The sequence below is a fragment of the Hymenobacter piscis genome (assembly GCF_018760735.1).
Lineage (GTDB): Bacteria > Bacteroidota > Bacteroidia > Cytophagales > Hymenobacteraceae > Hymenobacter > Hymenobacter piscis.
Genome location: NZ_JAHHZN010000024.1, coordinates 1 through 56,599, shown reverse-complemented (window position 1 = coordinate 56,599; position 56,599 = coordinate 1). Strand labels below are relative to the sequence as shown.

The window sequence follows — 56,599 nt, the reverse complement described above, 5'->3', positions numbered from 1 at the left end:
ACTTGCAAACTTTCTGACTTCTACACTCTCCTGCCCAGCGCGGCCACGGCCAGGCCCATGAGGGCAATCAGGCTGAAGGACACGCGCAGGCTGGTGGCCCCGGCCACCAGCCCGATCAGGGGCGGCCCCAGCAGGAAGCCGGCAAAGCCCACCGTGGTAACGGCCGCCAGCGCCACCCCCGCCGCCATGGTGGTAGACTTGCCCGCCGCCCCGTACACCAGCGGCACCACCGCCGACACGCCCAGACCCACCAGCATGAAGCCCACCGTAGCCGGCACCACGCCCGGCCACACCACGGCCACCAGCAGCCCGGCCGCTTCCAGCAATCCGCTCAGCACCAGGGTGCGCCGCCGCCCAAACCGGTCGGTAAACCAGTCGGCCACGAAGCGGCCGGCCGCCATCATGGCCATGAAGGCCGCGAAGCCCAGGCCCACGAAGGCCGGCCCGGCCTGCACCACCTTGCGGAAATACACCCCGCTCCAGTCGAACATGGTGCCTTCGCAGAGCAGGGAGCAAAAAGCCAGCACCCCCAGCAGCAGCAGGGATTTATCGGGCAGCACGAAGATGGGCGCGTCGGTGGGACGGGGCGCATCCTGGGGCAGCAGGAAGGGGCGGGCGGCCAGCAGCCCCAGCAGCACGCCTCCCGAAACCAGCAGGAAGTGGGGCAGCGGGGCCACGCCCCGGGCAATCATGAACGTGCCCAGAGCTGCCCCCGCGAAGCCCGCCAGACTCCAGATACCGTGGAAGCTGGCCATAATCGACTGCCCGTAGAGGCCCTCCACGCCCACGGCCTGGGTGTTGATGCTGATGTTGGCCATGTTGCTGGCCAGGCCGAACAGCACCAGCGCCCCCAGCAGCTGGGGCACCGTACCGGCCAGCCCCAGCAGCGGCAACCCCAGCGCGTAGAGCACCACCCCCAGCAGGCTCAGGCGCCGGCTCCCGAAGCGGGCCACCAGCCAGCCCGTGAGCGGCAGCGACGCCAGGGAGCCCACCGGCACGGCCAGCAGCACCCCGCCCAGCTCCGCCTCCGACAGCCCCAGCTGGTGCTGCACCGTGGGGATGCGCGCCGCCCAGCTCGAAAAGCACAGCCCCTGCAGCAGGAAGGTGGCCGCCACCGCCCGCCGGTAGGTGCGGCGCTGAAACGGGAGGGCAGCAGGAGAGGGGAGAGGTGGCAGCAGCATAATCCGGCGAAGTAACCCGTCAAAAAAAGACCCATCCGGCCCGGCGCGCGCCGGACTGAACGGGTGGGAAATAAGCGGCCGCGCCCCGATGCGAAGCGCCGGCCCCAGCAAAGGTACGCGCCGGAATCGGGGAATGAGAAAAGGCCCTGTCATCCTGACGAAGAAAGGGCCTTATCCCAGCGGACGGAAACGGGCTTCCCGTAACCTAGGCTTGCTATAACAATGGCTCGGCCCAGCGAGATAAGGTCCTTCCTTCGTCAGGATGACAGATCTTTCCCTAACAACCAACAACCAACAACCAACAACCAACAACCAACAACCAACAACCAACAACCAACCACCCCTACCGAACCGGGCCGGTATCGACCCGGGCTTCGAGCGTTTCCTGGGCCGACAGGGGCAGGGCCGAGAGCAGGTCGAGGCCGGTGGCGGTTTCCAGGGCGTCGATGCTGACGCGGTAGCGGCTCCAGTCGGGGCTGACCTGCTGGTCGTTGGGCGTATCGACGGCGATGATGCGGGCCTGGCCGGCGGCAATGCGGCGCAGGTCGTCGGTGCCTTCGGGCAGGATTACAAGCACTTTCCAGATGCGGGCCGGCACCGTCACGCGGCCCGCGTCGATGGTCGTTTTGAAGCCCGCCGTGCCGGTGCCGCCCTGGCCGTAGCTACCCATGATGACGTAGAGTTCCTTTCCCTGCCGCACCTGGCCGCGGCCCCACTCTTCCAGGCCGCTCCAGGTACGCTGGTTGTTGTTGCCGGCCTGCGGAATCATGTTCGTCATCAGGAAGGTGGCCGAGTTGTCGTCGAGGGTGAGGCTGCGGTCGGCCGAGGGGCAGTTGTGGCCCCTGTCGAAGCCCGAGCCGGAATAGGAGCGGGTCGTGACCTGATAGAAGGGGCGGGGCAGGGCCGGGTCGGGCCGGAAATCGTCCTGGCGCGGGGCCTTGCCCAGCCAGGCCGCGCCCAGGTGCCAGCTCACCCAGGTGGGCGTGCCCCGGCGGGCACTGTAGCCCACCGCGTATTGGGGCCGCGTGAGCAGGTAGTTATTCGGGGAGTTCACCGACGCCGTGGCCCCGCTGGGATTGCCCAGGGCGAGGTTCGGGTCTTGTTGGGAGCCTGGGGTTTTGGGGGCTTGGGAGCTTGGATTTTTAGTGTTCTGGCTCGGGGAGGTGCCCGGCCGGCCCGATGCCTGAGCCGGAAAAGCCGGGGCGCGGCCAGCTACGGCGGTGCGGGCAGCCGTTTCCAGCACCACGTCATCTACATTGAGGCGGGCGGAGCCGGCGTCGGTTTTACGGATTTCCAGGCGCAGCGGGCCGGGGCTGCCCCCCTCAAAAGTGGTCACCACCAGGCGCGGTCCCTGGGTACGTACGGGCGCCCCGATGCGGCGGTAGGTGCGGCCTCCGTCGAGGCTGCCCCACAGTTCCCAGGTGCTGGCCGCGTCCTGGCCGTAGGCGGCGCTGGTTACGCGGATGCGCTGCACCCCGGCGGGAGCATCGAAGTTCATGGTGAGGCGGCCCCCGGCCCGCAGGCGGGCGGCGCGGGTCCCGTTCTTGTGGTCCTGGTCGGAGCTGCCAATGAGGGCTTCCGTGAAGCGCCAGGAGCCCGAGCCCAGGGTTTCATCGGCGGCAGCGTAGCTGCCTTTTTCGGCCTGCTCAAAGGTTTCGGGAAAAGCGCCCGCCGCCTGCACGGGGGCGGTTTCGGCGGGGGTAACCGGAATGGCGGGCGGGCCGGAAGGCGCGGCGGGCCGGGTGGTTTCGGGAGCCGACTGGGAACAGGCCAGCAGCAGCAGCAGCAGGAGCGGAACGAATCGGAGCATGGAGCCAAGATAGGAGAGTTGGAAAAAAAAAGCGCCGGGCTACCATCATCATTGTCGTGTATGGTCCCCCACTTGTCATCTTTGCGTGCTGCCTCTGCCTTTCCTTGCCGGTTGTCTGTTTATTACGGCCGGATTCCGGGTAATCGTCTGGCGGTGCCTGCCCGGCGCGGGTTTGGGCAGCCGACCGCGGCCAGCCAGGCAGGCACTGCGTGAAAAGCCGGTTGCAGATAAGCCTGATCCGCGGCCTTTGGCGCAGAGTTGGCTGGTTTTTTGTGCGGTCCCCGCTACCTATATCCTTCCACTTTTACCTTTCAACCCTATGCGTGTTGTTTTCCTGCTGACCCTGCTGCTGCTGCTGAAGCTCCCGGCCCTGGCCCAGAACGCCGGACTGCGCCCCAAGCCCGTCAGCCTCGATAATACCCTGGTGCTGACGCTGCCCGACGAAGGGCAGGCCCTCTGGCAGCGGGCCGGGCAGCTACTGGCCCAGCGCGGCTACGCTATTCGCTACGCCAGTCCCGAGCTGCTCACGCTCAGCACCGAAGTAATAGCCGCCCGCAGCGGTCCGTCGCTCGGTATTACGCTCACGGTAGTCGGCCACGAGCTGCAGCTGCGGGGCTACATCGATTATACCAACATCCATGGGACTCAATTATCTCAAAGTAACTCGTTGATGCTGATTGACTATGAGGAGGGCAATGGGCGCCGCGCCCGGCAGTGGCAGGAGCTGGAAGATGTGGCCCGGCTGCTGGGTGGTACGCGCCAGTACACGCGCGTGGGCATCGATTAACCGCCCGGCAGCAGGCGCCGGCTTCCAAACTGCTACCCAACTGGTGTTCCGAACACCAATTCCGGAGAAGACGAACACCTTTTTCCTGTTCCGGACACCACGCGCGGGGTAAAATGGCCCGTTGTGGTACCAAAAAAGCCCGCCGCCGGACCGGATTGGCGCGACGGCGGGCTTTTTCAGGAGAAAAAGCAGGTAAAATGGCCCGGCACCGGACCTCTTTGGGTCGGCGCCGGGCCATTTTCAGTGGATGAGGTACCACCCGGGGCGGCAACCGGGCCGCAGTGGGTGGTAGGCGGGCCGCAGCGGGTAGTGGTCGGGCCGGTTTACCCCGGTAAGCTAGCTTTTTGCCGCGGCGGCGGCCTGCGCCGAGCGGCCGGGGAAGCGCTGCTTGAGGTCGTCGTAGGCGGTTTGCGCGCCCGGCTGGCGGTGGTGGGCCATGAACTTGATGTTGTTGTAAATGGTGAGGGCATTGCCATAGGCTTCGGAGCCGGCCACCATCATGGTGGAGTCGAGCAGCTCGGTGAGCTGGGCCAGCTGCTGATAGAGGGGCGTAAGCTGGGCCAGGCCGGTGAGGTCGCGCTTCATCTCGTCGAGGCTCACGAACGAGGGCACGAAGGCGGGCGAGGTGGTGGCGTACTCGGCGGTCTTCTGCACGAAGGCCACGGTTTTATCGGCCATGCGGAGCATGGTGCGGCGCTCCTCGGGCGTGAGCGGGTGCAGGTAAGCCTCGAGGGCGGTGCGCAGGGCCTCAATGGCCTGCTGGGCCTGCTGAATAGCGGCAGCCGGGATGTCGGCCGAAAACTGGTTAGGCATACAAAATGGGCTAAAAGGTGAAAGGGAAACCACGTAGCAATAGGTAGGGGGCGGGCGGAGCGCAGTGCGTCAGGAAAGATGCAAAAAGGCCGGAAAATCCGCAAGCCCCCGCCGCCGGTGTTCTGTCCCGCCGGTCCGGGGCGGCGGCCGGGTAGGGGCGGGCAGCCCGTAACGGGCCGCGACGGGGCGCGCGGGCTGCCACCCGGCCGCCCCGGGCGGGCACGCAACCCGGGGGGCGGGCCTTTGTCCTTGGCTGAGTACCTTGCCCGCCTAATTTCCCCCTATGCTCCACCGCTACCTGCTTCCTGCCGCCGCCTGCGTGGCCGGTCTACTCTCCCTCGCGGCCTGTGATTCGGGCTCCAAGCCCACGTCCGGCACGCCCGAAACCCTCGATGCCGACTTCGACGCCTATAAGCAGCGCTTTATCGACTCGCTCTGGTACTACAACCCCGAGTGGGCCAGCGGGGCCGGCTACCACCGCTACGACTCGGTGCTGGTAGTGCCCTCCGCGGGCCGCCGCCAGACCGAAGCCGCGGCCCGGGCCCGCCGCCGCAAGGAAATGCAGACCTACCCGGTGGCCGACCTCTCGGTGAACAACCAGACCGACTACCGGCTCATGCAGAACTACCTGGCCTCGGCTGATTTCTACGCCGACAGCCTGCGCGACTGGCAGTGGAACCCGGCCAATTACAACGTGGGCGGGGCGGTGGCCGAAATCCTGAACGGCCGCTACCACCCCCTCGACCGACGCCTGCGCGCCATCAGCCACAAGCTCATTCAGGTGGCTGATTACTACGAGGCCGCCAAGCAGAATCTGGAGCGTCCCACCCGGGAGCACACCAACCTGGCCATTCGCCAGAACCAGGGCGGGCTGGCCGTGTTCGGGCCGGCCCTGCTGGACTCAGTGGCCAAATCGGGCCTGACGGCGGCCGAGAAGCAGGACCTCCAGGGGCGCATTGCCACCACCCGCCTGACGATGGAAAGCTACATCCGGTTTCTGCAGCAGGAGGTGCTGCCGGCCGGCAACTTCCGCTCCTTCCGCATCGGGCCGGCGTTGTTTAACCGCAAGTTCGCCCTCGATATTCAGAGCCGCTACTCCGCCGATGAGGTGTACCGCAAGGCCCTGGCCCACAAGCAGGAGCTGCTGCGCGACATGAAAGTGCGGGCCGCCCGGCTCTACCCGAAGTACGTCCCGAACAAACCCCGCCCCGCCGACTCGCTGGCCGTGGTAAGCGCCGTTATCGAGGCCCTGTCGGCCCGGCACGCCACGCCGGCCGGGTTCGTGGGGGCCGTGCGCGAGCAGATGCCCACGCTCGTGCGCTGGGTGGATGACCATCAGCTCCTGACCCAGGACCCCACCAAGCCCCTGGTGGTGCGCGAAACCCCGCTCTACATGCGCGGCAGCGGGGCCGGAGCCAGCGTATCGGCCCCCGGGCCCTACGACAAGGGGGCCGACACTTACTACAACGTGGAGCCCCTCGACGGGCAGCCGGCGGCCCAGGCCGAAAGCTACCTGCGCGAGTACAACACCTACACGCTCCAGATTCTGAACATCCACGAGGCCATTCCGGGCCACTACACCCAGCTGGTGTACGCCAACCGCAGCCCCTCGCTCATTAAGTCCATCCTCGGCAACGGGGCCATGATTGAAGGCTGGGCCGTGTACGCCGAGCGCATGATGCTGGAAAGCGGCTACGGGGGCAACACCGATGAAATGTGGCTCATGTGGGACAAGTGGAACATGCGCGTGACGCTGAACGCCATCCTCGACCACCAGGTGCAGGCCGGCAACCTCACCGAGGACGAGGCCGTGCGCCTGCTGCGCCAGGATGGGTTCCAGCAGGAGGCCGAGGCCCGCAACAAGTGGCTGCGCGCCACCCTGAGCCAGGTGCAGCTCAGCTCCTACTTCACCGGCTACACCGAAATCTACGACCTGCGTCAGGCGCTCCGGCAGCAGCAGGGCCAAGCCTTCGACCTGAAAGCCTTCCACGAGCAGTTTCTGAGCTACGGCAGCGCCCCGGTCAAGTACATCGGCCAGATGATGCTGCCCGCCGCGGCCCCCGCCCGCTAAGTTCCGCCCTGGCGGCGGCTACCGGCCCTGTGGCCCCGAACTATTTCGCCCCGCGGAATTTTTCGGGGCCGTTTGGTTGTCTGGGGGGCATTGGATTTTCCGCCGCCCTGGCGCGTGCTTCCCCCGTACATTTGCCGCATGAAAGTTATTGACACGAACGATGAGGGTCTGCGCACCCTGATTCACGACTACCCGCGGGTGCTGGCCAAGTTCACGTCGGAAAACTGCCCGGTCTGCGACCTGCTGGCCCCGCCCTTCGAGCAGTACTCTCTGGATCCGGCCTACCAGAACACGCTTTTCCTGCGCCTCGACGTGGACGAGAACCCGGTGGCCCGCAAGATGATGGATACCCAGGTCGCCCCGTTCTTCGTGGCCTACTGCCGGGGCCGCCTCACCGAGTGCGACACGCTGCGCACCGAGGAAGGGGTGGAGCAGATGCTGCGTAACCTGCAAACCTGCGCCAGCGTGGCCGGGTAGCAGGCCGGCGGCGGCTTAAAGGCTGTAATGTGGCCGCAAAACGGCGTCAGGAAATCCGGGCGTAGTTTTGCGGCCATGTTTTTTATCCTCTCCAAGATTCTGGATTTCCTGTTGTCGCCGGTGGTGTGGCTGGTGGCGCTGGGGCTGCTGGTGCGCCCCCGGCACTGGCGGCGGCGGTTGCGCTGGGCGGCGCTGGGGCTGCTGCTGCTGCTCACCAACCCGGCCCTGGTAAACGAGGCCCTGCTGGCCTGGGAGCGTCCTCCGGTGCGGCTTAGCCAGCTGCCCGCCTCTGCCGACGCGGGCATTCTGCTCACCGGCATTACCAAAACCCGTAAGTCGCCCCACGACCGGGTATACGTGCAGCAAAGCGCCGACCGGCTCCTGCACACGCTCTGGCTTTACCGGGCCGGCCGCATCCGCCGCATCATCGTCTCGGGCGGCTCGGGGGCCTTGGAACCGCTGCCGGGGGCACGCTCCGAAGCCCGGGAACTGTACACCCTGCTGCGCCTGGCCGGCGTCCCCGATTCGGTGATTTTGTTGGAAGAGCGCAGCCGCAACACCCGCGAAAACGCCCGGTTCACCAACGAACTGCTGGCCCGCCACCCCGATATCCGCAGCACGGTGCTCATTACGTCGGCGTTTCACCTGCGCCGGGCCGAGGGCTGCTTCGCCAAAGTCGGGCTGCACCCGGTTCCGTTCCCGGCCGGTTTCTATTCCTCCGACCGTTCGGCTGCGCCCGCCTTCTGGCTGGTGCCCAGCGAGGAGCCGCTGCGCCTCTGGGGCATCCTGCTGCACGAAATGGCCGGCTACGCCATCTACAAAGTGCTGGGCTACTGCTAAAGGTGAAATGGTGAAATGGTGAGATGGTGAAATGGCGAGATGGTGAAATGGTGAGGTGGTGAAATGGTGAGATGGTGAAATGGTGAGGTGGTGAAATGGTGAGATGGTGAAATGGTGAGATGGTGAGTTGACGTTCGAAAGGTCCTGATGGCGCCATTTGCGCAACCAAGGTTCCTGAACGTCAACTCACCATTTCACCACCTCACCATTTCACCACCTCACCATTTCACCACCTCACCATTTCACCACCTCACCATTTCACCACCTCACCATTTCACCGCTAGGCTATCCAGACGGACTTCTGGTTGACGAACTCCCGGATGCCCAGGTAGGACAGCTCCCGGCCGTAGCCGGATTTCTTGATGCCGCCGAAGGGCATCTGGGGCGAGGACTTGACGAGGCTGTTCACGAACACGGCCCCGGCTTCCACGCGCCGGGCCAGGGCCTCGCCGCGCTTCACGTCCCGGGTCCAGACGGAGCCGCCCAGGCCGAAGCGGGAGTCGTTGGCCAGGCGCACAGCGTCGTCGGCGTCCCTGGCTTCGAGCACGATGGCCACGGGCCCGAAGAACTCCTCGGAGTAGGCGCGCTGGCCGGGCTTCACGTGGCTCAGAATCACGGGGCGAAACAGGGCGGTGCCGGGCTGGCTCTGGCCGCCGTAGAGCTCCACTTTAGCGCCCTGCTTCACGGAGTCCGCCACCTGCTCGGTCAGCTCGTCGGCCAGGTCGGGGCGGGCCAGGGGACCGTACTGGGTGGCCGGGTCGAGGGGGTCGCCGGGGCGCAGGGCCAGCAGGTGGGTTTTGAGCTGGGCGATGAACTCGCGCAGCACGGGCTTCTCCACAATGAAGCGCTTGGCGGCAATGCAGCTCTGGCCCGAGTTAATCATGCGGGCCTGGGCGGCGGTTTTGGCGGCCACTGCCAGGTCGGCGTCGGCCAGCACGATAAAGGCGTCGGAGCCGCCCAGTTCGAGCACCGTTTTCTTGATCTGGCGGCCGGCGGTGGCGGCCACGGCGGCCCCGGCGGGCTCGGAGCCGGTGAGCGTCACGGCCCGCACCCGGTCGTCTTCAATCAGCTTTTCCACCAGATCGGAACCGACGAGCAAAGTGCGGAAGGTGGCGGGCGGAAAGCCCGCGTCGTGGAAGATGGTTTCCAGGGCCAGGGCGCACTGGGGCACATTGGAGGCGTGTTTGAGCAGGCCCACGTTGCCGGCCATCAGGGCCGGGGCCGCGAAGCGTACTACCTGCCAGAAGGGGAAGTTCCAGGGCATTACGGCCAGCACTACGCCAATGGGCTCGTAGGCAATGAAGCTACTCTGGGCCTCGGTTTCGACCTTTTCGTCGGCCAGAAATTCGGCGGCGTGCTCGGCGTAGTAGTCGCAGCAGAGGGCGCACTTGAGGGCTTCGGCGCGGCCGTCGGCCAGGGGCTTGCCCATTTCCACGGCCATGAGGCGGGCCAGCTCGTCGGCCCGCTCGCGCAGCAGCTCCGCGGCCCGGCGCATCAGGCCGGCCCGGTGCCCGAACGACGTGGTGCGCCAGTCGGCGAAAGCGCGGTGGGCCTGGCCCAGAATCCGCTCGGTTTTGCTCCAGCTGAAGGCCCGGAAGCGGCGCTCGGTGCGACCGGTGTAGGGATTTACGGATTCGATGGCCATAACAGGGAGGTAGAGAGGAGGGTGGAAAGGAAATGGAAGAAAATTCCGCGGGTAAGCCGGCTAAACCGGCCCGGTGGACTTTAGTTGGGCGAATTTAGTTGGGCGAAGCGGGCCGGCCCGCCGGGGCCGGGCGCGGGCCCGGAGCGGAGCGGGGTGGGCCTGAAACTTCGCGCCCGGTCGGGGCGTAGCAGAAGCGAACCGGGCGCCAGGGCGTAATTTTTAGCCAACCCCGCGCCGAACTCACGGTTTATCGTGTACTTTCGTTTCATCCGCGGGACCGGCTATGCTACGCCGCCCTGCTTCTCTTAGTTGCTGCCCGTGTCTGCTTCTACCCCCGAGTCAGTTGCCCTCGAAACCGAAATCCAGCTCGTGCAGCGCCTGCGCGACCGGGACGAAGGGGCCATGACCATCTTCTACGACAAATACTCCGCGGCCCTCTACGGGGTGATTCTGCGCATCGTCAAAAAAGAGGAAACGGCCGAGGACGTGCTCCAGGAAGCCATGGTCAAAATCTGGCACTCCTTCCCCTCCTACGACGCCAGCAAAGGGCGCCTGTTTACGTGGGTGATGAATGTGAGCCGGAATTTGGCCATCGACAAAATCCGGTCCCGACAGTACCGCGTATCTAGTCGCACGCAGCCCATCGAAGAAAGTGCAGCGCTGCGCCAGGCCGCCGAACCCTCGTTCCGGCCCGAGCACATTGGCTTGCAGGAAATGACGCGCCAGCTGAATCCGGATCAGCGGCAAATCGTGGACCTGCTTTATTTCGGCGGATTTACGCAAAGCGAAGTGGCTGAAGAACTAAACCTCCCCCTGGGCACCGTCAAGACCCGTGCCCGGGCCGCAATCAAAGTCCTCTCTAAACTGATTCGGTAATCGTGGACATTCAGGAATACATCGAATCTGGCATCCTTGAAGAGTACGCTCTGGGCGTACTCGGCGAGGTCGAGCGCGCCGAAGTAGAGCGCATCGCACGGGAACACCCGGTCGTGGACCAGGAGTTGAAAGAAATTGTCAGCGGCCTCGACGCCTACGCCGAGGCCCACGCCGTAACCCCGCCCGCCGCCCTGCGGGAGCGGGTGCTGGCCGCCTGGGAGCAGTCCATTCGCCCCGGTCAGGCCCCGGCAAACCCCGCAGCTCCTGCCGAAACTCCGGTGGTAGCCCTGCCCCGCATGGTGGCCTCCTCCGCCCCGGAGCCCGCTGCCGCCGCTACCGCCGCCTCCGAGGCCGTGGTGCGGCAGATGCCGGTGCCCGGGTCCGGCCGCCGCTGGATGATTGCCGCCTCGGTGGCGCTGCTGGTGCTCAGCGGCCTGGGCAACTACCTGCTCTACAACCGCCTCAAGGAAACCGAAGCCAACCTGCAGGTGGCCCAGACCGAACAGTCGCGCTACGCGGCTACCCAGAAGGCGGCCCTCAACGAGCGGGACCAGCAGCTGGCCGTGCTCCGCAACGAAGCCTTCCAGCCCGTGGACCTGAAAGGCACGCCGAAAGCGCCCGAAGCTCTGGCCCGCGTGTACTACAACGCCCGCACCAAAGCCGTGTACGTGGACGTCCGGAACCTGCCCGCCCTGCCCGAAGGCAAGCAGTACCAGCTCTGGGCCCTCGATAACGGGAAGCCCGTGGATGCCGGCATGCTGGCTGATGCTACGGCCTCCGGCGACAGCATTCAGCAGATGAAAAACATTGCCAGCGCCCAGGCCTTTGCCATGACGGTGGAGGACATCGGCGGGGTAGAATCGCCCACCATGAGCACGCTCACGGTCATCGGCAACATATAAGTCAATTCAGAAGAGTAAAAGACTAAAAGCTGAAAATTGGGTTCTGATATTGCTGGCCTCTTCGTAGAGAAAAGGCGGCAATACCGGAACCCAATTTTTAATTCCTAGTCCTCCATCTTTTAGTTCTTCCATGCACGGCACCATCTTCACGCTGCTGAAGCGCTACGTCCAGACCCAGTACGACCACAGTACCTGGGTGCAGCTGCTGGAAAACGCCGGCCTCAGCGCTGCCGATTTCGACCATAAGAACGTGTACCCCGACGAGCACATGTATCGGCTGATCGGGGAAGCGGCTACCATGACGGGCCTTTCGGCGGATGAGCTCCATGAAAAGTTCGGCGAGTACCTGGTGCCCGACCTGATGTACATGTACCAGAAGCTGCTCCAGCCCGACTGGACCACCCTGGATATGCTCGAACACACGGAGGGGCGTATGCACAAGCAAGTGCGCCAGGAGCACGCCGGCAATACGCCGCCCGTGCTGAACGTGACCCGCATTTCGCCCGACGAGCTGTTCATCGACTACGTGTCGGCGCGGCGCATGGGCGCGCTGGCCGTGGGCATCGTGCGGGGCGTGGCCAAGTATTACGACGAGGCCGATACCATTGAGGTGGAGCCCACCACCAGTGAAAACGGGGAGCAGGTGCGCATCCGGGTGCGCCGGGTGCGGTGCTAAACTGCCCAAAAACCCGTTTCTTAGGCCTTCTCAACGCGTCTTACCCATATTCCCCTTTTCCATGAGCACGTACTATGATCCGGCTGACCTGGCCAAATTCGGTAATATCAGCCAGTGGCAGCCCGAAATGGGCAATAAGTTCTTCGCCTACTACGCCGAGGTATTCAAGGACGGCGCCCTGACCGAGCGCGAAAAGGCCCTGATTGCCCTGGCCGTGGCCCATGCCGTGCAGTGCCCCTACTGCATTGATGCCTACACCACCGACTCGCTCCAGAAAGGCGCCGACGAAGCCCAGATGATGGAAGCCGTGCACGTGGCCGCCGCCATCAAGGGCGGGGCTGCCCTGGTTCACGGCGTGCAGATGATGAACAAAGCCAAGGAACTGAGCATGTAAAAAAAATGTGGGTAGTGTGAGAAATGTGCTAAATGCGAAAAGCTGAGGCAGCGGTTTTGCATTAGGCCTTAATTCCCGCGCTGTTTTTTACATTTCCCACATTCTCCTCATTTCCCACATTCCGCACATTCATGATAAAATCCCTTCAGGCCCGCCAAGCCCCCTTGGCCGATACCGGTTACCAGCTTACGGTGCTCTCGGAAGCGGAGGCCGCCGGAGCCCGGCTGCCGGCTTTTGCCGGGAAGCTGCGCGAAACGGGCCTGTTTCCCCTGCGGCCCACCCGGCTCCAGATCATGCAGATCAATGTGGGCCGCATGTGCAACCAGGTCTGCAAGCACTGCCACGTGGATGCCGGCCCCGACCGCACCGAAATCATGACCCGCGAAACCATGCAGCTCTGCCTGGATGCGCTGGCCCAGACCGACATTGAGCTGGTGGACCTGACGGGCGGCGCGCCCGAAATGAACCCCGATTTCCGGTGGCTGGTGGAGCAGATTTCGGCCCTGGGCCGCCGCACCATCGTGCGCTGCAACCTCACCATCATCGTGGCCAACAAGAAGTACCACGACCTGCCGGAGTTCTTCGCCCGCCACCACGTGCAGGTGGTGTCGTCGTTGCCCCACTTTTCGGCCGGCCGCACCGATGCCCAGCGCGGCGACGGGGTGTTCGAGAAGTCGATCCGGGCCCTGAAAATGCTCAACGCCGTGGGCTACGGGCAGGAAGGCTCGGGCCTCTCGCTGGATCTGGTGTACAACCCCTCGGGGGCCTTCATGCCGGGTTCCCAGCAGAGCCTGGAGCGGGAGTTCAAGCAGCGCCTGGGCCGGGAACACGGCATCGTGTTCAACAACCTGCTCACCATTACCAACCTCCCTGTGAGCCGCTTCCTGGACTACCTGCTGGAAAGCGGCAACTACGAAAGCTACATGGAGAAGCTGGTAGCCGCTTACAACCCCGTAGCCGCCGAAAACGTGATGTGCCGCACCACGCTCAGCATCGGCTGGGACGGCCAGCTCTACGACTGCGACTTCAACCAGCAGCTCGATTTGCTGGTGGCCGGCACCGCCCCCAAGCACATCCGCGACTTCGACGAAGCCCTGCTCCAGAACCGCGCCATCGTGGTGAACCAGCACTGCTACGGCTGCACGGCCGGGGCGGGCTCCAGCTGCGGCGGCGCTACCACCTAACCTCATTCCTGCTCATGGCTCCTTCCTGGCTGACATCCTCTTGGCTCCGGGTCCGTACGCTGGCCGTGGTGGCCCTGCTGACGGCCTCCCTGACGGCCTGCGGCCAGCAGCCGGAGCGTGCCAAAACCCCTACGCCAGCAACTGATATGACGGCTTACGACCGGATGCTGAGCCTGCTCTACAAGCACACTGTGCCCGTGGTGCAGCCCGCCGAGCTGGCGGCCACCCTGCAAAAAAGCCCCCGGAGCGTGCTGCTGCTCGATACCCGCACGCCCGAGGAATACCAGGTGAGCCACCTGCGCGGGGCCCGCTTCGTGCACTACGACCAGTACCAGCAATTCGACCTGAGCGGCATTTCGCGCACCCGGCCGGTGGTGGTGTACTGCACGGTGGGCGCGCGCAGCGAGCAGGTGGGCGCCTGGCTGCGCCAGCAGGGTTTCCGGGACGTGCGCAACCTCTACGGCGGCATTTTTCAGTGGATGAACGACGGCCAGCAAGTCGTGGATGCCCAGGGTCCGACCACTAACGTCCACCCCTATTCTCTGCTCTGGCGCCCCTGGCTGAAAACCGGCAACCCGGTGTACAAGTGAGTTGGTGAAATGGTGAGGTGGTGAGTTTGATGTTCTAAACCCCTACCTGCGCCAGTTGTGCCATCAGGACCACCCGAACATCAAACTCACCACCTCACCATTTCACTATCTCACTATTTCACCACCTCACCCTCTGGAAACGCTGATCATTTTTGCCCGCCACCCGGAGCTGGGCCGCGTGAAGACCCGGCTGGCGGCCGGCATTGGGCCGGCCGCTGCCCTGGAGGTGTACCGGCGGCTGCTGGCCCACACCCGGGCGGTGGTGGCGCCGCTGAAGGTGCACAAAACGGTGTGGCTGGTGGGGGCGGGGCCCGAAACGGCCGGGGAGTGGACGGGCTTCGAGCAGCTGCCCCAACCGGCCGGCGACCTGGGCGCGAAGATGCAGGCCGCGTTTACCCACGATTTTGCCCGCCCGGCCCAGGCCGCCGTTATCATCGGCACTGATTGCCCGGGCCTGACCACGGCCCACCTCGCTGAGGCCTACGCCGCCCTGCGCACTCATGACGTGGTGCTGGGGCCGGCGGCCGATGGAGGCTACTACCTGCTGGGCATGCGCCGCCTGCACCCGGCCCTGTTCGAGAACAAACCCTGGAGCACGGCCACCGTGCGCGCCGAAACCCTGGCCGACGCCGCCCGCCTGGGCCTGCGCGTGTACCTGCTGCCCGAACTGCAGGACGTGGATACGGCCGCCGACCTGCGGGCCTGGCAGCAAAGCGCCGGACTTAACGCAAGCCCCGATTTGCGCGTACTTTAGCGCTTTCTGTGCTTCTGTTCCCCTCTCCTATGTTCCGTGTAGTCCCGTTTGCAACGGTTTTGCTGCTGTCGGCCGGTCTGGTTGCCTGTTCTTCCGATGGCCAGCCGAAAGCCCCGACGGCCAGCGCGCCCTCGCCTTCCGACAACCCGCTGACCCACCGCGGGGGCGTCTTCCACCAGGACTGGGCCATGGATAAGGTGTGGGAAGACGGGCTGGCCGAAGTAGCGACGTACGATGCCGAGCGGGTGGTGTACGGGGAAGTGCGTCGCTTTGAGTACACGCTCATCACGGTGAAGGAGGAGTTCAACCAGCAGTTCAACACCAAGACCGACGACTACCAGCGCAAGGACCTGTTTCCGGTGATGAAAGTGAACCAGTTCTGTAGCATTCCCACCGAGAACTATCCGTATCACTTCCTCACGTCGGTGTTTTTCCGCCGCGACCAGCCCGTGCAGCTGCTCAAGCTCACCACGTCGTCGCAGGAGTGGTGCGGCAACACGTTCAAGGCCATCACCGACGATGGCCTCCAGTACCAGCAGACCTACAACTCTTACTGGGACGGGGAGGGCGTGGGCCGGCGCGCCCTGCCCCGCGACGTGCTGTTCGAGGACGCGCTGCCCTACACGCTGCGGGCCCTGCGGTTCGAGACGAAGCCCGACTTTCAGGCCCGCATCTACGGCCTGCAGCAAACCAGCCGGGCCGCCGCGCCGGAGCTCTACAGCGCCCAGGTATCGGTAGTGGAAGCACCGCCCGCCGACGCTCCCGAGCCGGCCTGGCAGGTGCGGGTGCGGCTGGCGGAGCAAAAGGAAAACGTGTACTGGTTCGCCAAGGCTTACCCCAACGTGCTGCTGCGCCAAACCACCTGGGACGGCCGCAACCTCTGGCTCAAGCAGGTGCGCCGCTTCGCCTACTGGCCCGGGAAATAGTTATGACAGCTATTGGCTGATGGCTTTTCGTTTTTTCAGCTAACAGCTAACAGCTAACAGCTAACAGCTAACAGCTAACAGCTAACAGCTAACAGCTAAGCTACGGCGGAGGTCCAGCGCCAACACGACCAGCACGACCACATATTCCAGCACAATCAGCCGGAGGTCTTCAGTGTAGGCCGTGGTGCGGTAGGCTGCGTAGGAAAGCACGGCCAAGCCCGACCAGACCAGCGCGTAGCGGGCCCGGGTGAAGGTGCTCAGCAGCACCAGCGGGGCCAGGTACCAGGGGTGCACGGTGGTAGCCAGCAGAAAATACAGCGTCAGGAGCAGTAGCAGGGCGCGGGGCAGAGAGGCCCAGGTGGGGCGGCGCTCCGTGAAGGCCAGCGCCAGGCCGCCGACAGCCGTGAGGGCCGCCAGCGCCGGACCCACCAGGGCAATCTGGTTGTAGCCCGTGAGGTAGCTGCCGGCGGCCCGGGCCAGGTAGTAAAAGCTGGCGTTGAACTCAAAATTGCGGAAGTAGAGGTTGAGGCTGCGCCCGATATTTGCAACCAGCTCCAGACTCAGGAAGGGCAGAAACAGGGCCGCCAGCCCCGCGCCCAGGGCCGCCCCGAAAATCAGCAGGGCCCGCCAGGGCAAGCGGCGCAGCAGCAGCGGCAGTACCAGCAGGGGCAGCAGCTTGGTAGCCACGGCCAGGGCCAGCGCGGCCCCGGCTCCCGCCGCCCGGCCCCGGGCCAGCAGCCAGAGCATGAGCAGCAGCAAACAGCCCACCAGCCCCTCGAAATGCAGGTTGCCGGTCAGCTCCACCATAACCAGCGGGTTGAGCAGGTACCACAACGCCCGTTCCGGCGCCATCCCGAACTGCCGCAGCAGCGCCACCAGCAGCCCGGCCGTGGCCACTTCGCCCAGCAGCAGCACCAGCCGCAGCGCCAGCACAAACCCCTGTTCCGAGCCCGGAAACAGCCCCGCCGCCAACCCAAACACGGCCTGGTCCACGGGCGGATACACGGAATAGTAGTGGGGCGAGTTGAGGCGGGAGTAAAGGGTGGGTGGTAGTGGGTTTTTGGTGGTTGGTGGTTGGTTTTGGGATGGTGGGGGGGGCGTTGGGGTGCCGGCCAGCTCGTCGGGGCGGTAGCGGTAGGGGTTGAGGCCCGTGTTCAGCAGCAGGCCGTCCCAGCGGAAGCGGTGGTAGTCGTCGGAGAGGGCGGGCAGGGCGGGCAGCCAGAGCAGGCGCAGCAGCAGGGCCGCCAACAGCCCTTGTTTCAGGGATATGCCCGTTTTGAGCAATAACACGTACAGCCCGAACGCCAGCGCCAGCAGCCCCGCCAGCTGCCCGAAGGCCGGGCGCGGCGTGGCGTAGGCCAGCAACCCGTAGGCGGCAGCACTCAACAGCAGGGCAGCGACGTGGAGTGGTTTCATAAGCGGCGGGAGTTGTGCGGTTTCTTCTGATTTTTCAGAAAAACCGCACAGGTAGTCAGTGTTTTTTTGTGCGGTTTTTTCTGAAAAAAAAAGAAAAACAGCACAACGTTCCGGGCACCGCTAAGCGGCCCTGTCGTTCCGGGGCAAATCGTTCTGCCAGCCGAAAGCCGTTCCGGGGCTCCACAACAGGCTGCACAGCCCCCTACCGCGCGTGCTTCAGGGAGTAGTAGAACACCAGGCCGTAGCCGGTGGCCAGCAGCAGGTGGGTGGGTAGCAGGCCGAACTCGCGCAGGTAGAGGCCGGCCCCGATGCCGAACAGAAAGTAGGCGGCCAGCAAGCCTTCGAGCCAGGTGAGGCCGCTGAGCAGCGGACTGGTGCGGTAGCGCCGACCCTGCCAGCTGGCGGTTCCGGCCAGCAGGCCCAGCTTGGGCGTGCGGATAAAGGCGCTGCGCTGCCCGGCCAGGCCCAGCACCACGGCCCGGGCGTTGTGCAGACTCAGGCCCATCGAAAATGCCAGAAACAGCAGCAGCTGCCCCACAAAACCGGCCGGGGCGGCCCGGTGCCGGGCGGCCTGCTGCCAGGCCGTGCGGAAGTACACCGTGAGCGGCACCAGGGTCAGCAGAAACAGGGCCGCCATGTGGAACACCGGGCGCAGCTGCTCGGCCCCCAACGCCCGCACGAACACGAGCGGTACGCTTAGCACGGCCATCAGCAGAATGGCTACGAATACGGCGCTGTTGAGCAAATGAAACGTGGCATGCAGGCGCGTGCCCAGGGGCTGGCCCGAGCGCCACACGTCCAGCAGATGCTTGCGGGCGGTTTCGGCGGCGCCCTTGGTCCAGCGGAACTGCTGCGACTTGAGGGCGTCCATCGTACTGGGCAGCTCGGCGGGGGCGGCTACCCGGGGCAGGTAGCGGAACTGCCAGCCCCGTAGCTGGGCCCGGTAGCTCAGGTCGAGGTCTTCGGTGAGCGTATCGGCGTGCCAGCCGCCGGCGTCCTCAATGCAGGCGCGCCGCCAGATGCCGCCCGTACCGTTAAAGTTGATAAAGTGCCCGCCCGTCTGCCGGCCCACCTGCTCTACGAAAAAGTGGGCGTTCAGCCCGAAGGCCTGCAACTCGGTAAGCAGGGAATAGTCCTCGTTGAGGTGGCCCCAGCGGGTTTGCACCACGCCGGTGCGGGCGTTGTCGGGGGCGTCGAGGAAGAAGTGGGGTACCACCCGGCGCAGGAAATCGGGCTGGGGCAGGAAGTCGGCGTCGAAAATGGCAATCAGCTCCCCATCGGTATGCTGCAGGCCGTAGGCCAGGGCCCCGGCCTTGAAGCCGGTGCGCTCGGGCCGGCGCACGTGGCTCACGCGCACGCCCCGGGCGCAGTGGTGGGCCACCCGGGCCGCGGCCAGGGCTACGGTTTCGTCGGTGGAATCGTCCAGTACCTGCACGTGGAGGCGGTCCGCCGGATAGTCGAGGGCGGCGCAAGTGTCGATGAGCCGCTCCACCACGTTCTGCTCGTTGTAGATGGGCAGCTGCACCGTCAGGCGGGGCCAGGTGGCCGGGGCCGGCGGTTCGGGCCGGGCGGGGGCAGCGTAGGCTCGTCGGGCCAGCCGCGTGAGCTGCCACTGCGTGAGGCTAAAGCCCAGCAGCAGCAGCAGACACAGGCCGTAAACTGCCATCAACAGAACTTGCAAAACGAGCATTTACTGGGGTCTTGGGGGCTTAGGGTCTTGGGGACTTGGGGGCTGTTCGGGCGGGTTGGCTGGCGGGAAGGCAGTTGCTGGAGGCTTAGGGTCTTGGGGTCTTAGGGTCTTAGATGACGTTCGGATGGGCTGGGGCGGGAAAACCTGGGGGCGAACCCGGGAATTTGTGGGGAGACGAGAATGCACTATCCAACACGTCATCCAGGCCCCCAAGCCCCTAAGACCCCAAGCCCCCACTCACAAATACCGAAAAATCGTCCAGAGGATCTTGTAGCCGGCGCCCAGGGTGCCTTTCACGGTGCCCGATACCTTGCTCACGCCAATACGGCGGCGGTAGCGGACGGGCACTTCCACGGAGCGCAGCCCGAGCTTGGCGGCCTTGAGCTGCATTTCCACCGTCCAGCCGTAGGTGGTATCCTGCATTCCGATACGTTGCAGGGCCTCCCGCCGGATTGCCCGGAACGGCCCCAGATCGGTGAAGCGGGTGCCGTAGAAGCGGTGGAGCAGGGTGGTGGCCAGCCAGTTGCCGAAAATCTGCTGGGGCAGCATGGAGCCGGCTTCCCGCTCGCCCAGGGCCCGGGACCCGATAACCAGATCTGCCTCCTGGCGTAGCAGGGGCTGCACCAGGGCCGTCATATCGGCGGGGTAGTCGGAGTAGTCGCCGTCGAGAAACACGATAATATCGGCCTGCTCGGGCCGGGGGCGGGCCAGGCAGTGGGCCATGCCGGCCAGGCAGGCGTGGCCGTAGCCGGGGCGGGGCTCGCGCAGCACCGTAGCCCCGGCCGCCTGGGCCACCGGGCCGGTCTGGTCCCGGGAATTGTTATCCACCACGATGATTTCCCGCACCAGGCCCGCCGGAATTTCGGCCAGCACTTTGGCAATGGACTGCTCCTCGTTGAAAGCAGGAATGATGACGTCGATGACCATGCGGGCGGGGCGGGGGAGAAGCCGGGCAGAAACCGGGGCCACGTGCCCCGGCGTCTTGGCTACACAAAAGAGGTGCAAAGATGCACAGTTGCGCCGGCTTGAGTCCTCACAAAAGTATCCCGGTGGGGCAGAGTGGGCCCGTTGCCGGTTTTGGGCTACTTTTGCGCCGGTCCGCTCTTGGGCCCAACCCTGCGCGGCCCGCCGCGCTCCTACGCCGGCTCCGTGCCGTTTTGCTATGCTCCAGATTGGTGACCAGGCCCCCGATTTCACCCTCAACACCACCTCCGGCGAGGCCTTCCGGCTGAGCGATTTGCGCGGCCAGCGCAACGTGGTGCTCTATTTCTACCCCAAGGACGACACGCCCGGCTGCACGGCCGAAGCCTGCTCTTTCCGCGACCAGTACCAGGATTTCCAGGACCTCGGGGCCGAGGTCGTGGGCGTGAGCTCCGACTCCGAGGCGTCCCACCAGAAATTCACCCAGAAGCACCGCCTGCCTTTCCCGCTGCTGGCCGACGCCGGCGGCCAGGTCCGCAAGCTCTACGAGGTGCCCCGCGCCCTGCTGGGCCTGCTGCCCGGCCGCGTCACGTTCGTGATTGACAAGCAGGGCGTGATTCAGTACGTGTTCAACTCCATGAGCCGCGCCACCGACCACGTGCGCACCACCAAGGACGTGCTGGCCAAGCTGGCCGATAGGTAGCTGAAAAGCACCGTCATTCCGAACGCCTATTGGTCTACGTCGCGATAGAGACGGCCGTGCAGTAGCTGAAATACGAACGTCATTCCGAGCGGAGCCGAGGAATCTCGCGTGCTGATGTTGGGTACGATGGCAACCTCAGCACGCGAGATTCCTCGGCTCCGCTCGGAATGACGTTCGTATTTTTACTCACTACTCACTACTCACTACTCACTACTCACTACTCACTACTCACTACCCAAACTATGTCCGGATTATTTCAGGAAGTATTCGAGCGGGCGCGCCAGGAAAAGCGGCTGCTGGGTGTGCGCACCAGCCAGAGCGACCCCAGCCGGTTCTCGGTGGGCTACGTGCTGAGCTTCTCCGATGAAGTGGTGGTGCTGCGCATCATCAACCGCGACGGCATGTCGACGGCCATTCAGTCGTTCAACATGACGGACGTGTTCCAGGTCGATTACGACGACCAGTACATCCGCCACGTGGAATTCAAGGCCGATAACCTCGACAAGGTGTACGCCGGGATAAAGTCGCCCGCGTTTCTGGAGCAGGAGTACATCACGGTGCCGCTGCTGCTGGCGCGGGCCCACGAGCAGGGCCAGCTCGTGAACGTATATACCCACCTGGGCATGGATTACTACGGCTACGTGCGCCGGCTCACCCCGGAGCAGGTGCTCATGGAGTGCTACACCGAATACGGCCACTCCGATGGCTTGGTGGTGTTCCGGATAGAAGATGTGCGCAACTTCATCTGGAGCAACGAGGACAGCCGGGTGCTGGAGCTGCGCCTGAGCCTGCAACGGGGCGGGGCGTAGGAGTAATCCGGAAACTCAGCGCGCAGGTTTATAGGTTTGTGCTGTATGCTCTGGGCTAAGTTCAGGAGCCATAAGAGTTTAAAAGAACGTAGCTAGCCCGGGCCCCACGCAGTGCCCGCTACGACCTCTTTCGGATACTGCCTGTTTTGTGTAAATTGTCCCGGTTGCGTTTTTTGAGAGAAGTGCGACTGAACAGGCGCTTCACGTAGCTGAAAAACTGTCGATTAACGGCTAAAGCCGTGTTTTCTCTACCCTAGTTCGGGTAGTACTAAAGATACTACTCACCCACCGCTCCGCTGTCCTACAAGTCCTTCCAGACTTCCATTTGCGTGTCCACACCTACCTTTTGCCTTTTTCATGCCGAACTCACGAGTGCCTTCGCAGGCGGCCTCCACCATGTCTTTGGTACTTTCCTATGAGGAGTGCCTTCAGTACGTTCAAAACGAGTTGAATTCCTTCATGCATGGCGAGCTAAAGCCCTGGACCGAGCGCCAGCAGCTCAACTACTCCATGATTGTGAACGTGAAAAACGGCCGGGTACCCCGCCCTATTCCCAAGTTAGTGCAGAAGATTATGGGCCTTTTTGGGTTTCATCTACAGGCCCGCCGCGTTAAGCAGCAAGACCGCTTCGTAGCGGAGTATACCTTAGCTGATGCTGAAGAGATAAAGGCTTTCGTTTCCCAGAGCAACTAACCTCTTCACCCAAGTCGTACGGTCCTTTACCGGCTATTTTTTACGGATAGGTCTGGTACTGGCCCACGGTAGCTATTTTCTGCTGAGGCGTATTGGAAGGGGTAAAACGCTGTTACTGCCACTTTTCGGGGAACACACTGATACCCAGCATCAGGAACCGGGGCAGGCGCGTAACAGACTCCTCCCGCTGTACATAGTTGGAAAAGGAATTGGTGTATAAGTTTTTTACGTTTAGAGCGTTACGGACAGTAATGGCCACTTTCACCCGGTCGTGGCTGCCCAGATACTTGCTGGCCGTCAGGTCGAGGAGGGAGTTGACGTTGACGCCGCCCCGGGCGTATCGATTCACGAAACCGGCATATATACCCTCCAGATAGAAATTGCCAGCCCATTTCTTCTCCAGTCGTAATGTTGGTTCGCTGCGCCCATTAAGTACGTTAGCCGAAATGGCGGATGTGCGTTGGCGGGTCAGGGTAGTGCGAACATCCAGCTTAGCACTCAGGGTAGGCGTTACGCGCCATTTGGTGCCCAAAGCCAGTACCGTTACCATCGTTCGGAGTGGAATGACAGTAGCCTGCGTGATGAGGTATCCGTCTAGCCACTGAGCCGTTGCAAGGCCATACAGACTGTAAGGCTTGAGCTGATGATACTGGTACCAGAGCAGAGTGACTCCCATCGTACTTGTCGAGCGGTACTGCTGGTAGGACTGGGTAAGGAAGCCCAGCGAATTTACCTGGGTACTCGTCAGTACGGGCTGGTCGTCGAGGCCATAGCGGCCCGTGAGCGTGAGGCGGTTGCTGTGGTAATCCGTACTCAGGCTTAGTTCTGAGCTGTGGCGAAATGTGCTGGTCAGTAGCGGATTGCCCACATGTATAGTTTGAAGGTAAGTGCTATCGGGGAGGGGAAAAAGCTGGTCGGTAGTGGGTAGGGCCTGGGTCTGACCGTAGCGGAAGGATAGCTTTGTTACGGCATCGGGACGGTATTCCACAAACAACCCGGGTAGCCAGGCGGTACGACTCAGACTAAACTGCCGGTTGGCATCCAGCTCTCGGTGCGTGTGCCAGTGCCAGAGTGCGAGGCTTCCTAGGGCACTGAATCGGGGAGTCTTATAGTAAAGAGCCGTTTGGGCAGTCTGCTGCGTATTTTCCACCCAAAAATGGGGCAAACTCAGCCCCGGCTCACGGATTTCTTGGCCCAGGTCGTCGTAACGATATCCCTGCTGATCAACAGGCGAGGCTTCGCGCAGCCAGCTGCCTTTGGCCTCCGCTAGCACCCGTCGGCTGATGGGCAGCGCGTGCAGGGCTTGCAGCTCCAGGCGCTGCTCAGGAGCCCTCCGGTCAATCCGGTTGCGAAATTCGGCCTGCTGACTTCCCCGAACCAGGTGATTAGCGTAGCGCTGATCCAGGTTTCTGGTGCCGTAGCCATAGCGGGCATACAAGGAACTGACGTGGGCCGGGCGCTTGTGCCGGTACACGCCCACCGCCTGCTGGGTGGTGTAAAGCTGCTGCTCGGTCTGATCATTGAGCCGGCGCAGTGCCGTGGTGGTCAGTAGGGTATCGGCCCTTTCAAGTCGGGTAGCAAAATCAGCCCGCAACATGGTTTGGGCATGATACAGGTAATTGGTGCTGGCCACGGCCAGTGTCAGACGAGGGGTAAGCGTCCATTTCGCGTTAAAGTAAGCCGTTAGCTTACTGCGCTGGCGGGCATCGGTGAGACGGCCCACCTCCGTCTGCTCCAGGGGGGGCAGGAAGCGGGTGGTCAGCAGGGAACGGTTGGCCTCCTGCCGGGTTCGGTCAAATAGAACGTAACCGAATATTTCGCTGGCTTTCCCACTCCGGTTGAAATTAAGCCCCCCGTTCGTGGAAACAACGTCGCCCACATTGAGGGGCGGCTCCACCAGGTTTTGGACTGTTCGGTCGGCCTGTACGGCGGTGGGCCGGGGCAGGGCCGATTCAGTGACGGAATACACGCCCTGCATGCCTTTGAACACTACATCCCGCACGAGGTTGTTGCGCTCCTCGCTCGTGAGGGCCTGCTCGTACACGTTGTTAGTGGTAACGAAGGCGCTCAGAAAGCTCCCCGGGCGCAGTCGGCTCACCCGGCCGGTGGCCAGGTAGGTGCCGGATGTACCAGCCAGCCCCTCCACTTTGCCGTAGCTACCCGCCTTGCGGTCCTCCTTCAACCGAATATTCAGAGCCGATTTCTGGTCCCCCTCTGCCCCGGTCGCGGCCATTACTTCCAGGTCCTTAATCATATCTGCGTTGAGAGCCTCCAGGGTCGCCTTAGCATTCCCGCCGTACAGCGTTTTGCCATCAACTGTCACCTGATCCACGGTTTTGCCCATGATCCGGACCTGGCCGTTGGCATCAACTGATGCGCCCGGCACGTTGTTGAGCAAGTCCGTAGCGCTGGCATGGGGCTGGGTCTTCACACTATCTACGCTGATAATTAGCGTGTCGCCCCGGTGCCGGACGGCCCGGTCGGAGGCAATTTTCACCTCGTCCAGCATCACCACGCGCGGCTCCAGCGTGAGGTGGAGCGGCCGGTTCAGCAGCGTGTCAGCTAGTACCATCAGCCGGCGCATAGCGTAGCCTTCAGCCTCTATCAGGAGCGTGGTTGGGAGACCGGGGCGGTACCCAACCGAGAGGCACGTGTCGCCAACGGCTACGAATTGCAACTCAGAATTTATGGTTACCCTTCTCGTGGGTGGCATATTCCCTATGTCGGCCGCTGCAAAATGCAGGCACAGCCGTAACTGCTGTTTCTGCTGGCCGTGGGCGGAAGTCAGTATCAGCAATAGTAATAGTGAGCTAAGTAGGGTTTTGAGCATAATGGCTATTCTCCGGCATACTCGTCGGCTCCCTGCCATTATATCTGGTATAACAACCGGCCGCTGGGCAAATTAGCATCTCCTTGACGTTGTTCTTTGGTCAACGAAAAAAGCTAAAAGTACCCTAACCTCCTCCCGGCCTCTCAGTGGTAGAGACTATTTGGAAAAGCGATTAGGGTTCTAGTTAGCAAACAGACTCACCAAACGCAGAATACCACCAAGGCTTAGTTCTGGATGATAATGATGACAACCGTACCATCATCAAAGATGATGACGATGACAGTTTTAATAGAGTAATTTGACTGGTTGGCCGTCAGGGTGCTGATGAGAGCATCTGCTTCCTGCTGGGAAGCCACGGTGATGGTTTTCTTGGTAGGAGCCGTTGCAACTGTGCTGGCCGGTGCTACAGTTGCTACTGGGGCGGCGAAGGTGGCCGAAGAGGCGGCGAACAATACGGCAAGGGATAAGAATAGCTTTTCATAATATTTGAAGTTTGTTTTGAGTGGTTGAAAATGTGGATTTTAGACGGTGAGTCTGGGCAATGATAGAGCGGAAAATCATAGAAAGAAATACTAAGTGTATATTTTATAAATATATTTAATAAGCTTGTTTCTGCCATCTGATTCCCCCTAATTGTCAACTGAACTTGTTCTGGATTCCTTCCTTGTTCCTCATCTCATCGCTATGAAAACGAAGCATACTTTATGGACCTGCATGCTGTTGTGCGTTGGTCTGGTTGCAGCCCGGGCCACAACGCCTGCCGTTCCCTTGCCAGTACCACCCCAAGGGTTTGACCCAGCTTACCTGGCGGGCAAAAAAGTTGTCAGTACGATCAAGCTAGCCAAGTTGGAAAGCGGCGGGGCGGCCCCGGCCGGCAGTGGCATCTCGGTGGCCGGACCCAGTGACCAGTTGATTTCCCGCCGGTTGCAGGTCAAGAAAACGGGCAGTGGTGGGGAATTGTCACTGGAGCGAATTGTGCAGCAAGTGCAGATGACCGTTGTTTCCGTGCTGGGAAAGAGTGTGTACGACTCCGATAACACGTTTGAGCAGGATCAAGTGGCCGCCGCGCTCGGCCAACGGTACGATCCGTACGTGCGCAAAACGTTTAAGGCAGTTTATCAACCGGCAACCGGGGCCGTGAGCCAAAAGGATACAGATCCCAAGTTTGATAACTTATGGAGTCAGAATATTCCTAATCTGGTTTCGGTACCAGCCTTCCAGGGTTTTTTCCTTCGCTTACCTGCTAAGAGCGCAAGCCCGGGTAGTACGTGGAAGGATAGCGTGGAGGTAGGCTCAACTATCTGGCTCACTACCTACAAAGTGCTGAGCAAACAGGGAGAGACACTCACAGTGCAGATAATAAACCACCGGCAGGTTGGGGCTGGCTCCACGCCGCAAACCAATCGGAACGGAAGCGTAACGGCTACCAGCAATGGCGATACCAGATACGAAGGCGAGGCCAGAGTGAGACAGGATAGTGGATTTATAGAGGAACTTAATCTAACGAAGCAAGCGAATTCCACTGTTTCGGCGCTGGGACAAAATGTTATTAACAGCACCTCTTCCCGCATTACGGTGAAAAATACGGTGGAATAATAACTGCTGCGTCCGGGCCGAGGCATTTATAGCGTAGTTAACTGTAATCAACATATGGATCCAGATGCTGGCCTGCTCGTCCCTCTCACCGGCCCGCCTCCACACTTGGTGGGGATAGGAGTGCTGAATAAGTTGCTGATCGCCCTCACTCAACACGAAGTCGGTATCTTCGGGCTGATACTCGCACCGACCAATTGCCGGCTGCCTATACTCTGTAGGTTGTAGTGCGGTTGGGGGCACAGGCGCTTCTCATAGATGCGGCCTGGCTGGTGTGTGAGGTAGTCTAGCTGAAACGGACAGCGAGAAGTCCTGACTTCCGCTGCTCATGACTGAAAAAGTGCATTCTGGTGGACTGAGGTGGTCCAGTTACGCCGGACAGTTCAGGGTGCTAAATTGAAGAAGCTGTTGGTGAATGTTGTGATACGGTGTCTGGTAGTCGATGCTAGAATGCAGACGCTCGTGATTGTAGTAGTCAAAATACTCGGCGACGCTGCGCTGAACCTCGGCTAGGTTGGCAAAAACGGGCCACTCGCGGACTTCTAGCACCTCCGTTTTGAGGCGCGACCCCAGACACAAAAACCTTTATGCGGTTCAGCCTGCGCATTATCGTAACAGTTGCCCCGGCGGCTCTGTGAGCGCACCGCTTGGTGCTCATGCAGCAGCTTGCGGTAGGCGTTGCCGCAGTACTGCCCGCCCCGTTCGGAGTGGACGACGAGGCCCGAGGTAGGCGGCTGCGACCCAAAAGCGCACTGCAAGGCCCTGGTCACTAGCTCCTCGGGCATGGTGGCCCCGCTTGCCAGCTCCCCACTTGCTTGCTGGCCATGTCCTGAAAAGCGCACAGATAGGCCCAGTTGCCATTTGCCAGCGGCAGATACGTGATGTCGCTGACCCAGACCCGGTTGGCTTAGGCCAGCTTGGGCTGTTCAAGCAGGTGGTTCGGCGCTCAGCGCAGCCCGTGGGTCGAATCCGTGGTGCGCGAAGTGAAGGCCATGAGTTGCGGCGCATGCGCCGCCGCCTCGTCCCATAGCAGCGTTTATGCCTCCCCCAAAAATATCTTGAGCAGAACCGTTTACCAAGCTGGCTCCCGCTGCGCTACCTTTCGATGTTGCGCTTATTGCCACGCGTAGTAGCCGCTGGCCGGCACTTCCACCAGTTGGCAGAGCAGCCGCACGGGGTAGTGGTTCCGTTGCGCCTCAGCTAGGGCTGCTGAAGTTCGTGCGATAAGCTGCTTCCGCATGGGGTTCACCACGTAGCACCCCATGCGCACCGGAATCCGATGTGCCAGCCCGTTGCAGGTGCCACAGTTACCAAGGTGTCGTTGCTGAACCATTCGGGCTTATCATCATTAGGTCGGGGTGATACTTAGCTCAGCATCCGCAACGAATCGGCCGAGATGAGCTGGGAGCCCTGGTAGCGACCTTCGCGGGGGCCGTTTTCGAGGTTGAGCACGCCGCGGGGGCAGGCCGTGGAGCACATGCCGCAGCCCACGCAGGAGGCCCGGATGATGGGCTCGCCGCGCTGGGCGTACTGCTGCACATCGATGCCCATTTCGCAGACGTTGGAGCAGTTGCCGCACGAGATGCACTGGGCCCCGTTGGTGGTGATGCGAAAGCGCGAAAAGTGCTTCTGAAGCAGACCCAGGTAAGCCGCCATCGGGCAGCCGAACCGGCACCACACGCGGGTGCCCATCAGCGGGTAGAAGCCCACCCCGATAACGCCCGAAAACATGGCGCCAATGGCAAAACCGTACACCTTGCTCAACCCATCCACCGGGCTCAGTCCGCCCACCAGCGGCAGGCCCGACTGCTGCGGGGTGGTAAACCAGCCCGGCAGCATGCCCGCCGCGCCCAGCCACAGCAGGGCCGTCAGCAGCACGATAAAGCCCAGAATGGGGTAAATCAGGCGAACCTCCCAGCGCCAGGCCGCTCGGCTTTTGTCGGAGAGGTGGCGGTAGGGGTCGCCGGCGGTTTCGGCCAGGCCCCCGCAGCCGCACACCCAGGAGCAGTACCAGCGCTTGCCGAAGAAATACGTGAGCACGGGCACGCCCACGAAGGAAATAACGGCCGTCCAGAACACCAGGAACACGCCCAGGGCCGGCCCGCCGTCGCGGAGCAGATAGCTTACCGTGCCCGGAAACAGGTAGTCGTACTTGAGGGGCCAGAAGTAGCTGAAGTAGAACTCGGGCCGCTGAAACGCCAGCAGCAGCCCCGGCAGCAGAAAGGCAAACCCCAGCTGAAAGAACATCACCGACACCGTGCGGAGGCGCTGGTAGGGCGAGTGGCGGTACTTCCAGAGGGCCCGGGCCCCCATCACCAGAATGGCCAGCGTGTAAAACGTGCCGTAGAGAAACCACTGGTCGGAGGGCCGGTGGCGCAGCAGCTGGCTGGCGGGGTCGAGGGCGTGGACGAGCTGGTTCAGAGGCCCGAAGTTGCCCTGGCCGTTGTCGGCGCTGAACCAGTAGAGGATGACGTAGAAGCCCGTGAGCACGATGCCCGTGAGCCAGGCCACGGCCCCGCGGGCGGTGCTGGCCCGCAGCCACAGGTTGTGGTGGTGCACGCCGGCCGGCCCGCGTCCGTACTTCCACCACGACCAGCCCAGAGTGCCCGCGCTCAGCAGGCCCAGGGCCCCGAAAAAGCACCAGCGGGCCCGCTCGGCATCGGCATCGAAGGCCACGGGCAGCAGCAGCAGCAACCCCAGGCCCACCACGGCCAGCAGCAGCTTTTCGGTAGGAGCCACTTCGGGAACCGGCGGCTCGGCAGTAAGCGGGACAGAAGCTAGAACAGACATGGTCAGGACTTAGGTGGGAGGTCTTAGGGATTTCGGATTAGGGATGAAGAATGAAGGACAGAACGTCATTCCGAGCGCAGCCGAGGAATCGCGCGGGCTGACGCAGGAACGGTGGTTTGGGGGAGGAGTGCTTCGGCAACAGCAGCCCGCGGGATTCCTCGCGCTGCCCGGAATGACGTTTCTTTCCCTAATCCCTAATCCCTAATCCCTAGTGATGGTGATGGTGGTGGCCGTCGGAGGGTTTGCCGAACAGGTTGAGCAGGGAGCCGAACACGTACAGGCCCAGCCAGCACAGGTAGAGGTAGAGGTAGCCCTCGGGGCGGGCGTGGCCCAGCCACCCGATGATGAGCTGGGCCGCCCCGCTCATGATGGCGCCCACGATGGCAATATACTGGAAGCTGTTGAGGGCGCTGGGGTGGTAGAGTTTGCTGAAATCCATGCGAAAAGAGGGGTAGCAGAGTGAAGAATAGCCCGTAGGGCCGGGGGCTATACGCGGAACAGGCCCCGGCGACGCGGCCGGGGCACGGCGTGCTCAGGGAACTGGGCGTTGAACTGGCGCACGATGTCGGCCTCGTGCTGGCGGAAAAACTCGGGGTCGAAGTTGGCGGCGCCCAGGTTGGCCAGCACCTGCGGGGCGGGCGTGCCGGCCTGCAGCCACTGGTGCCAGGTGTCGTGGCGGTGGCGCAGGCCCAGCACGTTGAGGCCCGTTACGGCCAGCGAATCGCGGCGGAAGTTCAGGCGCAGCAGGTGGCGGCCGTTGGGGTGCTGCCAGCAGAAGCTGTGCTCCCGGGCATCGGGGCGGGCGGGTACCCGGCCGTAGGTCTGGTACTCGAGGTCGAAGAACTTGGCCGAGTTGAACCAGAGGCCGCGGCGGTAGGGGCGGGGCTGTCCCGCCAGGGTATGGCCCACGGTTTCGCCCTGGTGGCGGCCGGTGTACCAGAGCTGCTCCACGGCCACTTCGCCGGGGCCGGGGGCGCGTTGCTGGGCGCAGTCGCCGGCCGCGTACACATGGGGCTGGCTGGTTTGCAGCAGCTCATCCACCAGAATGCCCTGGTCGGTTTCCAGGCCGCCGGCCCGGGCCAGCGCGAGGTTGGGCACCACGCCCACGGCCAGGCCCACCCACTGGGCGGGCAGCTCTTCGCCGGCCGTAGTCTGCACGGCCCGCACGCGGCCGTGCGCGTCGGGCAGCAGGGCCTGGAGCTCGGTACGGTAGCGCACCGTGATGTGGTGGTCATCGAGCTGGCGCTGGATCAGGGCGGCTTCCTCGGGCGGGAGTACCGAGCCCCAGTACCGGTCATCGCGCACCAGCATGGTCACGGCCACGCCCTTGGCAGCCAGCATTTCGGCCAGCTCCACGCCAATCAGGCCGCCGCCCACCACCACGGCCTGCCGGATGCCGTGGGTGTCGCGGGTCATCTGCTCCAGGTCGGGCAGGGTCACGAAGGTCTGCACCCCGGCCAGGTCGTGGCCCGGCCAGGTGCCGCGCCGGCCCACCGAGCCGGTGGCCAGCAGCAGCTTATCGTAGGCCAGCACGGCGCCGGTGCTCAGCTGCACGGTTTGGCGGGCGGCATCGAGGCCGGTGGCGGCGGCCTGGACCAACTCCAGGCGGTTTTCCTGCCAGAACCAGTCCTCGTAGGGCTTAATGTCCTGGTAGCGCAGATGGCCCAGGTACACGTACATCAGGGCCGGGCGGGAAAAGTGGTGGGCGCTTTCGGCCGATACCAGCGTGATGCGGGCCGCAGGTTGCAGGCGGCGGACCGTGAGGGCGCACGTGACGCCGGTAATGCCGTTGCCGATGATAACCAGGTGCATACGCAACAAAGAAAAACGGGAGGAAACAAACGCCACCCGGTCGGGCAGACGTCCGCCCCGGCCACTGCGTACGGCCGGGCGGCGGTTTTAAGGGGACGGCGGGTGGGGCCGCGGCGCCGGCCGAACCAGGGGGCTTAACCCCGGCCGGGTCCGGTGCGTAGTAACAAAGTAAACCCTTTCCACTCAACCCGTCCACGCAACCCGCATTTCTCATGGCCACCGATAACCGCAACGACCTCAACACCAACAAGGAAATCGTCAACGATACCCAGAACGCTGTTCCCGATAACGAGCAGCTCAAAAAAGAGCAGGAGTTCAAGGAAAGCATGAGCAACGGCAAGGACGCTTCCGACCCCTCGGCCCAGCGTAACACGGGCGCCGGGGGCTTCACCCAGCGCGCCGACCAGAAGGACCAGCTCGAAAACCTGACCATCCGCGGGGGCGAGGGCGTGCCCCAGGGCGGCAACGAGCACCACGACGCGGGCGAGCAGGCCGCCGGCCCCGGTTTCGGGGTGGAGGGCAGCTACGAGATGGGCAACGCCATCCGCAGTCAGGAGCAGAAGTTCGGGGAAGACGCGCCCAGCGGCCCCGCCAAGCCGGCCCAGGACTAAGCCAGCCGGCTACTACCAAAAAAAGAGCCGTTTCGCTTTCAGTATGAAAGCGAAACGGCTCTTTTTTTGAGATTATGGGACCTTTTCCGCCGGAATTATGCAAATCAGGGTGGGAAATAAAATTCTGAAATCGGTACAGCCTATTAGGTACTACGGGCGGGAACTCTATATCTTTAACAGCCGGTGGTTTCATTTTGGGCCGAAATACTCCTGAACACGCCGGCTTCCGAACGCTGATTTTCTGCAACTCCCACTTCTTTTACTTACTCCTGGTATGGATACCAACTCTACCAACACTGTTGACAACCCCGATACTGCGCCCGAGCTGCTGAGCGCCGAGGAAGAACTATCGTCGGGTAATAGCCGGCTGGCCATCATCGTGGGGGCCATTGTAGCCATCGTCATTCTGGGCTACGTGCTGCTCCCGGCCCAGACGACCCGCCGCATTGCGGCTGCCGTACCCATTATGGAGCTCGGGGAAGCTACCGTTACGGGCACCCGCCCCCAGGCCGAGGTGGCCGCTGCCCCGACGGAAGCGGAAGCTGCCGCCGCCAAATCTGAAGCCAGCGCCAAAGCCCCGGCCATCACCACCACCAAAACCGTAGCGGCCACTACCTCGGCCGCCGCCGCTGTCCAGGCCGCTGCTGAAGAAAAGGCCGAAGCCGAGGCGGAACCTGAAGTAGCCGCGGCCCCGGTAGCCGCGCCCGCACCCGAGCCGGTAGAAGCCGCGCCTGCCACCGTGAACCTGACGGGCCGGGTGCTCGACGAAGATGGCCGCCCCCTGGCCGGTGCCACTGTAATGTTGAAGGGCTCCAAGAAAGTAGCCAGCACTGATGCCAACGGCAACTACTCGCTGGAAGTACCCGCCAACGCCGACAACTCGCTCCTGTACGGCTACGGCGGCTACGAAGACCAACTGGTACGCACCCGCAGCGCCAAAAGCCAGAACGTAACCCTGACGCCCAAGGAAACCACCCGCCGCCGCCGCCGCTAGCGGTGAGTAAGTGAAGTGGTGAATGAGTGAGTTGGATGGTCATGGCGAGGCCACCAGCCGAAGCAATCCGTCCTTTCCCATCTTCTCCGTTTTGACCTACCAAAAAGCCCCTGACGTGCATACGTCAGGGGCTTTACGTTTATCAGGCGGTTGAACTGCGTGAAGGACGGATTGCTTCGTCGTGCCTCCTCGCCATGACCATCCAACTTACTCATTCACCACTTCACTTATTCACTTTCCGGGCGAAACGGTTGCGGACCAGGTAGTACACCGGCACGCCGAGGGCCACCAGCAGCAGGCCGCGCTGGGCGAATTTGGAGTTGGCCGGGTCGGTGAGCAGGATAAAGCAGAAGGTGGAAGCCAGCACAATGTAGAGCAGCGGCACCACCGGGTAGCCCCAGGCCCGGTAAGGACGCGGCGCCTCGGGCCGGGTGCGACGCAGCACGAAAATGCCGATAATGGTGATGACGTAGAACAGAATCACGGAGAACATCACATAGTTGAGCAGCTCGCCGTAGGAGCCCGACAGACACAGCAGGCAGGCCCAGACGCACTGGCCCCAGAGCGCCACGCCGGGCACGCCGGCCTTGTTGAGGCGGGCCATGGCGGGGAAAAATACGCCGTCCTGGGCCATGGCGTAGTAGGCCCGGCCGCCCGAGAGCAGAATGCTGTTGTCGGCGCTGAAAGTGCTGATCATGATGAGCACGGCCATCACGTAGGCCCCGGGCGCGCCCAGGATGCTTTCGGCCGCGGCCGTGCCCACGCGCTCATCGGTGGCGTACATGATGCCCCGCCCGATAACGTCGGGGGCATTGGGGGCGCCCTGCAGGGGCAGCACCAGCAGGTACACCACGTTGATGAGCAGGTAGAGGCCCGTCACGATGGCCGTGCCCAGGGCCATGCTCAGCACAATGGTGCGTTCGGGCTTCACGATTTCGTCGCCCGCGAAGCCGATGTTGTTCCAGGCGTCGGAGCTGAACAGGGAGCCCGTCATGGCCAGACCGATGGCCGTGACCAGGGCGGCGGCCGTCAGGGGCGTGCTCTGGCCGGCGGCGTCGAAGCTGGCGGCCTGCCAGATGTGCTGGAAGTTCTGGCTCACGGCCTCGTGCTTGACGCCCAGCAGCAGGCCCGTCAGAATCAGCAAACCCAGGGCCACGAGCTTGGTGCTGCCGAAGATGTTGGAAATCAGCTTGCCCGAGCGCACGCCCCGGGAGTTGATGTAAGTCAGAAACACCAGCAGCCCGATGGCCAGCAGCTGCACCGTGCTGAACTGGAAGGTGCCCAGCAGCGGCACGTTCTCCACGGCAAACAGCACGTTGGCTTCCGAAAACCAGGGCAAAAGCACGCCGGTAAAGCGGGCGAAGGCCACGGCCACGGCCGCAATAACGCCGGTCTGAATCACGAGAAACAGCGTCCAGCCATAGAGGAAGGCCACCAGCTTGTTGTAGGCCTCGCGCAGGTACACGTACTGCCCGCCCACCTTCGGAAACATCGACGACAGCTCGCCGTAGCTCACGGCCCCGGCCAGGGTGATGACACCCGTCAGCAGCCAGACCACCAGCAGCCAGCCCGTGGAGCCCACCTTGCGGCTGATATCGGTGCTGACAATGAAAATACCGGAGCCAATCATGCTGCCCGAGACAATCATGACGGCGTCGAACAGCGTAATGGCCCGCTGAAAATGGCCTTGCTTTTCAGACATAAAAAGGAAAAAAGGGAGAGTTTGGGCCCGGAAGATAGTGAATGGGCAATTGAGTGAATGCGGGAATCAGCGAAGGCGTGGGCCGTTTGTCATCCTGAGCGCCCCCAGTCGCTGATTCCCGCATTCGCCGCTGCTCCGCCCCGATTGCCTATTTTTGCCCACCCCCCGCTCCTGGGTTTCCCTGCATGTCGAACCGCGTTCTGGTATTTCTGGCAAGTCTGCTGCTGCTGCTCACGGCCCTGGGCTCCTACGTGTACTACCGCCGCACCCTGGCCCGCGTGCCCGTCGACCCCTGGAGCCTGGTACCCGAGGATGCGGCGCTGGTAGTCGTCACCCGCGACCATTCCACCCTGATTCGTCACCTTAAGGAAACCCAGGTCTGGGACAACCTGACGGCCGTGCGCTACTTCCAGCAGGTGGAGGAAACCCTGGTTCTGGCCGATAGCCTGACCGGGGGACGCGGGGTGGTGCTCAGGTTTCTGGGCCGCAAGCGGGTGCTTACCTCGTTGCACGTCACGGGGCCGGGCCGCTTCGACCTGCTGTTTCAGGTGCCCATCGGGAGCGTGCGCGAATACCGCCAGGTGCGCAGCCTGCTCGAAGGCCTGGGCCGCGACGCCCGCTTCCGGGTAACTACCCGCGACTACGAAGGCCAGCTGCTGACCGACATAAGCGTGCCCGACGGTGAGGAGGGACTGACCCTGCTCAACTACCGCAACCACCTCGTGTTCAGTGCCCGGCCCGAGCTGGTGGAAGCCGTAGCCCGCCGCCTGGCCCAGCCGGAAGCGCCCACCGTAGCGGCCGATTTCCAGAACATCGACTACTTCCAGCTCCGCGACGTGGATGCTACGCTGCTGCTCAACCAGCGGCGGCTGCCCCAGCTCATGGGCGTCTTTTTTCGTTCCGAGCTGACGCCCGAAATAGCGGCCGTGGCCAGTCTGGCCCGCAACGAGATGACGGAAATGCGGCTGGTGGGCAACAAGGTGGAGTTTAATGGTTTCGCCAACCCCGAGCTGGCCCGCGACGGCCTGCACCAGCGACTGGTGGGCCAGCCCGCCCAGCGCCTGCGCATGGCCGAGGTGCTGCCCCTGCGCGCCGCCCTGGTCATGCACCTGGGCCTGGGGCCCGTGCGGGTGCTGCGCGGCCCCCGCCCCTCCTCTGCCGCTCCCGACTCCCTGGCCCCGGCAGTGCAGCCCCTGCTCGATAGCCTGACGGCCCAGCTAAGCCAGGAAGTGGCCCTGTGCTACCTGGGCACGGCCTCGGCCCGGGTGCGCCCCGGCAAGCTGGCCCTGGCCTACACCAGCCGGCCGGCCGCCGTGAGCAACCTGCTGGGCCAGCTGCGCCGGGCCAGCGGGGCCAGCCCGGCCTTCGGGAAGGTGGGCAGTTACCAGTGGTACCAGACCGGCGTGAGTGAATTGCCCCGGGAGCTGCTGGGTACGCTGTTCCAGGGCTTTGCCCGGCCGGTGGTGGCGGTGGTGGGCAACTACGTGGTGTTCGGCGACGACGAAGCCGCCCTGCGCCAGTACCTGACCGACGTGGCGGCGGGCAGTGTCTGGAGCCGCTCGCCCACCCAGGTGGCCTTTCTGCAGGATACCCAGCCCCTGGCCCGCCTGCGCGTGCTGCTCGATACCCGCAACTGCTGGAACCTGCTGCTGCGGGGCCTGCAGGAAGACCGCCGGGCCGGCCTGCTGCGCAACGAAACCCTGTTCAAGCGTTTCCCCCAGGTGGCTTTGCAGTGGGTGCCGCCGGCCAATGAGCAGGAAGCCGGGGCCCAGTACTTCACCCAGTTTCTGCTGCGCCACCCCGCCGAGGGCCCGGCCGAGGCCCGGCCCCAGAACGCCGACGGCACGGGCAGCGTGCTCGACTTCAAAGTGCCCCTGGAAACCTCGCCCGAGGCCGTGCTGGTGGCCGGGGCCAAGCTGCCCGGCGTGCTGGTACAGGATACGGCCCACGTGCTGCACTACATCACCCCCGACAACGTGGTGGCCTGGTCCGATTCGCTGGCCGGGCCGCTGGTGGGGCCCACCGTGCGGCTGCCGGGCGCCACGGGCTTTCTGGTGGCCACACCCGGCCGCCTTTACCAGTACAACAGCCGGGGGCAGCTGCAGCCCAATTTCCCGCTCAACCTGCCCGATACCGTGCGCGCCACTTCCCTGAGCGTGTCGCCGCCCACGCAGCAGCCGGCCCCGCGCCGCCTGCTGGTGGCGGGCGGGGGCAGCAACCTGTTTCTCTACGATACCCAGGGCCGCACTTACGCCGGCTGGCAGCCCAAGCAGCTGGAATTCCGCCTGGCCGGGGCGCCCGAGTACCTGACCGTGGACGGGCGCGACGTGGTGGTGGTGCTGCTCGAAAACGGCTACGTGTACGCCTTCGACCAGGCCGGCGGGGCCTTTCCGGGCTTTCCCATCAGCGTGGGCGCCCGCCTGGCCAGCGGGGTGCTGGTCGAAAGCGGGCCCACGCTGCAACGCACCCGCCTGACGGTGGTCAGCCAGCACGGCGAGCGGGTGACCTTCAACCTGAGCGGCGACGTGGTGAGCCGGCAGCGGGTGGCCACCTGGAGCCGGGAATCACGCTTCCGCCTGATTCCGGACCAGCGCCAGCGCACCTACGTGGTATCGCGCGAGGATGGGGGGCGCCTCACCCTGTTCAGCCCCACCGGCAAGGCCCTGCTCAGCCAGTCGTTCCTGACCTCGGCCCCGCGCTCCATCCAGTACTTCAACTTCGGCCCCGACCGCCAAGTGTACGCCCTCACCGAAACCGGCCCCAATAAGGCCTACCTCTACGACGCCCGCTTCCGCCTCATCGGGGGCAAGCCTTTCGACAGCACCACGCCCCGCATCGACCTCACCTACGACCCCCTCACCAGCACCTTCCACCTCTTCCGCGTCAACGGCCCCGAACTTCGCCGCACCGACATCCGGGTGGAAGCGGTGAAATAGGTGAGGTGGTGAGATGGTGAAATGGTGAGGTGGTGAGGTGGTGAGTTTGATGTTCAACGGACCTGTCTGCACAGATGGCGCGGTTAGGACTGTTGAACGTCAAACTCACCATCTCACCACCTCACCACCTCACCATTTCACCACCTCGCCACCTCACTTATTCGTCAGCCAGCCCTTGCGGTAGAAATAGGCCAGCTGGAAGATGACGACGAGCAGCAGAAAGGCCAGCAGCGTGGGGTAGCCCCAGGGGCTGTAAAGCTCGGGCATGTTAAGGTAGTTCACCTGGCCGTTGGGCCCTTCGCGCTGGAAATTCATGCCGTAGAGGCCCACAATGAAGCTCAGCGGAATGAAGATGCTGCTGATGATGGTGAGCACCTTCATCACCTCGTTGGCGCGGTTGCTCTGGTCCGACATGTAGAGTTCCACCAGGCTGCTCACGGTTTCGCGGTAGCTCTCGGCCAGGTCCAGGGCCTGAATGGCGTGGTCGTAGCAGTCCTTGAAGAAGACCTTGATTTCCTCGGGCACGTCCTCGTCGGGCATGCGCAGGAGTTCGGCAATCTTCTCCCGCTCGGGGTACACGAGGCGGCGGAAACGTACGATATCCTTCTTGATGCGCAGGATGCGGTTGAGCACCCGGCGGTCGGCGCGGCCCTGGAAGATGCGCTCCTCCAGGGTTTCGATGTAGTCGCCGATGGCGGCCATGGTGGGGTAGTAGTGGTCGAGTACCACGTCGGTGAGGGCGTAGGCCAGGTAAAGCGGGGTGCGGCGGCGCAGGTTGGTGCGGCCCAGGCGCAGGCGCACCCGCACGGCCTCCAGGCAGTCGTCGTAGTCGTCCTGGAAAGTGAGCACGTAGTTGTCGCCCGTAAAAATGGAGAGCTGGTCGTCCTCGATGTCGAGCAGGCGGGTGAATTCGGTCATGCGCGAGACCAGGAACAGGCCGTCGTCGGTTTCCTCCACCTTGGCCCGCTGGTAGTCGCCGAGCACGTCTTCCATCTGCAGGGGATGAATGCGGAAATCGTCCATGAGGCGCTGCATCAGGCCCAGGTCGTTGTAGCCACGCACGTCAAGCCAGTGCTTTTTGTCAGGATGCTGGCGAAAAAAATGCAGCAGCTCGTCGTAGTTGGCGTACTCGTGCTCGTGGAAAAAATCCTCGTCGTAGGTGGTCAGCATCAGGCGGGGCGCCATGGCATCGGCGCGCAGAGTGAGCGTGCCGGGCCGCTGACCAATCTGCTGCTCGCGCAGCAGGCGGGCCGCTTCCAGCTCGGCCAGGGCTTTGGGAGAGAGGTGGTCGGTGTCTTCGTCTTCCTCATCAAAGGACCTGGCAAGGGGCGGAGCGGGCAGGGGAGTAGCCGGGGCGGAGGGGGGCATCATGGGCAACAGAAAAAGCGGAATCCGGGGCAGTTTACGGGATTTTGGCGGAAAGGCTGGCGCGTGGGTCGGGCAGGTGGCCGCCCGCCCCAGGTTTCGGTTGCCGGCTTCGGCCCGCCGCCCGGCTAAAACGCCGCTACTGCCCGCCGAAGCCGGAATTCGTTGTACTTTCGGCCCTTGTTTTCCGGTTTAGCCCTCTGCCTTTGCTTTCCCCCGTTGCACCGCTTGTGCTTGCTTTACCCGCTCCGGCGAAAGGCTACGTGGTGCGCCAGCAGGCCGGGGCGGCCCCGGCGCTGCCCCCGGCCTACGCGCCCTGGCTCTACCTGACGCCCGCCCACCAGGCCCGGCAAACCAGCGCCGGCCAGCAGCTGCATTTTTTCCTGGAAGAGCCCGCCGTCGGCCACACCGTAGCCCAGCTGTCGGTAGCCTGGGAAGTCGGGGAGGGCGTGGCCCGCAGCCCCTGGCGGGCGCCCTTCGGGGCCGTGCAAACTGCTCCGGCGCTGCCCCAGCACGTGTTGCGGGTCTTCTTGCAGGCGGTAGAGGCCGCGCTGGCAGCCCGCGGCGTGTGCTCCCTGACGCTGCGCCCCCCCGCCTTCGCCTACGAACCCGCTGCCAGCGCCCGGCTCACGGCGGTCCTCACCGATTTGGGCTACCAGATTGGCCCCGTGGAGCTGAACAGCTACCTGCCGCTCGCGCGCGACTACGAGGCCCACCTGCACCCTTCGGCGCGGCGGCGGCTGCGCAAGTGCCAGCGGCAGGGCCTGCGCTTCGAGCAGGAGCCGCCCCTGCTGCTGCCGCTGGCTTACGAGTTTGTGCGCCGCTGCCGCCAGGAAAAGGGCCAGCCGCTGAACATCACGCTCGAGCAGCTACAGGATCTGTTCCGGGCCCTGCCGCGCCACTTCTTCCTGTTTTCGGTGCGCGATGCGGCGGGGGAGTGGGCCGCCGTGTCGGTTGCCATTCAGGTGCGCGCCGATGTGCTCTACCACTTTCTGCCCGCCAGCCCGCGGGCGTATAATCACCTGAGTCCGATGGTGCTCATCAACGCCGGCCTGCACGCCTTCGGCCGGGCCAGCGGCATGCGGCTGCTCGACCTGGGCATCTCGGCCCGGCCTGCCGGCGTCGATGAGTCGTTGCTGCGCTTCAAGCGTCATCTGGGGGCTTTGTCGGGCCTTAAGCTTACCTTCTCGAAGCCGCTGAGCTGACGGCCGGCCCGCCACCGGAGGCGTGATACTTACCGGGGCTGCCCGCTGGGCCCGGCCCGGGCCGGTAGGTTTGCCGAGCCGCTGCCCGTTTCCGCCCCTGTTCATCCATATCCGAACTTCTCCCAATCCCGCCGGCATGCCTACTTCCCAGACTGAATCCCGGAGTGCCGTTTTCGGGCGGTTGGTGCGCGGGTCGGCGGCGGTGGGAGTGGCGGTAGGGGCGCGGACGGTGGGGGCGCTGGTGCTCAACAAGCTGCTGGCCGTGTACGGCGGACCGGGCGGCCTCACGCTGCTGGCCCACTTCCAGAACCTGCTGGCCCTGTTTACCACCCTTCCCAACGACGGCGTGCACGTGGGGGTGGTGAAGTACCTGGCCCCGCTCCGGGCCGGTTCGGGCCGGTACCGGGCCTGGCTGGGGGCGGCGGCCGTGCTCAACGCTGCGGCGGTGCTGCTGGCCCTGGGGGCGGTGCTGCTGCTGCCCGGGCCGCTGCTGGGCGTGCTGGGCGTGGGGCCGGGGTGGGCCCTGGCGTTCGGGGCCGGGCTGGCCTTGCTGGTAGGCCACGCCCTGCTGATTGTGGTGCTGCTGGCGGCGGGCCGCCTGTGGGCGTACGCCGCGCTTACCGTCCTGCTGAGCCTGCTGGGGCCGCTGGCAGTGGGCGGGGTGCTGCTGGGCTACCACGGCACCGTGGCCCAGGCCCTGCTGGCGTACCTGACCGCCCAGGGCCTCACGCTGCTGCCCGCCGCCGTGGTGGCCCTGCGGGCCGGGCTGCTGCCCCGGTTGCGCGGCCGCCTCAGCCGGCCGGCCCTGCGCGGCCTGGGGCGTTTCCTGCTCATGGCCCTGAGCGTGCTGCTGTTTTCCAAAGCCGTGGATTTTGCGCTGCGCGAAGTACTGATCCGGCAGTTCGGACTGGCGGCTACCGACCTGTGGCAGGCCGTGGTCAAGCTTTCCGACAACTATACCATGGTGTTTTCGGCCCTGGTGGGAAGCGTGTATTACCCCCGTCTGGCGGCCCTCAGCAGCCATCCTCACCAGCAGGGCCGCTTCGTGGTACTGGTGCTGCGGGTGCTGGCCCCGGGGCTGGCGGTGGGCCTGGGGGCCATCTGGCTGGCGCGCAACTGGCTGCTGCCCCTGCTTTTCGAGCCGCGCTTTGCCGCCGCCGGCTTCCTGCTGGGCCCCCAACTGCTGGCCGACTGGCTTAAATTCCTGACCTGGACGCTGTTTTTCCTGTTTACGGCCCGGGCCCAGGTGGGGCGCTACGTCGCCGTGCAGGCGGGGTCGGCCGGGCTGTTCGGGCTGCTGCTGGTGCTGCTGCTGCCCCGGCTGGGGTTGCTGGGCGCGCCCCTGGCCCAGGGCCTGCGCTACGCCCTGCTGCTAAGTGGTGGGCTGTGGCATTTCCGCCGCGACCTACGCCCGCCCGGCATCCGGCCGGAGTTGCCGGATGGCAGGGGCGGGTAACAACTGTCTATCTTGGCGGCCTGAAGCAGTCCGGTAAACGGCCTGGAGGACCGGAACGACTCCTGACGTCTTTCTCGCTGAAAACTGATCGATCATGCATGCTCCGCTGATGCCGCCCCTCGTTACCATCGTGGCCCTGTGCTACAACCACGCCCGGTTTCTGGAAGCCGCCCTGGATTCCGTACTGGCCCAGACGTACCCGCATCTGGAAGTGATTCTGGTGGACGATGCCAGCACCGACGGCAGCGCCGAGCTGCTGCGTGGCTACGCCGCCCGCCACCCCACCTGGCAACTGCTGCTGCTGCCCGAAAACCACAACAACTGCCGGGCCTTCAACCTGGCGCTGGCCCGCACGAAAGGAGAATACGTCATTGACTTCGCCACCGACGATGTGCTGCTGCCCGGGCGCGTGGCCCAGCAGGTGGCCTTTTTTGAGCAGGCCGGGCCCCGGTGCGGCATGGTGTACTCGGATTCGGAGCTGCTGGACGAGGCCGGACAGTTTGTGCGCCATTACTACCGCCGCGACGCCCGCGGGCAGCTGCACCCGGCGCCCGCCTCAGGCGACGTGTTTGCCGACGTGCTGGCCCGCTACTTCATCAGCGCCCCTACCATGATGATGCGCCGGGCCACCCTGCAGGCCCTGGGCGGCTACGATGAAGCCCTGAGCTACGAGGACTTCGACTTCTGGGTGCGGGCCAGCCGCGACTGGGAGTTTCGCTTCCTCGACGCGGTAACAACCCGCAAACGTCTGCATCCCCGCTCCAAATCAGCCCAGGGTTACCGGCGCCACGATCCTCACCTGGGCTCCACCATTCAAGTCTGCCGCAAAGCCCTGGCCCTGTGCCGGACCCCGGCGGAACGGGCCGCCCTGGCGCGGCGCGTGCGGTGGGAGCTGCGCCAGGCCGTGCGCTACCGCAGCCTCCCCGAAGCCCGTGACTTGTACCAGCTGCTCTGGGAGCTCCACGCCGTCCGCCCCCCCGACTGGGTACTGGGCAAGCTGGCCGGTGGGTGAGGAGGTAATGGGCCGACCGTTCTTGTAGTGCATCACCTCTTGGCCTCATTACTTCCAAAAACCTCGTACAATTCCACCGGCCCGTCCTGGGCCACCAGGCGGCGGCGGGGATACCAGCTCAGGACGGAATCGGGGGAATAGCGGATGAGCGTGCGGGTGAGCTCGGGGTTGGCGAGGGTAGCGCGGTTGAGCAGCAGCCAGGCGGGATAATCGGGGGCGATGCGGATGGAGTCGCGGGCGAAGTAGCGGCGGTACTGCAGGCCCGGTGGCACCCGGAATCCGTGGGTGAAATCGTAGTTGTCGATCAGGAAATCATCAACCAGCACCGTGCCCCGGGTGGGGGCTGCCAGGTGCTGCTGCATCACCCGGCTCTGGGCGAAATGGGCCGAAACCGACGGCTTGCGCATAAAATACACCGGCCGCACGGCCAGGGCCAGGGCCATTATCAGGACTGTGGCCGCAACCAGCAGCGGCTCACCCGGGCGCAGATGCCGGGGCCAGGCCGGCAGCCAACGGCTCAGGCCCAGGACCAGCAGCCACAGTCCCGGCACCACATACACCACGGCCACCGCGCTGCGCAGCCAGGCCGCCAGCAGCAGCAGCAGCAGCCCCGCCAGCAGGGCGGCCCCGCCGCCCCGGGCCACCAGGCGGCGCAACCCGAAGCCGGCCGCCAGCGCCAGCGGGGGCAGCAGGGGCGTGGTCATGCGCGGGAGCAGGGTGATGGGGTTGTACTGGCTCAGGGACGTGCTGCCTACCCAGTAGAAGACCAGCGTGAGGCCGCTCAGCACCAGCCAGAACGGGCGGTCGGGCGCAGCCGGGGCGGGGGCTTCGGCCGGGGCGGGGCGGGGCGCGGCCAGGGCGGCCAGCGTGAGCATCAGCCCCAGCCCGGAGGCTACGAAAAAGGCCAGCGGCTGCCAGGTCACGCGGGCCAGCAGGGCCGCCCGGTTGCCGGCCAGAAAGTTGCCATCCTTGAGAAACTCGTTCGTCTGCTCGATAAGATGGATGCGGTAGAGCGCGTCATCGGTAAAGTACTGATAGAAGCCCAGGTAGCCCGCCAGCAGTACTGCCCCCGTGCCCAGCGCCGTGGCCCAGAACCGGCCGTGCCGCCGCCGTAGCGCATCCAGGCCCAGCACGCCCAGATAGAAAGGAAGGTAGTAGGCAATGGTTTCCTTGCTGAGCAGGGCCGCGAAGCTCAGCAGGGCGAACCCCGCGCCCCAGCGGCCGGCCCGCCGGCCCGGTTCCCGCCCCCGCAGCAGGGCGGCAGCCCCGGCCAGGCACCAGAACATGAGGATGTTATCGGGGTAGAGGTAGTTGCTCAGGTTGAGGGTGAAGTAGTGCAGCCCCAGCAGCAGCATGGCCCCGGCCGCTACCACCGGCTCGCGCCGCCGGTACAGCGCCCAGATGAGCCCGGCGCAGCCCAGCGTGGCCAGCAGGGGCCAGAGCGTGGCGCTGATAATATTCACCCCGAACAAAGCAAAAAACACCGCCACCGGCCCGAAAATCATCGGCCGCTCGTGGAGTGGGTCGTGGAGCAGATGCTGGGGGTCGGGGGCGAGGCGGAAGGTGCCGCTCAGCAGCTGGTGGGCGTAGCGGGCGTAATAGTAGTCGTCGAGGGCGTAGAGGCCCTCGTGGGTCAGCAGGAAGTAGGCCACGGTCAGCAGCACTACCAGCAGCAGCGTCCAGGTGGGCAGGCGGGTCAGCAAACGGTTCACCGGCGCAAGGTAAGGGTTGAAATGGGGAGGTGGTGAAATGGTGAGTTTACATTCAGGCGGTGCAATTTGCGCGGGCAACCAGAGCCGAGCCACGAGGGCCGCCAGCACATCAACTCACCAGTTCACTATCTCACCATCTCACCAGTTCACCTCATGCGGCACCGGGTTCTTCTGCTTCTTCTGCCTTTGGTGCTGCTGCTGGGGGCCGGCGGGTTGCTGGGCTGCTACTTCGAAACCAACGACGACCTGACCATCGTGGCCCTGCTACGAGGGCAGACGGCCGCCGCGCCGGTGCGCGACCTGCACCTGTACTTCCACGGCTACGCCGCGCTGTGGAGCCGGCTCTACGCGGCCGCGCCGACGTGGCCCTGGTACGGCCTCACGCTTTACACGCTGCTGTACGTGGCCACGGTGCTGGTGGCGGCGGTGCTCTGGCGGCTGGTGCGGGCCCGGACGGGCGGGGCGGCGGCGCTGGCGCTGCTGGGGCTGTTCTGGCTGGTGGGCTGGCTTGAGCACGGGTTCTGGTTCAACTACGTGCGGGTGCCGCTGTTGCTGGCCGGGGCGGGGGTGCTGCTCGCGGCCCAGCGCGCCCCGGCCCGCTGGGCACTGGTGACGGGGCTGCTGGCTTTCGGGCTGAGCTGGCTTATCCGGCCCAGCGCGGCGGTGCTGGGTGCGGCCGTGGCCCTGCCGGGCGCGTGGTGGCTGGCCGGCCGCCGGGCTTTGCCCATCGGGGCTGGTATAACGACCTGGGCCGTGCTGGGGGCGCTCTGGCTCCAACTCACCTGGAGCCCCCAGGCCGCCACCTTCCGCCGCCTCGACGTACTCAAATCCAACCTCAACGACTTCCAGCTGGCCGCCCCGCCCATCAAGCCCCTGAGCCCCGCCGATAGCCTCGCCCTGGCCGCCGCCCGGGCCTGGCAACTGGGCGACTCTACCTTAGTTAACGAAACCACCCTGGCCCGGGTGGCGCCCTTCCGCCCCGGCTACTTCATCCAGCACACGGCCCCGGCCAAGCTCGGGGGCCTGGCCCGTCAGCTCCCCCGCGACTATTTTCCGTTGCTGCTGCTGCTAGCCGCTACCGGCGTTCTGGTGCTGCGGGCCGGGGGCGGCCACCGGGGCTACTGGCTGGTGCAGGCCGGCTACGCGGGAGTGCTGCTGGGGCTGGGTACGCTGCTGAAACTGCCGCCCCGGCTGGTTCTGCCGCTGCTGGATTTCTGGGTTCTGAGCAACCTGGTGTATCTCTGGCAGCTCCGGCCGCTGCCCCGCCATACCCCGGCGGCGCTGCTGCTGGCGCTGCTGGCCGCCGCCCTTCCCTACGCTTACAAAACCCGCCACCGCAGCCACGTGCTGGCCCAGGAGAGGAAAGCCAACGATGCGGCGCATGAACGGTTGGTCCCGCTTACCAGAGGCGCGCGGATAATCGTGTCCGATTTTCTGGAGGATACATATAAGTCGGCCCCGCCTTTCAGGGCAGACGTGAACAGAACCCTGCTGACCTTTCGTCTTTACGCCCCCAAAGTAGGACTCTCGGTGCGGGGTTGGCAGACGCTGCATCCGTCGCAGGCGGTTTTGCGGGAACGGCTCACCGGCACCCGCGACTTCACCGAGGCCCTGCGGCGGCTGGGCCAGCGTACGGATGTGGCCTGGGTGCTCACGCCGGAAGGCGCGGACCTGCTTAACCGGCAGCTTGCCCTGAAGCGGCAGCCGGATCAGCCGAAGGTGTGGCTCGAACAGCTGCAAGGGCCGCCGCAGCGGCCCACCGGGGCTGCTGAGCCCTCAACTAGTGTGCATGCCTACCGAATGCGTACAAAATTCCCGCAATCGTCCCTAAAAGCCAAAATCATGTAAGGCTTGCCGGACTTATTCCCTGCATCACCGGTTAGAGGTAGTATACCTTTGATATTCTACCGTACTCACTCCCCCGCCTTGGCCATGATTACCGCCTCTCTGACCTCCCGTGGTGAGGTCCTCCAGCACATGGAGGGCTTCCTGAAAGATAACATCGGCACCTTCCTCAAAAGTGTGGAAAGCAGCTGGCAGCCGTCCGACTTTATGCCGGATTCCCGCCTGGATACCTTCTTCGACGAGGTGAAGCTGCTGCGTGAGCGGGCCAAGGGCCTGAGCTACGATTTGCTGGCCGTGCTCATCGGCGACACCATCACGGAGGAGGCCCTGCCCAACTACGAAGCCTGGTTTCACGAGCTCGATGGTCTGAACCGTGACCCTGATAACGGCTGGGCTCAGTGGATCCGGGGCTGGACGGCCGAGGAAAACCGCCACGGCGACCTGCTCAACCGCTACCTCTACCTCTCGGGCCGCGTAAACATGCGCGAGTTCGAGGTCAGCACCCAGTACCTGATCAACGACGGCTTCGACCTGGGTACGGCCCACGACCCCTACCGCGCCTTCGTGTACACTTCCTACCAGGAAATGGCTACCAATATTTCCCACCGTCGGGTGGGGCAGCTGGCCCGGGCCGTTGGGGAAGATCAGCTCTCCAAAATCTGCGGCATGATTGCCGGCGACGAAAACCGCCACGCCCGCGTTTACAAAACGTTTGTGGAGAAGATTTTCGAGGTCGATCCGTCGGAAATGATGCTGGCCTTCGAGGACATGATGCGCAAGAAGATTGTGATGCCGGCCCACTACATGCGCGAGATGGGGGTGGAAATGGGCAAGACCTTCGGCCACTTCACCGATGCCGCCCAGCGCCTGGGCGTATACACCAGCCACGATTACACCGAGATTCTGGATACGCTGCTCCGCGACTGGAAAATCGAGCAGCTGACGGGCCTGACCGGCGCCGCCGAAAAAGCCCGCGACTACGTGATGGCCCTGCCCAACCGCCTGCGCCGGGTTGCCGACCGCATGCCCGTGCCCAAGCTGGAATACAAGTTCAAGTGGATTGAGTAGGCGTTAGGGCTTAGTCGTTGGTGCCCAGGGTCTGGTAAGTAAAAACAGACAAACAAAAAAAAGAGGCCCCGCCGTAACCCGGCGGGGCCTCTTTCATACACTCTAAGCTCTAAGCTCTAAGCTCTAAGCTCTAAGCTCTAAGCTCTAAGCTCTAAGCTCTAAGCTCTAAGCTCTAAGCTCTAAGCTCTAAGCTCTACTGCGCGTCCATCGACTGGCCCATCATCAGGCGGCCGTTGGCGTCGAGGGTGTACTCAACGGTCCGGTTGCCGGCCTTCATGGTGGAGTCGGTAGGCGTGACGGGGAAAGTGCGCACCAGCTTATTGCCGCTGATGGAGTACATATCCTGGCCGGTGTAGCCCATGCCCGCCTGCCCGGCGGGCGTGCCGGGGAAGGAAATCGGGGTGTAGCCCCGCTCCCCAAACTCGTAGGCGTACAAACCGCCGTTGACCTTTTTGTTGTCAGTCATCAGGTAAAGTTCCGGCTTGCCGTTGCCGTTCAGGTCGCCCGAGGCCACGTTCGTGAGGGCGCCCGTCACCTGAACCCGCATCGGATCCATGGTCATCGACGAACCCCGGTAGGAGCGGATGCTCACGAAACGGGGCTCCTCGTTGCCAAAAGTTTTTACGACAAACCGATAATCACCCTGGGTTACTTCGCGGTTAAAGGTCACGTCACTGTCGTCAATGGTAGGACCAGCGGGCACAGTGTTGGAAGTCGACTCAGAAGCTACCTGGCGCGTAGAGTCGCAGGCCGACAGCGAGGCCGCTACTACACCAGTTGCGAGCAGTAAGCGAGGAAGGGAGGAGGTACGCATTGGACAAAAATGGAATTAGGGAAGATGCAAGAGAAGCCCCGGCAGAACCGGGGCATAGAGCTCATCGGGGAGAGGCTTAGCGCGTTTAAACGCAATGTAATAAGATTGAGTTGTATTTTTCTGGTTATATAGGGATTAAGAAATTGCTCATCGTCTCTCCCGGTTCCTTCTGCTGGCTGCCATACCGCTAGGGTTGTACCTGTACCCCCTTCCAGAAGGCCACCCGGTCCTTGATTTGCCGGGCCGCATCCTTCGGCTCGGGGTAAAACCAGGCGGCATCCTTGTTCAGCTCCCCGCTCACGCGCAGGGAATAATAGCTGGCCCGGCCCTTCCAGGGGCAGGTGGTATGGGCAATGCTGTCCTCGAAAAACTCCCGCTTGATGGAATCGGCCGGGAAATAGTGGTTATTTTCAACGACCACGGTTTCGTCGCTTTCGGCAATGACGGTGTTGTTCCAGATGGCTTTCATGGGGTGTCGGTTGTTAGTTGTTAGTTGTCAGTTGTCGGTTGTTAGTTGTCGGTTGTTAGTTGTCGGTTGTTAGTTGTCGGTTGTTAGTTGTCAGTTGTCTGGTTTTGGTTGTTGGCTGTTTGGTTTCGTACTAACAACTGACAACTGACAACTGACAACTGACAACTGACAACTAACAACTGACAACTAATAACTGACAACCAATAACTGACAACTACCACCTACTCCCCCGACAACTAAAAACCGGCTTACGTTGTTCTGAGAGCTCACTCCCCCAATTTATATGTCCGCAGGCTTTCGTTTTCGGGATTTCGTGCCCGAGGAGTCGACTGAGAAAGGCTTCGACTCCCTTTTCAACATATTTATGCAGCTGGTCACCATCACCAGCGGCGACGTGGGCGAGGCGCTTTCCTGGCTCAATGAGCTGGATAAGCAGTACGGCCTCACCGACGACGGTTACGGCATGGGCGACTTCATCGAGGACCTCAAGAAGAAGGGCTACATCGACGAGGACGAGCAGAAGAAAGGTGAGTTCACCATCACGGCCAAAAGCGAGCAGAAAATCCGCAAGTCGGCGCTGGAGGAAATCTTCGGCAAGCTCAAGAAGTCGGGCCCGGGCAACCACCGCACGCCCCACACCGGCCAGGGCGACGAGCAGAGCACCGACATGCGGGAGTTCCGCTTCGGCGACTCGCTCGACCAGATTTCCATGACCGAGAGCATCCGCAACGCCCAGCTCAACCACGGCATGGACGGCGACAACTTCATGCTGACCGAGGGCGACCTGGAAGTGCGCGAAAACGAGCACAAAAGCCAGACCAGCACCGTGCTCATGATTGACATCTCGCACTCGATGATTCTGTACGGCGAGGACCGCATCACGCCCGCCAAGAAGGTGGCTATGGCCCTGGCCGAGCTGGTGAAGCAGAAGTACCCCAAGGACTTCCTCGACGTGATTGTGTTCGGCAACGACGCCTGGCAGATTGAGGTAAAGGAGCTGCCCTACCTGCAGGTGGGCCCCTACCACACCAACACCGTGGCTGGCCTGGAGCTGGCCCTGGACCTGCTGCGCAAGCGCAAAACGCCCAACAAGCAGATCTTCATGATTACCGACGGCAAGCCTACCTGCCTGAAGGAAGCCGGCGGCTACTACAAAAACTCGTTCGGGCTCGACCGCAAAGTGGTCAACAAAACCCTGAACCTGGCCGCCTCGGCCCGCCGCCTGAAAGTGCCTATCACCACCTTTATGATTGCCGACGACCCCTACCTGCGCCGCTTCGTGGAGGAATTCACCGAGGTAAACCAGGGCAAGGCGTACTACTCGTCGCTCAAGGGCCTCGGCCACATGATTTTCGAGGACTACAAGCGCAACCGCCGCAAAAACGTGTAACGGCTGAACGGCCTCCACCGTCTGTCATCCTGAGCGGAGCGAAGGACCTTATCACGCGCGAACAAATTGTTCGATAGTAATAAGGTCCTTCGCTCCGCTCAGGATGACAAATCAAATCCATTTGCTCATTCTATTCTCCCTTCATGCCTTCGTACGATTCTCTCTCCGCCGACCAGCTCCAGCACATCACCACCCTCGGTGCCCTGAAGCAGGCGGGCTACCAGCCGCGCTCCGTGAAACAGGAGCTGCGCGACAACCTGATCCAAAAACTCCAGAGCAAAGAAGACGTGTTTCCCGGCATCTTCGGCTACGAGGAAACCGTGATTCCCGAGCTGCAGCGCGCCATTCTGGCCGGCCACCACATCAACCTGCTGGGTTTGCGCGGCCAGGCCAAAACCCGCATTGCCCGCCTGCTCATCGGCCTGCTCGATGAGTACGTGCCGGTAGTGGAAGGCTCCGAGCTCAACGACGACCCGCTGCAGCCGCTGTCGGTGTTCGCCAAAAACCTGGTTGCCGAGCACGGCGACAACACGCCCGTGACCTGGATGGGCCGCCAGGACCGCTACACCGAGAAGCTGGCTACCCCCGACGTATCGGTAGCTGACCTCATCGGCGACGCCGACCCCATCAAGGCGGCCACGCTGCGGCTGCCGTACTCCGATGAGCGGGTGATTCACTTCGGCCTGATTCCGCGGGCGCACCGGGGTATTTTCGTGATTAACGAGCTGCCCGATTTGCAGGCCCGCATTCAGGTGTCGCTGTTCAATATTCTGCAGGAAGGCGACATCCAGATCCGGGGCTTCAAGGTGCGGCTGCCGCTGGACCTGCAGTTCGTGTTCACGGCCAACCCCGAGGACTACACCAACCGCGGCTCCATCGTAACGCCCCTTAAGGACCGCATCGACGCCCAGATCATCACGCACTACCCGAAATCCATCGAAATCGGCAAGCGCATCACCAAGCAGGAAGCCCGCATCCAGGACGTGCAGAAAGGCATGGTGACCACCAACGAGGTGATTCACGACCTGGTGGAGCAGGTAGCCGTAGAGGCCCGCGGCTCCGAGTTCGTGGACGCCAAGTCGGGCGTATCGGCCCGCCTCACCATCTCGGCCTACGAGCAGGTAGTGGCCGGAGCTGAGCGTCGCGCGCTGGTAAACGGCGAAGCCACCACCTACGTGCGCATTGCCGACTTCATTTCGGCAGTGCCGGCCGTGACGGGCAAGGTGGAGCTGGTGTACGAAGGCGAGCAGGAGGGAGCCGGCATCGTGGCCGAGAAGCTCATGGGCAAAGCCATCCGTACCCTGTTCCTGAACTACTTCCCCGACCCCGACAAAGCCAAGAAGCTCAAAGGCCGCCCCTCGCCCTACAAAACCGTGCAGGAGTGGTTCGGCCAGGGCCACACCGTGGACCTGCTCCACGACGCCAGCACGAAAGACTACCGCGCCGTGCTCGACCAGGTGCCCGGCCTGCGCGACATCGTGACGGAGCTGCACCCCTCCGAAACGCCCGAGCACACCTACTTCCTGATGGAGTTCCTGCTCCACGGCCTGAGCGAGTACAGCCTGATTTCGCGCAACCGCCTCACGGCCGGGGCCCAGTTCAAGGACCTGCTCAGCAGCATGTTCACCATGCCCAGCTTCGGGGAGGATGACGATGAGGACGACGAAGACGAAAAGCCCCAGCGCGGCCGCCGTCGGTAGCCCGCCTGAGAATTGCATAAGTAAGGAAAGCCCCGCGTGCCAATTGGTATGTGGGGCTTTCTTTATACAACTGAGAAAAGGAACATATTTTTTATTTCTTCACAAATATGTTCCAAATCCGGGTTATTATGATGTTGCTGCGCATCGGCTATCTGCCCCTTCGATGGACAAAGTGAAACGTATACCTTTGGACAAACACCAGCCGTCATGGAAAACGCCATCAATACGCTCCGAATCCAGAATTTCAAGTCCATCAAAGACGTGACGATGAAACCGCGCCGGGTGAACCTGATTATCGGCCAGCCCAATGTGGGCAAGAGCAATATCCTGGAGGCTATGAGCTTACTAAGTGGAATTTTCCCTCGTCCGGGCTCTCAGCAGCAAGAAGATACAGGTCGCTACTATGGAGGAATTCTTCGATACCATGAAGTACGGCAGCTCTTTTATGATAACAATACACGCAAGCCTGTTGCCGTAGAAACCAATAGTGATATATGTGTGCTAGCGCATAACTATGCTACTGGAAATGGGTTTCGCTATGTTCTTGCAGAAAGAGATACGTGGGAAAAAATGCGAGATAGTGTTGTATTTAAAAAATGGGGGGCAATGCCTAATGATGCCGAAGAAACACGTTTAATAAATTATTTGCCAGAGTGGGTAAAAGAAAATACAAAGCCATACCCGCAGTATATTCTATCGGAATTTCATGGTAATGGGCATGTAAGCCGTAATGATGGTGTATCTTCTCATGGTACAGCTCCTTATGCTGGTACCAGAATAGTAAGACCTTATCTATTCAGCCCGCCCAAGCGTATTGTTGGGGAAGACTCAACTCCATATCTGCGTCCCCCTACGGGAGAAAATCTGATACAGATTATTGAAAGCAACCCAATTCTTCGGCAAAAAATTGCTCGAATGTTTGAGCCATACGGTTTAAGACTTCTTATCCGAATTGACGAACGCCGTCTCGAGGTCATCAAAGATTTAGATGGAGTAATCTACTCCTACCCATATTCCAGTATTGCTGATACGCTACAACGCATCATTTTTTACCTTGCTGCCATTGAGAGCAACGACGATGCTGTGATTCTGCTGGAAGAACCGGAGGCGCACTCATATCCGGTGTATGTATCGATGCTGGGGCGGCGCATGGTGGAAAGCCGCAACAACCAGTTTTTCGTGGCTACGCACAGCCCGTACCTGATTACTGAAGTGCTGGAACAGATGCTGCCCGACGAGCAACAGGCGCAGGAACTCGCCATTTTCGTGGCCTACTACGAGGACTACCAAACTAAGGTAAAACAGCTCAGCGACGAAGAAGTACGCGCCATTCGGAACGACGGGCTGGATGTGTTCTATAATATGGACCGCTACGTTCCGCGCCCCGTCAATGGCTGAGCACGCGCTGTTTGTACCCGAGTGCTGGGCCGACACGGCCCTCATGCACGCGTTGCTGGTAACGCCCAATAATCATAACCTAATTAGCCACGCGCAGGGTATCGGTAACGTGGGCCGGGTACTCAAAGACGAAAAAGGACTGCGGCAGGGACGTCGGCTGGTAGGTATGGTTGACCGGGATAAGAAGTTTGCCGAAAACCCGTATCTGGCAGAGTTCACGCAGATTGTAGCGGGTAGTCTGGACAGGACTTCGCCGCACTGTATTTTACGCCACGCTACCCGCCCAGACCAACACCTTATCGTACTGAATCCGGCCTGTGATACCTGGCTATTTCAGGCTGCCCAAGAAGCATCCGTTTCGCTCATTGATTTGGATATAGCGACTACTCTGCCGGAGTTTATTGACTTCTGTAAGCAGGATGGGATAACCAATAATCCCCGGATGAAAGAGTTGTTGTGGGCTATCCAACAGGCCCGCCCAGCTATTTACCGTGAACTGGCCGACTTTATCGCCTCCATCATGGATATCACGCCGAAGAAAGCCCACTGACAATTATTCTTCATTCCAGTGGGCTCCTGGTATAGTTGGAACGTATTTCGCACTTTAATTGAAATACGTTCCAATTCTGTCATGCCTCGTCGCTCCATTCCTTCTAATACCTTGGTTGCCGCAGTCCGCAAGTATTTGGCGTTGGAGCAACAGGAATTAGCCGCTTACTTGGGTGTGAGCCGTGAATTGCTGGCCAATATCGAAGCCGGCCGGCGCAGCCTCACCGGCCCCTTACTGCTGCGCCTGAACCCGCTGGCCGCGCTGCTGCCCGCCGGGGAGCGGGCCCGCCCGGCCGCCCCGGTGCCGGAGCAAGCCCCGCCCGGCGCGCCCGCCCCCGGCCCCCTGGAAGCCCGCCTCGACTACTGCCGCCACCAGGCTCAAAAGCTGCGGCGGGAGCTGACGAAGCGGGCCGCTACCCAGGCCGCGGCCCGGCGCTGGGAGGCCGTGCTGCCCGCCCTGCTGGCGGCTCCCGCTCCGGCGGCCGGGCTGGTGCCCCCCGCCGAGGTCGCCCGCGCCCGACAGTGGCTGCTCGCGCGCCAGCAGCAAGCCCACGCCACCCTGCACGACGCCGACGAGGCCGCCCGCTACCACCTGCTGCGCCTGCGGGCCGAGGCTCTGGAAGGGGAGGCCGCCGGGCTGCGGGCGCTGCTGGCCGGCAGTGCGGGGGCTGCGCCACCGTTGCCCGAAAAAATGTAGCGGTACCCTTATACTCCTATGCCGGGCTCCGTTTATCTTGGGGTATTGTTAACCCTTTAACCCTTTAACCCTTTAACCCTTACCATTATGCCGCTTGAATTGAGTATGCTCACTACCCGTGCCGAGTGCGACGAAGTGCTCGACGACCTGAACGCCGAGCTGGATGGCTACCAGCAGCGCACCAGCAACCTGGAGTTTGCCGACCGCCGCGCCGACCGCACCCAGGCCGACATCAGCGGGCAGTTGGCCGGCGTGAATGCCGAAATAGCCGCCTATACCGCCATTCTGGCCTCGCCCGACCTCACGCCCGCCTTGCGCCGGCAGAACCAGAGCAAGCTGCGCAAGGCCAACGACCGCAAAGACAACCTCAACGACCGGGGTAGCTCCCGCAGCGCCGCCGCCCGCTTCCTGGCCAGCGTAGACGCCGAACAGGTACGGCCCAGGTGACGGTACTGACCGATGCCAAGAACCAGGTAACAGCTCACCGCGCCACGCTGCCTGCGTAAGCGGCCGCCGTCGGTAGCCCGCAACCGTAACGCGAACTGTGCAGTTCTTGCTACAAAAAAACGCCCCGCGTACCGATTGGTGCGCGGGGCGTTTTGGTTACCGGAATTGCCGGAAAAGCTTCACCCCTACAGTTTGCGGGCCTTGAGCTCCTGCTGGGCGCTCTTGAGCTGATACTCCATGGATTTGAGCTTGGCCTTTTCGGTATTCACAACGCGCTCCTGGTCGCTGATCTGGTTGCGCAGGTCGGCTACGCGCTGGGCCTGGGCCGCAATAACGGGGTTATTGGAGTCCATATCCGACTTGAAAACGGTGCAGCTGCTGCTTAGCAGCAACGTAGCACCGAGGCTCAGGGACAGGAAACGGAGGCGGCTGGTATTGTGGAGAAAGTTCATACAAAGGAAAATGGTACGCATGTGCCCGCTTTTACGGGCGCAGTACCGCCGGGTTGTTCCTCCACGACCAACGGCCGCTGATCCGGGGCAAGCAAAAGCCCCTGCCCGCCGAAGCGGACAGGGGCCGAAAGAGCAGCGGCGGCGAACCTAGGCCTGCTCGCTCACGACGATTTTCTGGATTTCGTCGTTGGCCTTGATCTGGTCGATGATGTCCTGACCTTCTGTTACTTTACCGAACACGGTGTGGTTGCGGTCGAGGTGGGCAGTGTTGTCGCGGGAGTGGCAGATGAAGAACTGCGAGCCCCCGGTGTTGCGGCCGGCGTGGGCCATGCTCAGCACCCCGCGGTCGTGGTACTGGTTGTCGCCGTTGAGCTCGCAGTCGATTTTGTAGCCCGGGCCGCCGGTGCCGGCCATGCCCTTGGCGCCGTCGCGGGAGTTGGGGCAGCCGCCCTGAATCACAAAGTTCGGAATCACGCGGTGGAACTTCAGGCCGTCGTAATAGCCTTTTTCGGCCAGGTCGGTGAAGTTTTTGACGGTGTTGGGAGCGTCCTTCTCATAGAACTCCACTTTCATCACGCCTTTGTTGGTGTGGATTTCAGCAGTCTTCATCCTTAAGTAAAATAGGTGGAACGGCTACCTATACGGGCGTAGCCGACCGGCGGGTGTAGCCGGCGGACAAAGGTAGCCATTTTGCGGGCGGCCAAACATCCGGGCGGAGCGCTGGTTCGTAAGGCTACCAACACGGTTCTACTCTTTCATTTTACCTTACCCTTTCTCGTATGCACCAGACCTTCCGTTCGGCCACCCTGGCCCTGCTCGCTGCCGCCACCCTCGGCTTCGGCCTCAGCAGCTGCGGCGACAGCACCACTGAACAAGCCGACGCCAGCGTCGATACCATGACCCAGCCCACCGTCGACTCCACGGCCATGATGGCTGACGACGCCCGCATGGGCAAGCCCGAGGGCGTCATGGTGGATGGCGTGGCCATGACTCCGGATAAGACCATCGTGCAGAATGCCGTGATGGCCTCCAGCGTCAGCACGCTGGTGAAAGCCGTGCAGGCCGCCGGCCTCGACGGTACGCTGAGCGGCCCCGGCCCGTTCACGGTTTTCGCGCCCACCAACGCCGCTTTCGATAAGCTGCCCAACGGCGCGCTGGCCGGCCTGCTCAAGCCCGAAAGTCAGGAAAAACTCAAAGGCGTCCTCACCTACCACGTAATTCAGGGCCGCCTCGTAGCCCAGGACCTCAAAGACGGTCAGGAACTCACTACCGTGAATGGGGAAAAACTCAAGGTGATGGTGAAAGACGGCGTCGTGATGATTGGCAACGGCAAGGATGCCCCCGCCACCGTTCAAATCCCCGACGTGATTTCCAGCAACGGCGTTACCCACGTTATCGATGCCGTTATCCTGCCCCTGGCCAACTAGGGTTCGATTTTCGGATTGATTGCAAAAACCCGGCTGTTTCAGCTTGTCCTTACCCAAAACTCAGAAAGCGCTGACCAGTGGGTCAGCGCTTTTTTTGTGGCCGGTGGGTAGCTTGCGGGCATGAGCATTTCTACCGGTTTTGGCGAGGCGCAGGTGTGGGCGCAGAC

The 56,599-nt window shown here is 63.1% G+C and carries 51 protein-coding genes; 31 read left to right on the top strand and 20 right to left on the bottom strand.

From position 1 onward, the window contains the following. Positions 1-20 precede the first annotated feature (20 nt). Positions 21-1,181: an MFS transporter gene (locus tag KLP40_RS18535; RefSeq protein WP_215595324.1), complete on the bottom strand. Its 1,161-nt coding sequence runs from the start codon at positions 1,179-1,181 to the stop codon at positions 21-23. 343 nt (positions 1,182-1,524) lie between these two features. Beyond that, a complete protein-coding gene (locus KLP40_RS18530; protein WP_246559010.1) occupies positions 1,525-2,991 on the bottom strand; it encodes a DNA/RNA non-specific endonuclease in 1,467 nt (488 codons plus the stop codon). Between the two features lie 319 nt (positions 2,992-3,310). Here KLP40_RS18530 and KLP40_RS18525 point away from each other — a divergent pair, with 319 nt between their 5' ends. Further along, positions 3,311-3,778: a hypothetical protein gene (locus tag KLP40_RS18525; RefSeq protein WP_215595323.1), complete on the top strand. Its 468-nt coding sequence runs from the start codon at positions 3,311-3,313 to the stop codon at positions 3,776-3,778. Positions 3,779-4,114: 336 nt separating this feature from the next. Here the strand turns inward: KLP40_RS18525 and KLP40_RS18520 are convergent, their stop codons facing one another. After that, complete coding sequence (locus KLP40_RS18520) at positions 4,115-4,591, bottom strand: hypothetical protein (protein ID WP_215595322.1); 477 nt, start codon at positions 4,589-4,591, stop codon at positions 4,115-4,117. Positions 4,592-4,874: 283 nt separating this feature from the next. Between KLP40_RS18520 and KLP40_RS18515 the strand changes: the two genes are divergently transcribed. From KLP40_RS18515 to KLP40_RS18505, 3 genes are all read left to right on the top strand, one after another. After that, the gene (locus tag KLP40_RS18515) at positions 4,875-6,662 is read left to right on the top strand and encodes a DUF885 domain-containing protein (RefSeq protein WP_215595321.1); all 1,788 of its coding nucleotides are present in this window, start codon (positions 4,875-4,877) and stop codon (positions 6,660-6,662) included. Positions 6,663-6,800: 138 nt separating this feature from the next. Continuing rightward, positions 6,801-7,139 carry a thioredoxin family protein gene (locus KLP40_RS18510; protein ID WP_215595320.1) on the top strand — a complete coding sequence of 113 codons (339 nt, stop codon included), beginning with the start codon at positions 6,801-6,803 and terminating at the stop codon, positions 7,137-7,139. A gap of 75 nt (positions 7,140-7,214) precedes the next feature. Further along, complete coding sequence (locus KLP40_RS18505; protein ID WP_215595319.1) at positions 7,215-7,979, top strand: YdcF family protein; 765 nt, start codon at positions 7,215-7,217, stop codon at positions 7,977-7,979. Between the two features lie 280 nt (positions 7,980-8,259). Here the strand turns inward: KLP40_RS18505 and KLP40_RS18500 are convergent, their stop codons facing one another. After that, positions 8,260-9,624, bottom strand: a complete 1,365-nt coding sequence (locus KLP40_RS18500; RefSeq protein ID WP_215595318.1) for an NAD-dependent succinate-semialdehyde dehydrogenase — start codon at positions 9,622-9,624, stop codon at positions 8,260-8,262. Positions 9,625-9,942: 318 nt separating this feature from the next. Between KLP40_RS18500 and KLP40_RS18495 the strand changes: the two genes are divergently transcribed. The 8 genes from KLP40_RS18495 to KLP40_RS18460 all read left to right on the top strand — a co-directional run bounded on the left by KLP40_RS18495 (position 9,943) and on the right by KLP40_RS18460 (position 15,926). Beyond that, entirely contained in the window at positions 9,943-10,500 is a 558-nt protein-coding gene (locus KLP40_RS18495) for an RNA polymerase sigma factor (protein WP_317196795.1), read from the top strand. Positions 10,501-10,502: 2 nt separating this feature from the next. Next, complete coding sequence (locus KLP40_RS18490) at positions 10,503-11,402, top strand: anti-sigma factor (RefSeq protein ID WP_215595316.1); 900 nt, start codon at positions 10,503-10,505, stop codon at positions 11,400-11,402. A 130-nt stretch (positions 11,403-11,532) separates the two neighbouring features. Next, entirely contained in the window at positions 11,533-12,078 is a 546-nt protein-coding gene (locus KLP40_RS18485) for a heme NO-binding domain-containing protein (protein WP_215595315.1), read from the top strand. A 61-nt stretch (positions 12,079-12,139) separates the two neighbouring features. Continuing rightward, the gene (locus tag KLP40_RS18480; protein ID WP_215595314.1) at positions 12,140-12,472 is read left to right on the top strand and encodes an arsenosugar biosynthesis-associated peroxidase-like protein; all 333 of its coding nucleotides are present in this window, start codon (positions 12,140-12,142) and stop codon (positions 12,470-12,472) included. A gap of 134 nt (positions 12,473-12,606) precedes the next feature. Continuing rightward, positions 12,607-13,656 carry an arsenosugar biosynthesis radical SAM (seleno)protein ArsS gene (arsS, locus tag KLP40_RS18475; protein WP_215595330.1) on the top strand — a complete coding sequence of 350 codons (1,050 nt, stop codon included), beginning with the start codon at positions 12,607-12,609 and terminating at the stop codon, positions 13,654-13,656. 14 nt (positions 13,657-13,670) lie between these two features. Then, positions 13,671-14,246: a rhodanese-like domain-containing protein gene (locus tag KLP40_RS18470; RefSeq protein ID WP_215595313.1), complete on the top strand. Its 576-nt coding sequence runs from the start codon at positions 13,671-13,673 to the stop codon at positions 14,244-14,246. 55 nt (positions 14,247-14,301) lie between these two features. Beyond that, positions 14,302-15,000, top strand: a complete 699-nt coding sequence (locus tag KLP40_RS18465; protein WP_246559008.1) for a TIGR04282 family arsenosugar biosynthesis glycosyltransferase — start codon at positions 14,302-14,304, stop codon at positions 14,998-15,000. A 29-nt stretch (positions 15,001-15,029) separates the two neighbouring features. Further along, a complete protein-coding gene (locus tag KLP40_RS18460) occupies positions 15,030-15,926 on the top strand; it encodes a hypothetical protein (RefSeq protein WP_215595312.1) in 897 nt (298 codons plus the stop codon). Positions 15,927-16,007: 81 nt separating this feature from the next. Here KLP40_RS18460 and KLP40_RS18455 read toward each other — a convergent pair whose 3' ends face one another. The 3 genes from KLP40_RS18455 to KLP40_RS18445 all read right to left on the bottom strand — a co-directional run bounded on the left by KLP40_RS18455 (position 16,008) and on the right by KLP40_RS18445 (position 19,959). After that, positions 16,008-17,342 carry a glycosyltransferase 87 family protein gene (locus tag KLP40_RS18455; RefSeq protein ID WP_215595311.1) on the bottom strand — a complete coding sequence of 445 codons (1,335 nt, stop codon included), beginning with the start codon at positions 17,340-17,342 and terminating at the stop codon, positions 16,008-16,010. 202 nt (positions 17,343-17,544) lie between these two features. Then, the gene (locus KLP40_RS18450; protein WP_215595310.1) at positions 17,545-19,032 is read right to left on the bottom strand and encodes a cellulose synthase family protein; all 1,488 of its coding nucleotides are present in this window, start codon (positions 19,030-19,032) and stop codon (positions 17,545-17,547) included. 237 nt (positions 19,033-19,269) lie between these two features. Then, positions 19,270-19,959 (bottom strand): glycosyltransferase family 2 protein, encoded by a 690-nt coding sequence (locus KLP40_RS18445; protein ID WP_215595309.1) that lies wholly within the window; start codon positions 19,957-19,959, stop codon positions 19,270-19,272. A 235-nt stretch (positions 19,960-20,194) separates the two neighbouring features. On the opposite strand from KLP40_RS18445, the gene KLP40_RS18440 reads away from it, so the two are divergent. The 3 genes from KLP40_RS18440 to KLP40_RS18430 all read left to right on the top strand — a co-directional run bounded on the left by KLP40_RS18440 (position 20,195) and on the right by KLP40_RS18430 (position 22,158). Further along, positions 20,195-20,656 carry a peroxiredoxin gene (locus KLP40_RS18440; protein ID WP_215595308.1) on the top strand — a complete coding sequence of 154 codons (462 nt, stop codon included), beginning with the start codon at positions 20,195-20,197 and terminating at the stop codon, positions 20,654-20,656. A 242-nt stretch (positions 20,657-20,898) separates the two neighbouring features. Then, complete coding sequence (locus tag KLP40_RS18435; RefSeq protein WP_215595307.1) at positions 20,899-21,465, top strand: hypothetical protein; 567 nt, start codon at positions 20,899-20,901, stop codon at positions 21,463-21,465. A 357-nt stretch (positions 21,466-21,822) separates the two neighbouring features. Beyond that, the gene (locus KLP40_RS18430) at positions 21,823-22,158 is read left to right on the top strand and encodes a hypothetical protein (RefSeq protein ID WP_215595306.1); all 336 of its coding nucleotides are present in this window, start codon (positions 21,823-21,825) and stop codon (positions 22,156-22,158) included. 112 nt (positions 22,159-22,270) lie between these two features. Here KLP40_RS18430 and KLP40_RS18425 read toward each other — a convergent pair whose 3' ends face one another. Then, a complete protein-coding gene (locus KLP40_RS18425) occupies positions 22,271-24,730 on the bottom strand; it encodes an outer membrane beta-barrel protein (protein ID WP_215595305.1) in 2,460 nt (819 codons plus the stop codon). A 482-nt stretch (positions 24,731-25,212) separates the two neighbouring features. Beyond that, positions 25,213-25,440: a hypothetical protein gene (locus KLP40_RS18420; protein WP_215595304.1), complete on the bottom strand. Its 228-nt coding sequence runs from the start codon at positions 25,438-25,440 to the stop codon at positions 25,213-25,215. A 232-nt stretch (positions 25,441-25,672) separates the two neighbouring features. On the opposite strand from KLP40_RS18420, the gene KLP40_RS18415 reads away from it, so the two are divergent. After that, positions 25,673-26,584 (top strand): hypothetical protein, encoded by a 912-nt coding sequence (locus tag KLP40_RS18415; RefSeq protein ID WP_215595303.1) that lies wholly within the window; start codon positions 25,673-25,675, stop codon positions 26,582-26,584. 366 nt (positions 26,585-26,950) lie between these two features. Here the strand turns inward: KLP40_RS18415 and KLP40_RS21680 are convergent, their stop codons facing one another. The 4 genes from KLP40_RS21680 to KLP40_RS18390 all read right to left on the bottom strand — a co-directional run bounded on the left by KLP40_RS21680 (position 26,951) and on the right by KLP40_RS18390 (position 31,183). After that, a complete protein-coding gene (locus tag KLP40_RS21680; protein WP_394370041.1) occupies positions 26,951-27,160 on the bottom strand; it encodes an integrase core domain-containing protein in 210 nt (69 codons plus the stop codon). A gap of 786 nt (positions 27,161-27,946) precedes the next feature. Continuing rightward, on the bottom strand, positions 27,947-29,371 hold the full coding sequence (locus tag KLP40_RS18400) for a 4Fe-4S binding protein (protein ID WP_215595300.1): 1,425 nt from the start codon (positions 29,369-29,371) through the stop codon (positions 27,947-27,949). 208 nt (positions 29,372-29,579) lie between these two features. Next, a complete protein-coding gene (locus KLP40_RS18395) occupies positions 29,580-29,810 on the bottom strand; it encodes a hypothetical protein (protein WP_215595299.1) in 231 nt (76 codons plus the stop codon). A gap of 47 nt (positions 29,811-29,857) precedes the next feature. Then, a complete protein-coding gene (locus KLP40_RS18390) occupies positions 29,858-31,183 on the bottom strand; it encodes an NAD(P)/FAD-dependent oxidoreductase (RefSeq protein WP_215595298.1) in 1,326 nt (441 codons plus the stop codon). Positions 31,184-31,395: 212 nt separating this feature from the next. On the opposite strand from KLP40_RS18390, the gene KLP40_RS18385 reads away from it, so the two are divergent. Further along, positions 31,396-31,794 (top strand): hypothetical protein, encoded by a 399-nt coding sequence (locus tag KLP40_RS18385; protein WP_215595297.1) that lies wholly within the window; start codon positions 31,396-31,398, stop codon positions 31,792-31,794. A 274-nt stretch (positions 31,795-32,068) separates the two neighbouring features. Then, complete coding sequence (locus KLP40_RS18380; protein WP_215595296.1) at positions 32,069-32,788, top strand: carboxypeptidase-like regulatory domain-containing protein; 720 nt, start codon at positions 32,069-32,071, stop codon at positions 32,786-32,788. Positions 32,789-33,011: 223 nt separating this feature from the next. On the opposite strand, the gene KLP40_RS18375 is transcribed toward KLP40_RS18380, so the two are convergent. After that, the gene (locus KLP40_RS18375; RefSeq protein ID WP_215595295.1) at positions 33,012-34,490 is read right to left on the bottom strand and encodes an APC family permease; all 1,479 of its coding nucleotides are present in this window, start codon (positions 34,488-34,490) and stop codon (positions 33,012-33,014) included. A 185-nt stretch (positions 34,491-34,675) separates the two neighbouring features. On the opposite strand from KLP40_RS18375, the gene KLP40_RS18370 reads away from it, so the two are divergent. Further along, positions 34,676-37,426, top strand: a complete 2,751-nt coding sequence (locus KLP40_RS18370) for a hypothetical protein (protein WP_215595294.1) — start codon at positions 34,676-34,678, stop codon at positions 37,424-37,426. Between the two features lie 153 nt (positions 37,427-37,579). Here KLP40_RS18370 and corA read toward each other — a convergent pair whose 3' ends face one another. Continuing rightward, complete coding sequence (gene corA / locus KLP40_RS18365; RefSeq protein WP_215595293.1) at positions 37,580-38,797, bottom strand: magnesium/cobalt transporter CorA; 1,218 nt, start codon at positions 38,795-38,797, stop codon at positions 37,580-37,582. A 224-nt stretch (positions 38,798-39,021) separates the two neighbouring features. Here corA and KLP40_RS21580 point away from each other — a divergent pair, with 224 nt between their 5' ends. The 3 genes from KLP40_RS21580 to KLP40_RS18350 all read left to right on the top strand — a co-directional run bounded on the left by KLP40_RS21580 (position 39,022) and on the right by KLP40_RS18350 (position 42,464). Continuing rightward, positions 39,022-39,996 carry a GNAT family N-acetyltransferase gene (locus KLP40_RS21580; RefSeq protein WP_215595292.1) on the top strand — a complete coding sequence of 325 codons (975 nt, stop codon included), beginning with the start codon at positions 39,022-39,024 and terminating at the stop codon, positions 39,994-39,996. Between the two features lie 136 nt (positions 39,997-40,132). Continuing rightward, entirely contained in the window at positions 40,133-41,452 is a 1,320-nt protein-coding gene (locus KLP40_RS18355) for an MATE family efflux transporter (protein ID WP_215595291.1), read from the top strand. A gap of 94 nt (positions 41,453-41,546) precedes the next feature. Beyond that, positions 41,547-42,464, top strand: a complete 918-nt coding sequence (locus tag KLP40_RS18350; RefSeq protein WP_215595290.1) for a glycosyltransferase — start codon at positions 41,547-41,549, stop codon at positions 42,462-42,464. Positions 42,465-42,496: 32 nt separating this feature from the next. Here KLP40_RS18350 and KLP40_RS18345 read toward each other — a convergent pair whose 3' ends face one another. Further along, positions 42,497-44,176, bottom strand: a complete 1,680-nt coding sequence (locus tag KLP40_RS18345; protein WP_215595289.1) for an ArnT family glycosyltransferase — start codon at positions 44,174-44,176, stop codon at positions 42,497-42,499. Positions 44,177-44,362: 186 nt separating this feature from the next. Between KLP40_RS18345 and KLP40_RS18340 the strand changes: the two genes are divergently transcribed. After that, positions 44,363-46,024, top strand: a complete 1,662-nt coding sequence (locus KLP40_RS18340; protein WP_215595288.1) for a hypothetical protein — start codon at positions 44,363-44,365, stop codon at positions 46,022-46,024. A gap of 84 nt (positions 46,025-46,108) precedes the next feature. Next, positions 46,109-47,089 carry an acyl-ACP desaturase gene (locus KLP40_RS18335; RefSeq protein WP_215595287.1) on the top strand — a complete coding sequence of 327 codons (981 nt, stop codon included), beginning with the start codon at positions 46,109-46,111 and terminating at the stop codon, positions 47,087-47,089. A 193-nt stretch (positions 47,090-47,282) separates the two neighbouring features. On the opposite strand, the gene KLP40_RS18330 is transcribed toward KLP40_RS18335, so the two are convergent. Both KLP40_RS18330 and KLP40_RS18325 read right to left on the bottom strand, forming a co-directional pair. Next, a complete protein-coding gene (locus tag KLP40_RS18330; RefSeq protein ID WP_215595286.1) occupies positions 47,283-47,903 on the bottom strand; it encodes a hypothetical protein in 621 nt (206 codons plus the stop codon). 187 nt (positions 47,904-48,090) lie between these two features. Further along, on the bottom strand, positions 48,091-48,372 hold the full coding sequence (locus tag KLP40_RS18325) for a DUF427 domain-containing protein (protein ID WP_215595285.1): 282 nt from the start codon (positions 48,370-48,372) through the stop codon (positions 48,091-48,093). Positions 48,373-48,655: 283 nt separating this feature from the next. Between KLP40_RS18325 and KLP40_RS18320 the strand changes: the two genes are divergently transcribed. From KLP40_RS18320 to KLP40_RS18295, 6 genes are all read left to right on the top strand, one after another. After that, entirely contained in the window at positions 48,656-49,762 is a 1,107-nt protein-coding gene (locus KLP40_RS18320) for a vWA domain-containing protein (RefSeq protein ID WP_215595284.1), read from the top strand. Positions 49,763-49,905: 143 nt separating this feature from the next. After that, positions 49,906-51,462 (top strand): sigma 54-interacting transcriptional regulator, encoded by a 1,557-nt coding sequence (locus KLP40_RS18315; RefSeq protein WP_215595283.1) that lies wholly within the window; start codon positions 49,906-49,908, stop codon positions 51,460-51,462. Between the two features lie 207 nt (positions 51,463-51,669). Continuing rightward, the gene (locus KLP40_RS18310; RefSeq protein ID WP_215595282.1) at positions 51,670-52,860 is read left to right on the top strand and encodes an AAA family ATPase; all 1,191 of its coding nucleotides are present in this window, start codon (positions 51,670-51,672) and stop codon (positions 52,858-52,860) included. Then, positions 52,853-53,410 (top strand): hypothetical protein, encoded by a 558-nt coding sequence (locus KLP40_RS18305; protein ID WP_215595281.1) that lies wholly within the window; start codon positions 52,853-52,855, stop codon positions 53,408-53,410. The genes KLP40_RS18310 and KLP40_RS18305 overlap by 8 nt, the downstream gene beginning before the upstream one ends. 81 nt (positions 53,411-53,491) lie before the next feature. Beyond that, entirely contained in the window at positions 53,492-54,106 is a 615-nt protein-coding gene (locus tag KLP40_RS18300) for a helix-turn-helix domain-containing protein (protein ID WP_246559007.1), read from the top strand. Between the two features lie 87 nt (positions 54,107-54,193). Then, positions 54,194-54,553 carry a hypothetical protein gene (locus KLP40_RS18295; RefSeq protein WP_215595279.1) on the top strand — a complete coding sequence of 120 codons (360 nt, stop codon included), beginning with the start codon at positions 54,194-54,196 and terminating at the stop codon, positions 54,551-54,553. Positions 54,554-54,738: 185 nt separating this feature from the next. On the opposite strand, the gene KLP40_RS18290 is transcribed toward KLP40_RS18295, so the two are convergent. Further along, positions 54,739-55,005 (bottom strand): hypothetical protein, encoded by a 267-nt coding sequence (locus tag KLP40_RS18290; RefSeq protein WP_215595278.1) that lies wholly within the window; start codon positions 55,003-55,005, stop codon positions 54,739-54,741. A gap of 147 nt (positions 55,006-55,152) precedes the next feature. Beyond that, on the bottom strand, positions 55,153-55,614 hold the full coding sequence (locus tag KLP40_RS18285; RefSeq protein ID WP_215595277.1) for a peptidylprolyl isomerase: 462 nt from the start codon (positions 55,612-55,614) through the stop codon (positions 55,153-55,155). Between the two features lie 170 nt (positions 55,615-55,784). Between KLP40_RS18285 and KLP40_RS18280 the strand changes: the two genes are divergently transcribed. Continuing rightward, positions 55,785-56,432 (top strand): fasciclin domain-containing protein, encoded by a 648-nt coding sequence (locus KLP40_RS18280; protein WP_215595276.1) that lies wholly within the window; start codon positions 55,785-55,787, stop codon positions 56,430-56,432. The last annotated feature ends 167 nt before the right edge of the window (positions 56,433-56,599 follow it).

Coding starts and splice junctions, on each gene's coding strand:
- KLP40_RS18435 (WP_215595307.1), top strand. CDS start 20,899: ATGTCCGGATTATTTCAGGAAGTATTCGAGCGGGCGCGCCAGGAAAAG.
- KLP40_RS18325 (WP_215595285.1), bottom strand. CDS start 48,372: ATGAAAGCCATCTGGAACAACACCGTCATTGCCGAAAGCGACGAAACC.
- KLP40_RS18295 (WP_215595279.1), top strand. CDS start 54,194: ATGCCGCTTGAATTGAGTATGCTCACTACCCGTGCCGAGTGCGACGAA.
- KLP40_RS18425 (WP_215595305.1), bottom strand. CDS start 24,730: ATGGTACTAGCTGACACGCTGCTGAACCGGCCGCTCCACCTCACGCTG.
- KLP40_RS18445 (WP_215595309.1), bottom strand. CDS start 19,959: ATGGTCATCGACGTCATCATTCCTGCTTTCAACGAGGAGCAGTCCATT.
- KLP40_RS18375 (WP_215595295.1), bottom strand. CDS start 34,490: ATGTCTGAAAAGCAAGGCCATTTTCAGCGGGCCATTACGCTGTTCGAC.
- KLP40_RS18505 (WP_215595319.1), top strand. CDS start 7,215: ATGTTTTTTATCCTCTCCAAGATTCTGGATTTCCTGTTGTCGCCGGTG.
- KLP40_RS18515 (WP_215595321.1), top strand. CDS start 4,875: ATGCTCCACCGCTACCTGCTTCCTGCCGCCGCCTGCGTGGCCGGTCTA.
- KLP40_RS18415 (WP_215595303.1), top strand. CDS start 25,673: ATGAAAACGAAGCATACTTTATGGACCTGCATGCTGTTGTGCGTTGGT.
- KLP40_RS18520 (WP_215595322.1), bottom strand. CDS start 4,591: ATGCCTAACCAGTTTTCGGCCGACATCCCGGCTGCCGCTATTCAGCAG.
- KLP40_RS18430 (WP_215595306.1), top strand. CDS start 21,823: ATGCCGAACTCACGAGTGCCTTCGCAGGCGGCCTCCACCATGTCTTTG.
- KLP40_RS18280 (WP_215595276.1), top strand. CDS start 55,785: ATGCACCAGACCTTCCGTTCGGCCACCCTGGCCCTGCTCGCTGCCGCC.
- KLP40_RS18385 (WP_215595297.1), top strand. CDS start 31,396: ATGGCCACCGATAACCGCAACGACCTCAACACCAACAAGGAAATCGTC.
- KLP40_RS18455 (WP_215595311.1), bottom strand. CDS start 17,342: ATGAAACCACTCCACGTCGCTGCCCTGCTGTTGAGTGCTGCCGCCTAC.
- KLP40_RS18395 (WP_215595299.1), bottom strand. CDS start 29,810: ATGGATTTCAGCAAACTCTACCACCCCAGCGCCCTCAACAGCTTCCAG.
- KLP40_RS18510 (WP_215595320.1), top strand. CDS start 6,801: ATGAAAGTTATTGACACGAACGATGAGGGTCTGCGCACCCTGATTCAC.
- KLP40_RS18310 (WP_215595282.1), top strand. CDS start 51,670: ATGGAAAACGCCATCAATACGCTCCGAATCCAGAATTTCAAGTCCATC.
- corA (WP_215595293.1), bottom strand. CDS start 38,797: ATGATGCCCCCCTCCGCCCCGGCTACTCCCCTGCCCGCTCCGCCCCTT.
- KLP40_RS18535 (WP_215595324.1), bottom strand. CDS start 1,181: ATGCTGCTGCCACCTCTCCCCTCTCCTGCTGCCCTCCCGTTTCAGCGC.
- KLP40_RS18300 (WP_246559007.1), top strand. CDS start 53,492: ATGCCTCGTCGCTCCATTCCTTCTAATACCTTGGTTGCCGCAGTCCGC.
- KLP40_RS18460 (WP_215595312.1), top strand. CDS start 15,030: ATGTTCCGTGTAGTCCCGTTTGCAACGGTTTTGCTGCTGTCGGCCGGT.
- KLP40_RS18320 (WP_215595284.1), top strand. CDS start 48,656: ATGTCCGCAGGCTTTCGTTTTCGGGATTTCGTGCCCGAGGAGTCGACT.
- KLP40_RS18330 (WP_215595286.1), bottom strand. CDS start 47,903: ATGCGTACCTCCTCCCTTCCTCGCTTACTGCTCGCAACTGGTGTAGTA.
- KLP40_RS18525 (WP_215595323.1), top strand. CDS start 3,311: ATGCGTGTTGTTTTCCTGCTGACCCTGCTGCTGCTGCTGAAGCTCCCG.
- KLP40_RS18450 (WP_215595310.1), bottom strand. CDS start 19,032: ATGCTCGTTTTGCAAGTTCTGTTGATGGCAGTTTACGGCCTGTGTCTG.
- KLP40_RS18305 (WP_215595281.1), top strand. CDS start 52,853: ATGGCTGAGCACGCGCTGTTTGTACCCGAGTGCTGGGCCGACACGGCC.
- KLP40_RS18500 (WP_215595318.1), bottom strand. CDS start 9,624: ATGGCCATCGAATCCGTAAATCCCTACACCGGTCGCACCGAGCGCCGC.
- KLP40_RS18480 (WP_215595314.1), top strand. CDS start 12,140: ATGAGCACGTACTATGATCCGGCTGACCTGGCCAAATTCGGTAATATC.
- KLP40_RS18290 (WP_215595278.1), bottom strand. CDS start 55,005: ATGAACTTTCTCCACAATACCAGCCGCCTCCGTTTCCTGTCCCTGAGC.
- KLP40_RS18530 (WP_246559010.1), bottom strand. CDS start 2,991: ATGCTCCGATTCGTTCCGCTCCTGCTGCTGCTGCTGCTGGCCTGTTCC.
- KLP40_RS18400 (WP_215595300.1), bottom strand. CDS start 29,371: ATGTCTGTTCTAGCTTCTGTCCCGCTTACTGCCGAGCCGCCGGTTCCC.
- KLP40_RS18355 (WP_215595291.1), top strand. CDS start 40,133: ATGCCTACTTCCCAGACTGAATCCCGGAGTGCCGTTTTCGGGCGGTTG.
- KLP40_RS18335 (WP_215595287.1), top strand. CDS start 46,109: ATGATTACCGCCTCTCTGACCTCCCGTGGTGAGGTCCTCCAGCACATG.
- KLP40_RS18315 (WP_215595283.1), top strand. CDS start 49,906: ATGCCTTCGTACGATTCTCTCTCCGCCGACCAGCTCCAGCACATCACC.
- KLP40_RS18350 (WP_215595290.1), top strand. CDS start 41,547: ATGCATGCTCCGCTGATGCCGCCCCTCGTTACCATCGTGGCCCTGTGC.
- KLP40_RS18380 (WP_215595296.1), top strand. CDS start 32,069: ATGGATACCAACTCTACCAACACTGTTGACAACCCCGATACTGCGCCC.
- KLP40_RS18390 (WP_215595298.1), bottom strand. CDS start 31,183: ATGCACCTGGTTATCATCGGCAACGGCATTACCGGCGTCACGTGCGCC.
- KLP40_RS18440 (WP_215595308.1), top strand. CDS start 20,195: ATGCTCCAGATTGGTGACCAGGCCCCCGATTTCACCCTCAACACCACC.
- KLP40_RS18485 (WP_215595315.1), top strand. CDS start 11,533: ATGCACGGCACCATCTTCACGCTGCTGAAGCGCTACGTCCAGACCCAG.
- KLP40_RS18285 (WP_215595277.1), bottom strand. CDS start 55,614: ATGAAGACTGCTGAAATCCACACCAACAAAGGCGTGATGAAAGTGGAG.
- KLP40_RS18470 (WP_215595313.1), top strand. CDS start 13,671: ATGGCTCCTTCCTGGCTGACATCCTCTTGGCTCCGGGTCCGTACGCTG.
- KLP40_RS18370 (WP_215595294.1), top strand. CDS start 34,676: ATGTCGAACCGCGTTCTGGTATTTCTGGCAAGTCTGCTGCTGCTGCTC.